Annotated in this window: 50 protein-coding genes (1 of these 50 cut by a window edge); 23 read left to right on the top strand and 27 right to left on the bottom strand. The window is 71.4% G+C overall.

Annotated elements, in window-relative coordinates; translation table 11 throughout:
* Both QQ657_RS37580 and QQ657_RS37575 read left to right on the top strand, forming a co-directional pair.
* Window positions 1–849, top strand: the final stretch of a protein-coding gene (locus QQ657_RS37580) for a phosphocholine-specific phospholipase C (protein WP_284747095.1). Its footprint begins 1191 nt before the window's first position; only the last 849 of its 2040 coding nucleotides appear in the window; its start codon lies beyond the left edge, outside the window; the stop codon is at window positions 847–849.
* A 120-nt stretch (window positions 850–969) separates the two neighbouring features.
* On the top strand, window positions 970–2433 hold the full coding sequence (locus tag QQ657_RS37575) for a cellulose binding domain-containing protein (protein WP_284747094.1): 1464 nt from the start codon (window positions 970–972) through the stop codon (window positions 2431–2433).
* Here the strand turns inward: QQ657_RS37575 and QQ657_RS37570 are convergent, their stop codons facing one another.
* Both QQ657_RS37570 and QQ657_RS37565 read right to left on the bottom strand, forming a co-directional pair.
* A complete protein-coding gene (locus tag QQ657_RS37570; protein WP_284747093.1) occupies window positions 2434–2559 on the bottom strand; it encodes a hypothetical protein in 126 nt (41 codons plus the stop codon).
* Window positions 2560–2862: 303 nt separating this feature from the next.
* Complete coding sequence (locus QQ657_RS37565) at window positions 2863–3657, bottom strand: SDR family NAD(P)-dependent oxidoreductase (RefSeq protein ID WP_284747092.1); 795 nt, start codon at window positions 3655–3657, stop codon at window positions 2863–2865.
* Window positions 3658–3875: 218 nt separating this feature from the next.
* Between QQ657_RS37565 and QQ657_RS37560 the strand changes: the two genes are divergently transcribed.
* Both QQ657_RS37560 and QQ657_RS37555 read left to right on the top strand, forming a co-directional pair.
* The gene (locus QQ657_RS37560) at window positions 3876–4493 is read left to right on the top strand and encodes a LysE/ArgO family amino acid transporter (RefSeq protein WP_284747091.1); all 618 of its coding nucleotides are present in this window, start codon (window positions 3876–3878) and stop codon (window positions 4491–4493) included.
* Window positions 4494–4604: 111 nt separating this feature from the next.
* Entirely contained in the window at window positions 4605–5312 is a 708-nt protein-coding gene (locus QQ657_RS37555; protein WP_284747090.1) for a DUF6008 family protein, read from the top strand.
* Here the strand turns inward: QQ657_RS37555 and QQ657_RS37550 are convergent.
* From QQ657_RS37550 to QQ657_RS37540, 3 genes are all read right to left on the bottom strand, one after another.
* Window positions 5293–9372 (bottom strand): beta-galactosidase, encoded by a 4080-nt coding sequence (locus tag QQ657_RS37550; RefSeq protein ID WP_284747089.1) that lies wholly within the window; start codon window positions 9370–9372, stop codon window positions 5293–5295. The genes QQ657_RS37555 and QQ657_RS37550 overlap by 20 nt on opposite strands.
* A 197-nt stretch (window positions 9373–9569) precedes the next feature.
* Window positions 9570–10577 carry a LacI family DNA-binding transcriptional regulator gene (locus QQ657_RS37545; RefSeq protein ID WP_284747088.1) on the bottom strand — a complete coding sequence of 336 codons (1008 nt, stop codon included), beginning with the start codon at window positions 10575–10577 and terminating at the stop codon, window positions 9570–9572.
* A gap of 119 nt (window positions 10578–10696) precedes the next feature.
* On the bottom strand, window positions 10697–11581 hold the full coding sequence (locus QQ657_RS37540; RefSeq protein WP_284747087.1) for a serine hydrolase: 885 nt from the start codon (window positions 11579–11581) through the stop codon (window positions 10697–10699).
* Between the two features lie 84 nt (window positions 11582–11665).
* On the opposite strand from QQ657_RS37540, the gene QQ657_RS37535 reads away from it, so the two are divergent.
* Together QQ657_RS37535 and QQ657_RS37530 are read left to right on the top strand one after the other, a co-directional pair.
* A complete protein-coding gene (locus QQ657_RS37535; protein ID WP_284747086.1) occupies window positions 11666–11821 on the top strand; it encodes a hypothetical protein in 156 nt (51 codons plus the stop codon).
* Window positions 11815–12543 carry a sulfite exporter TauE/SafE family protein gene (locus tag QQ657_RS37530; RefSeq protein WP_284747085.1) on the top strand — a complete coding sequence of 243 codons (729 nt, stop codon included), beginning with the start codon at window positions 11815–11817 and terminating at the stop codon, window positions 12541–12543. Before QQ657_RS37535 ends, QQ657_RS37530 begins: the two co-directional genes overlap by 7 nt.
* Here the strand turns inward: QQ657_RS37530 and QQ657_RS37525 are convergent.
* The gene (locus QQ657_RS37525; protein WP_284747084.1) at window positions 12540–13196 is read right to left on the bottom strand and encodes a helix-turn-helix transcriptional regulator; all 657 of its coding nucleotides are present in this window, start codon (window positions 13194–13196) and stop codon (window positions 12540–12542) included. The two genes, QQ657_RS37530 and QQ657_RS37525, sit on opposite strands and share 4 nt — an antisense overlap.
* Before the next feature lie 85 nt (window positions 13197–13281).
* Here QQ657_RS37525 and folE point away from each other — a divergent pair, with 85 nt between their 5' ends.
* Window positions 13282–13902 carry a GTP cyclohydrolase I FolE gene (gene folE / locus QQ657_RS37520; protein ID WP_284747083.1) on the top strand — a complete coding sequence of 207 codons (621 nt, stop codon included), beginning with the start codon at window positions 13282–13284 and terminating at the stop codon, window positions 13900–13902.
* 60 nt (window positions 13903–13962) lie between these two features.
* Here folE and QQ657_RS37515 read toward each other — a convergent pair whose 3' ends face one another.
* From QQ657_RS37515 to QQ657_RS37500, 4 genes are all read right to left on the bottom strand, one after another.
* Window positions 13963–14400 carry a hypothetical protein gene (locus QQ657_RS37515; RefSeq protein WP_284747082.1) on the bottom strand — a complete coding sequence of 146 codons (438 nt, stop codon included), beginning with the start codon at window positions 14398–14400 and terminating at the stop codon, window positions 13963–13965.
* 110 nt (window positions 14401–14510) lie between these two features.
* The gene (locus QQ657_RS37510; protein ID WP_284747081.1) at window positions 14511–15170 is read right to left on the bottom strand and encodes a response regulator; all 660 of its coding nucleotides are present in this window, start codon (window positions 15168–15170) and stop codon (window positions 14511–14513) included.
* Window positions 15167–16708 carry a GAF domain-containing sensor histidine kinase gene (locus tag QQ657_RS37505; RefSeq protein ID WP_284747080.1) on the bottom strand — a complete coding sequence of 514 codons (1542 nt, stop codon included), beginning with the start codon at window positions 16706–16708 and terminating at the stop codon, window positions 15167–15169. The genes QQ657_RS37510 and QQ657_RS37505 overlap by 4 nt, the downstream gene beginning before the upstream one ends.
* Before the next feature lie 127 nt (window positions 16709–16835).
* Window positions 16836–17240 (bottom strand): pyridoxamine 5'-phosphate oxidase family protein, encoded by a 405-nt coding sequence (locus tag QQ657_RS37500; RefSeq protein WP_284747079.1) that lies wholly within the window; start codon window positions 17238–17240, stop codon window positions 16836–16838.
* Between the two features lie 257 nt (window positions 17241–17497).
* Here QQ657_RS37500 and QQ657_RS37495 point away from each other — a divergent pair, with 257 nt between their 5' ends.
* Both QQ657_RS37495 and QQ657_RS37490 read left to right on the top strand, forming a co-directional pair.
* Window positions 17498–18115, top strand: coding sequence for a sigma-70 family RNA polymerase sigma factor (locus QQ657_RS37495; protein ID WP_284747078.1), 618 nt, complete (start codon window positions 17498–17500; stop codon window positions 18113–18115).
* 71 nt (window positions 18116–18186) lie between these two features.
* Window positions 18187–18702: a P-loop nucleotide/nucleoside kinase family protein gene (locus tag QQ657_RS37490; RefSeq protein WP_284747077.1), complete on the top strand. Its 516-nt coding sequence runs from the start codon at window positions 18187–18189 to the stop codon at window positions 18700–18702.
* Here QQ657_RS37490 and QQ657_RS37485 read toward each other — a convergent pair.
* Both QQ657_RS37485 and QQ657_RS37480 read right to left on the bottom strand, forming a co-directional pair.
* Window positions 18671–20065, bottom strand: a complete 1395-nt coding sequence (locus tag QQ657_RS37485; protein WP_284747076.1) for an MFS transporter — start codon at window positions 20063–20065, stop codon at window positions 18671–18673. The two genes, QQ657_RS37490 and QQ657_RS37485, sit on opposite strands and share 32 nt — an antisense overlap.
* A 145-nt stretch (window positions 20066–20210) precedes the next feature.
* On the bottom strand, window positions 20211–21005 hold the full coding sequence (locus QQ657_RS37480) for an IclR family transcriptional regulator (RefSeq protein WP_284747075.1): 795 nt from the start codon (window positions 21003–21005) through the stop codon (window positions 20211–20213).
* Window positions 21006–21121: 116 nt separating this feature from the next.
* Between QQ657_RS37480 and QQ657_RS37475 the strand changes: the two genes are divergently transcribed.
* Together QQ657_RS37475 and QQ657_RS37470 are read left to right on the top strand one after the other, a co-directional pair.
* Window positions 21122–22330: a CaiB/BaiF CoA transferase family protein gene (locus QQ657_RS37475; protein WP_284747074.1), complete on the top strand. Its 1209-nt coding sequence runs from the start codon at window positions 21122–21124 to the stop codon at window positions 22328–22330.
* A gap of 2 nt (window positions 22331–22332) precedes the next feature.
* Entirely contained in the window at window positions 22333–23232 is a 900-nt protein-coding gene (locus tag QQ657_RS37470) for a hydroxymethylglutaryl-CoA lyase (RefSeq protein ID WP_284747073.1), read from the top strand.
* A 49-nt stretch (window positions 23233–23281) separates the two neighbouring features.
* Here QQ657_RS37470 and speB read toward each other — a convergent pair whose 3' ends face one another.
* On the bottom strand, window positions 23282–24328 hold the full coding sequence (gene speB / locus QQ657_RS37465) for an agmatinase (RefSeq protein WP_284747072.1): 1047 nt from the start codon (window positions 24326–24328) through the stop codon (window positions 23282–23284).
* 558 nt (window positions 24329–24886) lie between these two features.
* Between speB and QQ657_RS37460 the strand changes: the two genes are divergently transcribed.
* Window positions 24887–26317, top strand: a complete 1431-nt coding sequence (locus tag QQ657_RS37460; protein WP_284747071.1) for a DUF1996 domain-containing protein — start codon at window positions 24887–24889, stop codon at window positions 26315–26317.
* Window positions 26318–26384: 67 nt separating this feature from the next.
* Window positions 26385–26735, top strand: a complete 351-nt coding sequence (locus QQ657_RS37455) for an MmcQ/YjbR family DNA-binding protein (protein ID WP_284747070.1) — start codon at window positions 26385–26387, stop codon at window positions 26733–26735.
* On the opposite strand, the gene QQ657_RS37450 is transcribed toward QQ657_RS37455, so the two are convergent.
* Window positions 26711–27934, bottom strand: a complete 1224-nt coding sequence (locus QQ657_RS37450; RefSeq protein WP_284747069.1) for an MFS transporter — start codon at window positions 27932–27934, stop codon at window positions 26711–26713. The two genes, QQ657_RS37455 and QQ657_RS37450, sit on opposite strands and share 25 nt — an antisense overlap.
* 76 nt (window positions 27935–28010) lie before the next feature.
* Between QQ657_RS37450 and QQ657_RS37445 the strand changes: the two genes are divergently transcribed.
* Window positions 28011–28556: an ArsR/SmtB family transcription factor gene (locus QQ657_RS37445; RefSeq protein WP_284747068.1), complete on the top strand. Its 546-nt coding sequence runs from the start codon at window positions 28011–28013 to the stop codon at window positions 28554–28556.
* 145 nt (window positions 28557–28701) lie between these two features.
* Here the strand turns inward: QQ657_RS37445 and QQ657_RS37440 are convergent, their stop codons facing one another.
* The 6 genes from QQ657_RS37440 to QQ657_RS37415 all read right to left on the bottom strand — a co-directional run bounded on the left by QQ657_RS37440 (window position 28702) and on the right by QQ657_RS37415 (window position 35187).
* A complete protein-coding gene (locus QQ657_RS37440) occupies window positions 28702–29460 on the bottom strand; it encodes an SH3 domain-containing protein (RefSeq protein ID WP_284747067.1) in 759 nt (252 codons plus the stop codon).
* A gap of 144 nt (window positions 29461–29604) precedes the next feature.
* Complete coding sequence (locus QQ657_RS37435; protein WP_284747066.1) at window positions 29605–31044, bottom strand: glycoside hydrolase family 3 protein; 1440 nt, start codon at window positions 31042–31044, stop codon at window positions 29605–29607.
* Window positions 31045–31047: 3 nt separating this feature from the next.
* Window positions 31048–31878: a carbohydrate ABC transporter permease gene (locus QQ657_RS37430; protein ID WP_284747065.1), complete on the bottom strand. Its 831-nt coding sequence runs from the start codon at window positions 31876–31878 to the stop codon at window positions 31048–31050.
* Window positions 31875–32861: a carbohydrate ABC transporter permease gene (locus QQ657_RS37425; RefSeq protein ID WP_284747064.1), complete on the bottom strand. Its 987-nt coding sequence runs from the start codon at window positions 32859–32861 to the stop codon at window positions 31875–31877. Before QQ657_RS37425 ends, QQ657_RS37430 begins: the two co-directional genes overlap by 4 nt.
* Complete coding sequence (locus QQ657_RS37420; protein ID WP_284747063.1) at window positions 32858–34162, bottom strand: sugar ABC transporter substrate-binding protein; 1305 nt, start codon at window positions 34160–34162, stop codon at window positions 32858–32860. Before QQ657_RS37420 ends, QQ657_RS37425 begins: the two co-directional genes overlap by 4 nt.
* Before the next feature lie 470 nt (window positions 34163–34632).
* On the bottom strand, window positions 34633–35187 hold the full coding sequence (locus QQ657_RS37415) for an FHA domain-containing protein (protein WP_284747062.1): 555 nt from the start codon (window positions 35185–35187) through the stop codon (window positions 34633–34635).
* Between the two features lie 154 nt (window positions 35188–35341).
* Here QQ657_RS37415 and QQ657_RS37410 point away from each other — a divergent pair, with 154 nt between their 5' ends.
* A complete protein-coding gene (locus QQ657_RS37410) occupies window positions 35342–36844 on the top strand; it encodes a DUF8426 domain-containing protein (RefSeq protein WP_284747061.1) in 1503 nt (500 codons plus the stop codon).
* A gap of 3 nt (window positions 36845–36847) precedes the next feature.
* On the opposite strand, the gene QQ657_RS37405 is transcribed toward QQ657_RS37410, so the two are convergent.
* Both QQ657_RS37405 and QQ657_RS37400 read right to left on the bottom strand, forming a co-directional pair.
* On the bottom strand, window positions 36848–38941 hold the full coding sequence (locus QQ657_RS37405; protein ID WP_284747060.1) for a (Fe-S)-binding protein: 2094 nt from the start codon (window positions 38939–38941) through the stop codon (window positions 36848–36850).
* A 30-nt stretch (window positions 38942–38971) separates the two neighbouring features.
* Window positions 38972–39391, bottom strand: coding sequence for a hypothetical protein (locus tag QQ657_RS37400; RefSeq protein WP_284747059.1), 420 nt, complete (start codon window positions 39389–39391; stop codon window positions 38972–38974).
* Window positions 39392–39610: 219 nt separating this feature from the next.
* Between QQ657_RS37400 and QQ657_RS37395 the strand changes: the two genes are divergently transcribed.
* Entirely contained in the window at window positions 39611–40273 is a 663-nt protein-coding gene (locus QQ657_RS37395; RefSeq protein WP_284747058.1) for a nitroreductase family protein, read from the top strand.
* Between the two features lie 4 nt (window positions 40274–40277).
* Here QQ657_RS37395 and QQ657_RS37390 read toward each other — a convergent pair whose 3' ends face one another.
* The 3 genes from QQ657_RS37390 to QQ657_RS37380 form a co-directional block, all read right to left on the bottom strand.
* Entirely contained in the window at window positions 40278–42389 is a 2112-nt protein-coding gene (locus tag QQ657_RS37390; RefSeq protein ID WP_284747057.1) for a putative bifunctional diguanylate cyclase/phosphodiesterase, read from the bottom strand.
* Window positions 42390–42477: 88 nt separating this feature from the next.
* On the bottom strand, window positions 42478–43509 hold the full coding sequence (locus QQ657_RS37385) for an alpha/beta hydrolase (RefSeq protein WP_434056820.1): 1032 nt from the start codon (window positions 43507–43509) through the stop codon (window positions 42478–42480).
* Between the two features lie 133 nt (window positions 43510–43642).
* Entirely contained in the window at window positions 43643–44971 is a 1329-nt protein-coding gene (locus tag QQ657_RS37380; RefSeq protein ID WP_284747055.1) for a cytochrome P450, read from the bottom strand.
* A 136-nt stretch (window positions 44972–45107) separates the two neighbouring features.
* Here QQ657_RS37380 and QQ657_RS37375 point away from each other — a divergent pair, with 136 nt between their 5' ends.
* Window positions 45108–45923: an SAM-dependent methyltransferase gene (locus tag QQ657_RS37375; RefSeq protein ID WP_284747054.1), complete on the top strand. Its 816-nt coding sequence runs from the start codon at window positions 45108–45110 to the stop codon at window positions 45921–45923.
* Window positions 45924–45994: 71 nt separating this feature from the next.
* On the opposite strand, the gene QQ657_RS37370 is transcribed toward QQ657_RS37375, so the two are convergent.
* A complete protein-coding gene (locus QQ657_RS37370) occupies window positions 45995–48922 on the bottom strand; it encodes a glycoside hydrolase family 3 protein (protein WP_284747053.1) in 2928 nt (975 codons plus the stop codon).
* Window positions 48923–49271: 349 nt separating this feature from the next.
* Here QQ657_RS37370 and QQ657_RS37365 point away from each other — a divergent pair, with 349 nt between their 5' ends.
* The 5 genes from QQ657_RS37365 to QQ657_RS37345 are packed head-to-tail and all read left to right on the top strand — an operon-like array spanning window position 49272 to window position 55290.
* The gene (locus tag QQ657_RS37365; protein WP_284747052.1) at window positions 49272–50279 is read left to right on the top strand and encodes a LacI family DNA-binding transcriptional regulator; all 1008 of its coding nucleotides are present in this window, start codon (window positions 49272–49274) and stop codon (window positions 50277–50279) included.
* A gap of 33 nt (window positions 50280–50312) precedes the next feature.
* A complete protein-coding gene (locus QQ657_RS37360; protein WP_284747051.1) occupies window positions 50313–51542 on the top strand; it encodes a sugar ABC transporter substrate-binding protein in 1230 nt (409 codons plus the stop codon).
* On the top strand, window positions 51539–52477 hold the full coding sequence (locus QQ657_RS37355) for a carbohydrate ABC transporter permease (RefSeq protein WP_434056818.1): 939 nt from the start codon (window positions 51539–51541) through the stop codon (window positions 52475–52477). Before QQ657_RS37360 ends, QQ657_RS37355 begins: the two co-directional genes overlap by 4 nt.
* Window positions 52474–53277 carry a carbohydrate ABC transporter permease gene (locus tag QQ657_RS37350; protein WP_284747050.1) on the top strand — a complete coding sequence of 268 codons (804 nt, stop codon included), beginning with the start codon at window positions 52474–52476 and terminating at the stop codon, window positions 53275–53277. Before QQ657_RS37355 ends, QQ657_RS37350 begins: the two co-directional genes overlap by 4 nt.
* A gap of 9 nt (window positions 53278–53286) precedes the next feature.
* Complete coding sequence (locus tag QQ657_RS37345; RefSeq protein WP_284747049.1) at window positions 53287–55290, top strand: glycoside hydrolase family 31 protein; 2004 nt, start codon at window positions 53287–53289, stop codon at window positions 55288–55290.
* Window positions 55291–55301: 11 nt separating this feature from the next.
* Here QQ657_RS37345 and QQ657_RS37340 read toward each other — a convergent pair whose 3' ends face one another.
* Entirely contained in the window at window positions 55302–56258 is a 957-nt protein-coding gene (locus tag QQ657_RS37340; protein ID WP_284747048.1) for a pentapeptide repeat-containing protein, read from the bottom strand.
* Window positions 56259–56311: 53 nt separating this feature from the next.
* Here QQ657_RS37340 and QQ657_RS37335 point away from each other — a divergent pair, with 53 nt between their 5' ends.
* Window positions 56312–56974: a TetR/AcrR family transcriptional regulator gene (locus tag QQ657_RS37335; protein ID WP_284747047.1), complete on the top strand. Its 663-nt coding sequence runs from the start codon at window positions 56312–56314 to the stop codon at window positions 56972–56974.
* The last annotated feature ends 36 nt before the right edge of the window (window positions 56975–57010 follow it).

Here is a 57010-nt window from a genome sequence, read left to right as displayed (position 1 = left end):
TGGATCAGCTCCGAGGTCACCGACCACACGTCGGTCATCCGGTTCCTCGAACGCTGGACCGGCGTGGCCGAGCCGAACATCAGCGCGTGGCGCCGCGCGCTCTGCGGCGACCTGATGACGTGCTTCGACTTCGGCACCCCGAACGTGCAGATCCCGCTGCTGCCGGACACCGCCGCGCTGCGCAAGCAGGCCGACGACACCCAGAAGAAGCTGCCGAAGCCCACGCCGCCCGCGACCGGGAAGCAGCAGGTCCCGGTCCAAGAAGCCGGCACCCGCCCGGCCCGCGCGCTCCCCTACCGCCCACTGGTGACGACGTCGCTGAGCGTGGACCGCCAGCTCCTCACCACGACGTTCGCGAACCCGGGCACCGCGGCCGTCCAGCTGATGGCCTACCGCAACGACGGCCAGACCGACGGCCCGTGGCCCTACGACGTCGCGCCCGGCGCGCAGGTGAGCGACACCTGGCGGATCCAGCTCTACGGCGGCGGGAAGTACGGCGTCGCGGTGCACGGGCCCAACCGGTTCCGCTGGGTCCTCGCCGGGGACGCGAACAGCGCCGGCGCGGGCGTCGACGTCCTCGGGAGCTACACCACCGAGAACAAGCTGCGGCTGACCATGCGCAACAGCGGCACGACGGCCGTCAAGATCACGATCGCCGCGAACCACTACCGCACCGACGGCCCGTGGACCTATCCGCTCGCCGCCGGGCAGACCGTGACCGACGACTGGAACCCCGTCGCCTACGGGTCCGGCTGGTACGACCTGTCCGCGACGCTCGACGCCGACCCGAAGTTCCTCCGCCGGTTCAGCGGGCACCTCGAGACGGGCGCACCGAGCGTGACCGGCTGATCGTTCACATCCGTGACCACTGTTCAGCTCATTGACGCACGTCACATCCGTGACCTATAAAGGGAAAGTCCGGGTGTACGCCGCAACACCTCCGCTGTCCCCTTTTCCCGGAGGTCCTTGGTGTCCCCACGAAGCCGGCGTGCCGTTCTCCTCGGCGCCGCCACGATCTCGGCCGCGCTCGCGCTGACCGGCGCCGTCACCGCGCAGGCCGCGGCGGCGAACCTGTCCGCCACGTTCGCGAAGACCTCGGTCTGGACCGGGGGCTACGGCGCCGGGTACACGATCGCCAACCGCGGCGACGCGCCCGCCACCGGCTGGACCGTCGAGTTCGACCTGCCTGCCGGCACGTCCGTGAGCAGTTCGTGGAGCTCGGTGAAGACGCAGGCCGGGCAGCACTACAAGTTCACCAACGCGAGCTTCAACGGCACGGTCAAGCCCGGTGCCAGCGCGAACTTCGGCTTCAACGTCGCCGGTTCCGGGCTGCCCTCGGGCTGCACGGTGAACGGGCTCCCGTGCGAAGGCGGCGGCCCGGTCACGACGACGCCGACGACACCCACCACCACGACACCGACACCGACGCCGACGACCACCACGACTCCCCCGCCCGCCGGGGACACGGTGAACGTCTCGACGGCCGCCCAGCTGCAGGCCGCCCTGGCGAACGCCGCGCCGGGGCAGGCGATCAAGCTCGCCGCCGGGACCTACCGCGGCTCGTTCGTCACGACGAAGGCCGGCACCGCGGCGAAGCCCATCACGCTGTCGGGCCCGGCGAACGCGATCCTGATCAACGACGGCCCGTCGGGCGACGCGCCGGACTGTCCCACGCCGACCGCGGGCTGGGACTCGGGCTACGGCCTGTGGCTCTCCGGCGCGCCCTACTGGAACCTCGCCGGCTTCACCGTGCAGGAGTCCAAGAAGGGCATCGTCGCCGATAACTCGCCGCACACGACGATCGACGGCGTCAACGTCAACCACGTCGACGAGGAGGCCATCCACTTCCGCCGCTCGTCGGCCGACAGCGTGCTGAAGAACTCGACGATCACCTACACCGGGCTGGTGCAGCCGGGTTACGGCGAAGGCGTCTACCTCGGCTCGGCCAACTCGAACTGGGCCTGCCACGGCAACTCCGGCGGCGTCGACCGCGGTGACCGCATCCAGGTGCTGGACAACCACATCGGCCCGTTCATCGCGGCGGAACCCATCGACGTCAAGGAAGGCACCTTCGACGGCGTGATCCGCGGCAACACCTTCGACGGCCGCGGCATCTCCGGCGAGAACTCGGCGGACTCCTGGATCGACGTCAAGGGCATCGGCTACACGATCGAGGACAACACCGGCACGTTCTCGGCACCGGGCACGTTCGCCAACGGCTACGAAAACCACAACACCAGCACGTCGCCGTCGTTCGACAACGGCTGCGGAAACGTGTGGCGCAACAACAAGTCCGACCTCGGCGGGGTCGGCGCCTACGCGATCAAGATCAGCTCGGTGTCGAAGTGCGCGACCAACCCGAACGTGGTGTACGCGTCCAACACGGTCACGAACGCGACGGCGGGACTGACGAACATCCCCGTCACGCCGTAGTCAGAGGTGCATGGCCAGCCACAGGGCCACCCACGCCGCGGCGGCGAGCACTGCGCCCGCCGCCGCGGCGAGGAGTACCCGGCGCAGGGCCGGGGCGGGTTTCGCCGGTGTCTCGGTGTGGTTCATGAAGTCGATCATGAACCACGCGGGGCGTTCGGGACAGTCCGCGCGCTCGTCCGGGCGACCCCTGCGCGGGGTACCCCGAACGGTGGCGACGCACGTCACCCCCGGCTGCGGAACACCGGACGACCTCGAGCGTTGTACAGGGTGTCGGTACGGCGGTGCCCCCGGGCCTCACCCCTTGCCTTCACGGAATACCGGTAACGCAGGAGCCGTGTCGTGCCTTCCGCCGCGAGGCGGCCCCCCGTACCGGCACCAAAACCCCCGTTCCCTCCCGGGCCTCCCCCGTGCGCCCGGGCGGGAGCGGGCCTACGGCACGATCGAGTCGACGTACCCGCCGTCGACGCGCACGGCCGCGCCCGTCGTCGCCGAGGCGAACGGGGAACTCAGGTACACCACCAGGTTCGCGATCTCTTCGGGCTCGATCAGGCGCTGCAGCAGGGACTGCGGCCGGTGCTTCTTCATGAACTCCCGCTGCGCCTCGTCCCACGGCAGGTCCTTGTCCACCAGCTCGTAGACGAAGTCCTCGACGCCGCCGGTGTGCGTCGGGCCCGCGATCACCGCGTTCACCGTGACCCCGGTGCCGGCCGCGTGCTTGGCGAACCCGCGCGAGACGCCGAGCAGCGCCGTCTTCGACACTCCATAGTGGATCATCTCGGCGGGGATCACGATCGCCGAATCGCTGGCGATGTACTGGATCCGGCCCCAGCCGCGGCCGGTCATGCCGGGCAGGTAGGCGCGGGTGAGCCGCACCGCGGCCAGGACGTTGACCTCGAAGTAGCGCCGCCAGTCGGCGTCGGTGATGTCCAAGGGCTCCTGGGCGCCGAAGATGCCGAGGTTGTTGACGAGGATGTCGGCGTCCGGCACCTCTTCGACGACCTGCGCCGCGCCGGCTTCCTCCGAGACGTCACCCGGCGCCGGCACCAGGTCGGCGTCCGGCAGGTCTTCCTTCAGGCGAGCGATCGCCTTCAAGACCCCGGTTTCGCTCCGGCCGTTGATCGCGACCCGCGCGCCCGCGGCCGCGAGCCCCGCCGCGATCGCCGAGCCGATGCCCTGGGTGGACCCGGTGACCAGTGCCGTCTTCCCGCTCAGGTCGACCCGCATCGTGAAAACCCCTTCTCGCGTCGGCCCTCCCCCGGGCGATTCAAGCACACGTGCCCGGTGCGCACCGGCTGGGAAATCCGGTTGCCGCACCGGGCCCGCCGGCGACACCATCTGCGCATGACCTCCTCTCGCACCCCGCTCCTGCCGACCGTCGCCGCGACCACCGCGCCGGTCCAGCAGCAGCCGAGCCGTCCGCGGGGGTCGATCACCCCAGCGCCGTGACGGGCGCGCTGCTCGCCGGCCTGCTGGCCGGCTACGGCATCGCGATCCCGGTCGGCGCCGTCGCGACCTACCTCGTCGCGCTCACCGCCCGCACGTCACTGCGCACCGGCCTGGCCGCGGCCCTCGGCGTCGCCACGGCCGACGGCGTGTACGCGCTGGTGGCGGTGCTCGGCGGCGCCGCGGTCGCGGGACTCGTGACGCCCATCGCCGGGCCGTTGCGGCTGGTCTCGGCCGGGGTCCTGGTCGCGTTGGCGATCCGCGGGGCCGTTTCGGCGCTGCGGTCCCACCGCGCCGCCACCACCCGGCCCGTGACGCCGCTCGCGCCCGGCCGCGCCTACGTCAGCCTGCTCGGGATCACGCTCGTGAACCCGACGACGGTCGTCTACTTCACCGCCCTGGTCGTCGGCGACCGCGCCGGCACCGCGGTGTCGGTACCCGAGCAGGTCGTGTTCGTGCTGGCCGCGTTCGCCGCCTCGGCGAGCTGGCAAGCACTCCTGGCCGGCGGCGGAGCCCTGCTCGGCCGGGTCCTCACCGGACCGCGGGGCCGGTTGGCGACGGCGCTGGTGTCGAGTGCGGTGATCACCGCGCTCGCCGTCCGACTTGTCCTCACCTGACCGGGAAAGCATTGTGGTGTAACGGTTTGCCCGGTTTCCGGCCGCACAGCGGAAGACGTTCGGGGCCCGGTTCCGCCGTTAACCTGGGCGGAACGCGGACGGGAGGCGGCCATGACGATGCCGATGGGGACGATGTCCGGCTGGGACGTCGCGGGGGCGACGCTGCTGGTGCTCTGGGCGCTGGCCATGTGGGCGGCGGTCGGTGTCCTGGCGTACGCGAACCGGGTGCCGGTGCGGCCCTGGGTGTACCGCGGCTCGGTCGCGGTGATCGGCGTCGGCGTGCTCGGGCAGCTCGGCCACGTCCAGGAGCACATCGCGCAGGTCGGCTACTGGCTCGGGCACCCGAACTCCCCGGCGTGGATGACACCGTGGGGCACCGGGCTCGCGAACGGCCTGCAGATGCTCTTGCCGGACCGCAAGACGTTCGGGATGGAGCTGCTGCACCTCACCGGCAACTTCCTCTTCCTCGCCGGCCTCGCCGGGGTCATGGTGATCACGCGGCGAGCGCTCGGGACCCGCGCCCGCCGCTGGGCGAAGATGGGCGTCTGGATGCAGGGCCTGCACGGGCTCGAGCACCTGGTCCTCACGCTGTCGATCGGTTTCGGCGCACCCCGGGCGATCGGGCTGTCGACGTTCTTCGGTCTCGTCGACCCGGGCATCGGGCTGACGACCTACCGCGTGTGGTGGCACTTCGTCGCGAACGTCATCGGCTCGATCATCTTCGGCCTGGCGCTGTACCACCTGTGGCGCGAACGTCGCGAAGTCCGCGCCACCTTCTTCCTCCGGCCGGTCCCGGAGATCAGCCGGCAGGCGGCGTAGCGCAGGTGAGCGTCGGCAGCGCCCAGTCCGCGTGGTCGTTGCCGTTGCCGTCGCCACCGTCGCTCACCAGCAGGTCCAGGACCTGGGCGCCGGTGACGTCGACGTCGATCGGGACCGCCGCCTGGCCGCCGCGCACCACCGGCGTCGTCACCCGGGTCACGCCGTCCACCGAGACGCTGAAGCTCACGCTGCCACCGGTGCCCGTCTCGCCGTCGACGCCGGCCGAAGCGGTCAACCGCGTGCAGGCGCCGGCCAGGTAGAGCTGGACGTCGCTCGCCGCGTGCGCGCCCAGGCCCTTCGCGTACGCCACCCCGCCGATGGTCATCGGCTTGCCGTCGCCCGCGTCCGCTTCGCCGTTGCTCGTGTCGCGCTCGACCGGGCCCCAGCCGTTCGTCGCCGTCAGGAACGGCAGCGAGCTCACGGCCACCTCGCCCGCGGGTGGCGCCGGGGGCACCGCGCCGACGATCCGCTCGCCGGACACCGAACCCGGCCGCCCGGCCTGCCGGTAGGCCACCGCCACCTTCAGCGCGGCCGTGTCCACTGTGGAGGGAGCGGTGACGGGCCAGGTGACCGTCGCCGACCGGCCGCCGTCGATCCGCGCCACGGAAGGCGGGGACGCCGGTCCGACCGTCCACCCGGCCGGTGCGGTCAGCACCGGCTTCACGTCGAACGCCGGCGGCGCGCCCGCGGGCACCCGCACCGTCGCCGATGCGGTGAACCGCTGCCCGCCCGACACCGTGTCCGGCGCGGTCAGCGACACCGCGGCCGTCGGCGCCGCGGGCATCTCGTACCGCCCGGGGTCGAAGCCGGGCGAGGCGTTCTGCTTCACCGTCAACGGCGAGCGGTAGCTGCCGTAGTTCGTCCACGCGATCGTGCCCAGGCCGCCCGTGCTGCCGTCGAGGTTCCACACGGCGACGGCGATCGTGTTGTGGCCGTTGGGGTTCAGGACACCGTTCGGGATCGGGAAGCTGTGCTGCGGCCCGAGGTAGTTGACGTACTGGCCGAGCTGCCAGCCGTTGACGAAGAGCAGCGCCCGGTACTGCCGCCCGGGGTCGTCGGTGATCGTCAGCCCGAGCGAGGTGTCCTGGCCGCGTGGCAGATCCAGGTCCGCAGTCGTCCGGTACCAGGACACGCCCGGCGTGGTGTCCTTCGCCGGCAGGGACGTCGACGTCCAGCGAGCGTCGGGGAAGCCGGGCAGCGACCAGCCCGCACGCTCGCCGTACAGCCCGCCGGTGTTGAGCGGGCCGCGGACCGGGTCGAGCCCGGTTTCGCCGCCGCGGACGCCCTGCAGCCGCCAGGTCACCGACGTCAGCGGTGCCCCGGTCAGCCGGGCGGAGGTGAGCCCGCGCGCGGCCTTGTTGCCGTTGTTCGCGCCGTAGTCCTCTTCGTGGCCCATGTTCACGGTCAGCACGGAGATCTCGTTCTCCCCCGCGCGCAGCGTGCCCGCCGGGAAGGTGAACGTGTGCTGGGGATCCTTGGAGCTGCCGAGGAAGACGCCGTTGAGCCACGCCGAGAACGCGCCCGCCGGCCCGCCGCTCTGGCTCGACAGCGTGATCCCGGTCTGCTTCCCGTCGCCGGTGAACCGGCCGCGGTACCAGGTGTTGCCGGTGTGGAAGCCGTAGTCGTCGGCGAAGAGCACCGGCTTCGTGCCGAGTGCCGTGGAGCTGTTGGAGGTGTCCTTGTCGGCCACCGGCCAGGCCGAGTCGTCGAAGCCGGGCTGGCTCTCCGGGGACTCCTGCTGGTGCTTCCAGCCGGTCAACGCGGGCAGCGTCACGGCCTTCGCGGTCGGCGCGACGGCGGTCAGGCTGCCGCTCGACGTCGGCTGCGTCGCGACGCGGGAACCGTTCCATGACAACGACTTCTCGGCCGCGAAGACCTCGAACGCGCCGTCGGTGCCGGTGTCGCCGGTCAGGTTCAGGGTGCCGTGGTCGTCGGCCGCGGTACGCAGCAGGTGCGTGCCGCGGACCAGCACCGGGCCCGCCGCGGTGTCCTGGCGCCAGAAGGTCGCCGCCGTCGCCTTGTCGGCGAGCAGCAGGAGCAACGGGCGCTGCCCGGGCGCGGTGACGAGCACGCGCGCCAGGCCGTCGTGGGTGTAGTTCAGCCGCAGGTCGCCGCGGGCGGCGTCCCAAGTGGACGTCGCGGCGCCGCCGAGGACCTGCACGGACGACTGCTGCGCGAACCGCAGGACGGTCTCCCCGGGCCCGCCTTTGTCCCCGTACAGGACGGCGACGTCACGGCCGCCGATGGCCGCGCTCGTCATGATCTCCGACGTGGAGTACTGCATCCGCGTCCGCCCGAGGTCGTACCCGGCGACGACGATCTTCGACTGGCGGCCGTTGAGCGTGAGGCCGGTGCCGGGCTGCTGCGGGACGACCGGGTAGTAGTCGGCGGAGCCAGAGAGCAGGTCGACGGCGTCCACCACCACGAACGGGCCGGTCGCGTTCGCGTTCTTCTGCCCGGTGACGACGATCTTCAGGGTGTGCGCCCCGGCGGGCAGGCCCCGCACTTCGTAGCCGGTGACCTGGTTCTGCTTGCTCGTCGCGTAGAGGTCGACGGTGCTGACCTTCGCGTCGTCGAGGTAGACGTCGGCGACGCCGTGACTCGGGTCCTTCGACGTCACCCAGCGGATCCCGGTGCCGGTGAAGGGGATGCTCACGCTGTCGCCGGTGACCTCCGAGAACGACTCGGTGTGCTGGTAGTCGCCCCCGGTGTAGTTCACTTCCGGCCCGACGTGGCTCCAGGTGCCGGTGTAGCCGACCTCGGCCGCGCGGTCGTCGTAGGTGTAGCCGGCGTGCGCGGCGAGGTCGAGCGCGAGACTCGTGGTGTTCGTGGCGGTGGACGTCGAATCGGTGTGGCGCAGGGTGTGGAACTGGGTGCGGGTGTCCGGGTTGATCCGGGCGGTGTCGGTGAGGGCCGGGTCGGTGAGCGGCGCGCTCGCCAGCCCGTCGGTCTTGGTCAGCGGGGCGACGGACTGGGTGAAGTAGCCGATCAGCTTGTCTTCGTTGTACTTCGGGTCGAACTGGCGGCCCTCGGTGATCGCGGCGCCGTAGTCGTAGGACGTGTAGTTCTGCGGGATCGCGCTCCAGCCCCACGACGTGCCGCCGTGCAGCATGTAGAAGCTCTGGCCGGTCGCGCCGACGGCGATGTTCTGCTTGTAGAAGACGTTCGCGAACTGGTCGTTGATCAGCTGCGCGCACTTCTCGTAGCCCGGGCCGCCCCACGGGTCGAAGGCGCCGCCCTGGAACTCGGCGGTGATCAGCGGCTTGCCGGGGACGTGGTCGTAGCTGATGTCCGGGACGCCGTTCCAGCGCGTCGGGTTGGAGCAGTCGAAGCCCTGCGGGTAGGAGTCGGCGGCGTCGACGTCGAGGGCGGCATCACCGGCGTTGAAGGTGCCGTTGTTGTTGCCCACCAGGGGAACCGTGATGCCGTCGGCGCGGGCCTTGTCCTCGAGGTGCTGCATGTACGCGCGGCCGTCGGCGTTGCCGTTGTAGTACTCGTTCTCGACCTGGTAGGCCAGCACGCTGCCGGTGCCGTTGGTGAGCTGGTGGCGCGCGATGATCCGGTCGATCTGCGTCTGCCACTCGTCGGAGTACTTCAGGTAGACCGGGTCGGCGCTGCGCGTGTGGCCGGGGGTCGTGGACAGCCACGTCGGGAAGCCACCGCCGTCGACCTCGGCGTTGATGTAGGGCCCGGGCCGCGCGATGACGTAGAGGCCGGCCTGCTGGGCCATGTCGAGGAGCTTGTCGAGGTCGCGGACGCCGGTGAAGTCGTAGACGCCCTGGCGCGGCGAGTGGTAGCCCCAGTCGAAGTACAGCGACGTCGAGTTGAAGCCGGCCGCCTTCATCTTCTGGAAGATGTCGAGCCAGAGGTCGGGGCTCGGGAGGCGGTAGGAGTGGAACTCCCCCGACCACAGGTAGGTGCGGTTGCCGTCGACGAGGAAGGAGTAGCCGTCGTAGGTGACGGTGTGGGTCGCTTTCGGCGGCGCCGCGGCGGCCTGCGGAACGACCACGCCGACCAGAGCGAGCAGGGCGACGAGCAGGGCCCGGAACGAAGCACGCATGCGGGGACCTCCTGGAACGACACTGAACCGCACACGATCCTTTGGCAACCGCACAGAAGCGGTCAAGATACAACACCGAGATGGATCAGTGCCGAGGTAGTGTTAGCGCTAACAGTAGACGTTTGCCATGAAGGGCACCCTCATGGTCATAAAAGCCATGAAGGTGCCCCTCATGGCAACGGATCGGAATTGCCGGCTCAGCGGGGGCCGGTGCTCTCCCGCACGATCAGCTCGGCCGGCACGAGGTGCCGCGCACCGACGTCCCCGCCGGCCATCCGGTCCTCCAGGAGCCCGAACGTCTTCCGGCCGACCTCGATGAAGTCCTGGCGGACCGTCGTCAGCGGCGGGTTGAAGTAGGCCGCCTCGGGGACGTCGTCGAAACCGGCGACGTGGACGTCCTCCGGCACGCGAATCCCCGCCTCGGTGAACGCGCGCAGCACGCCCAGCGCCATCTGGTCGTTGGCCGAGAACACCGCCTTCAGCCCACGCTTGCCGACCAGCGTCCGGCCCGCCTCGTAGCCCGACCGCGGGCTCCAGTCGCCGCGCACGACCGCCGGCACCCGCAGGCCTCGCCGTTCGAGGGTCTCGCGCCAGCCGCGTTCGCGGTCACGGGCCTCCAGCCAGTCCTCCGGACCGGCGACGTGCCAGACCGTCCGGTGGCCGAGGGCGAGGAGGTGCTCGGTGGCGCGGCGGGCGCCGTCGTACTGGTCGACCGAGATCACCGGCACCGGCGCCGACTCCCCACCGCCGACCGCCACCACCGGGATGTCGCCCGGCACCGCGGCCAGCGCCCGCCCGGCCGTGACGTGCGGCGCGATGACGACGATCCCCTCGACCGCCTGGCGCCGCAGGCTCTCCACCGCGTCGCCGATCGACGTCCGGCCCGGCCGGGTCACGCTGCAGATCGCGACGCCGTACCCGGCTTCGCGCGCCGCGTTCTCGATGCCGTAGAGGGTGCTCGCCGGTCCGTAGAGGTTGGACTCCAGCGCGACCACGCCGAGCGTGCCCGACCGGCCGGTCACCAGCGTCCGGGCGGCGGTGTTGGGCCGGTACCCGAGCTTGTGCACGGCGGCGAGGACCCGTTCGCGGGTTTCCGGGCGCACCGGCCCGCTCTCGTTGACCACGCGCGAAACGGTCATGTGCGACACCCCGGCCATGCCGGCGACGTCGGCCAGGCTGGGCTGCCGCGGCCCCGGGGCCGACATCCTGGCCTGCTCCCCCGCCTTTGCCCGGTCCACCACCCTGGCCCCCTCCACCTCGCGCCGTGTCACCACCCACGAGACCGTACCGCCGAACGCGCCGTCACCGGCGGACGCCGGGCGCGTCAGGACCAGCCGAGCGGCACCGAAAGCGCTTTCACGACCGCCGTGACGTTCTGTGACGCCTTCGCCCAGGACGTGGCGGCGGGCTGGGCGCTCAGCACGACGACGATGTAGCGGCGGCCCGCCACGAGCCCGCTCGTGTGCAGGTTGCGGCCCGGGTCGCAGCAGGACCAGCCCTGCTTCACCGCCCAGTCGGCGACGGTGACCGCGCCCGGGATGCCGAAGTACTGGTCGAAGCCGTCGGCGGCGTGTCCGGTGGCGCCGTCGAGGGCGCGCAGGACGAGCTGCCGGGTGCCGGCGGGGGCTTCGTCCATCAGGTACCGGTAGGTGCGGACGAGATCGGCGGCGCTGACGAGGGTGCTGCCCCAGTGCCCGGCGTCGGCGGGCGGGGTCGTCGACTTCAGGCCGATCCGCGCCGCCCACGACGTGACGATCTCCGGCCCGCCCAGCCGCATCCAGAGCCGGCTCGCGACGTCGTCGTCGCTGCGCGACAGCATCTCGGCCACCTCGCCGGCGGGCTCGCCCCGCCGCAGGGCCTCGAAGGCGATGTAGAGCTTGACCAGCGACGCGGACGTGTAGGTGGCGTCCGGGCGGTACGAGACGACGTCGCGGTCGTTCTTGCGGTCGTGGACGAGCACGCTGACCTTCCCGGGCACGAGCTTCGCCAGCGAGGCGCCGTCGGGAATCGGCGGCGCCTTCGCCGAGGTCTCCGGCGGCGCCGAGGTCGCCGTCGTGGCCACGCTCGTCGTGTAGGACGGCGCGGTCATGAGCGCCGGCCCGGCCGCCGCGTGGGGTGCCGGCGGCCGCACCGCCGCGGCCACGACGAGCATCGCCGCCACCGCACCGGCGCACGCCCCGGCCAGCAGCATCGCGTTTCCCCTGTGCATACCGGGCTCTTGTCCGCACCCCTCGATATTGTTCGGCCGGAAGGGCCTGAATGTGGCCTGCGTCTCATCCAGGCGGGCAGTGGCGTGACCGGAATCGTGGATCGGCTCGACGAGGTCCCGGCCGAGCAGCGCCCCGGCACCGGCTACGGTCGTGTCATGGAGACCGGGACGTCCGCCGGGCCGCGGTTCGCCGCGGCTGCCGTCCTCCGCCGGCTTCGCGAGCACTCCGGCTCGTGCTAGCCGTCCTGCTGCTGGCGGTGCCGGTCGGCGTCTTCATCGGGGCGATCGGCATCGGCGGCGTCCTCCTGCCACCCGCACTCACCTGGCTCGCCGGGCTCGACGTCCACGCGGCGGCCGGCACCAGCAGCTGGTGCTTCCTGTTCACCGGCGTCGTCGGCACCATCGCCTACGCGCGCCACCAGGCGATGCCGTGGCGCTTCGGCGGCTGGCTCACCCTCGGCGCGGCACCGGCCGCGGCGGCCGGCGCCCTGGTGAACGGCGTCGTCCCGGCGACCGTCCTCTGGCTGTTCCTGGCCGTCGTGACCGCCGGCTCCGGCGCCTTCAACCTCTGGGCACGGCCCCGCGAAGCGCGTGAACTCCCCGCGCCCGCCGCCGTCGCGGTCGGGGCGGCCGTCGGGTTCGGCTCGGCGCTGACCGGCACTGGCGGGCCGGTGCTGCTCGTCCCGGTGCTGCTGGCGCTCGGCGTGCCCGCGTTGACGACGATCGCGGCCGGCCAGCTGATCCAGCTCCCGCTCGTCGGCTTCGCGACGCTCGGCTACGCGGCGCAGGGCTCCGTCCACTTCGGACTCGGCAGCGTCCTGGGCGTGCTGGCCGGCGCCGGCACCCTGCTCGGCACGCGCCTGGCCCGGAAACTGCGCGGGCGCAGCCTCCACCGCGTCGCCTCGGGCGCCCTCGTCGGCTTCGGCGCCTTCCTCTTCGTCCTCGCGTTCCTCCCGCGCTAAGCCGGCGCGAGGCGCACGCAGCAGAAGCCGGGCTGCGGGTCCAGGCGGGCGCGCAGGCGGCCCTCGCCCGCGCCGGCGAGCATGCCTTCGACCAGCCCCAGGTTCATCTCGCAGACCAGCCGCGGGTGCTTCCGGGCCAGGCGGTGGAACGGGCAGTTGCCGAGCAGCACCCCGTCGCCCTCGACGCGCGGCTCGAACCCGTGCTCCTCGAGGACGGCGACGACGTCCGGGGCACCGGCGGCCAGTCCGGCCCCGTGATCGCGAGCGCGCCGCACGAGGACCTCGCGCGCCGAGCCGCCGGTCTCGCCGGCCTCCTCGATCGCGGCCGCGAGGAGCTCGCCGGCCAGCTCGTAGTGCCGCTCGGGCACCGAGACGCTCACCTGCCGGTCGGATCGGCGGTAGACCTTGGCCGGGCGGCCCGCGCCCGGCCCGGTGCGGCCGCTGCGGCGCTCGTACTCGACCGCCAGCAGCCGCTCCTCCACCAGGCGATCCAGGTGGAAGGCGACGGTCGCCCGGGGCACGCCGAGGGCCGACGCGACGTCGTCTCGGCTCACCGGCGCCGGGCGCCGGACGACGTACTCGTACAGCCGCCGGCGCGTCGGCTCGTCGAGCGTCGCGACCGCCGCCAGTGCGCCGGCCTGGGACTTGTGCATCTGAGCACTCTAAAACAAACAACCGTTGACGAAAACCCCGGCGGGCTTCTACCGTCGGCTCGTCCTGGTTCAGAAGGAGGCCTCAGTGACCGTCGATCCCGTCCGTGAACCGGTGCCGCTGCGGCACCTGGGCGTCGTCCCCGACCGCGACGCCATGGACCTGCGCGCGGCGGAACGCGCGGTCGCCGACCTGCTGCGCGCGCTGGGGAAGGACCCGGCGTCCGAGCACCTCGGCGACACGCCGCGGCGGGTGGCCAACGCCTACGCGGAGATGCTGCGCCCGCGCGACTTCAAGCTGACGACGTTCCCGAACGACGAGGGCTACGACGAGCTCGTGCTGGCGAAGAGCATCCCGGTGCAGTCGCTGTGCGAGCACCACCTGCTGCCCTTCCGCGGCGTCGCGCACGTGGGCTACCTGCCCGGCGAGCGGATCCTCGGCCTGTCGAAGCTCGCCCGCGTCGTCGAGATGTTCGCGCGCGACCTGCAGGTGCAGGAACGGCTGACCAAGCAGGTCGCGGACTGGCTGCAGGAACACCTCTCGCCCAAGGGCGTCGGTGTCGTGATCGAGGCCGAGCACCTGTGCATGTCGCTGCGCGGCGTGCGGGCGGCCGGCGCGCTCACCGTGACGTCGGCCCTGCACGGCCTGCTGCGGGAGGAACCCAAGTCGCGGCAGGAGTTCTTCGCGCTGACCGGAGTCAGCGCCTGAAAGGACCGTGAGCGGGGAACGATGTCCTGTTCCCCGCCCACGGCCGCTCCACAAAGGCCGTCAGTTGTCCCGGCGGTGCCGTCCGCCGCGCGACGCCCCGGCGATCGCGCGCACCCGCAGCGCCAAGTCGCTCCGGCGGGCGCGCTGTGCGTACTCCAGCAACGCTTCCACCTGCTCCTGCGGCAGCCACCCTTGATCCGCCCCGGCCTCCAGCCGCAGCAAGTGCGTCACCAGCTCCCGCGAATCCTCGTCGTGCTCACCGGCCAGCTCCGCGAACCGGCAGGCCGCGTCCGCTTCGCCGTCGCACCACGCCGTCATCGCCAGGAGCGTCGCCGTCGCCGTCAGGATGTCGCCGCGGTGGACGCCTCCCTCCGCCGCCAAGTGCTCCGCCAGCTGGAAGCTGTGCGTGCCGACACCGCCGGCACCTTCCCGGCGCACGGCTCTGGCCAGCGCCTTGATCTGCTGCGTGACATAGTCCCCGCTCGACAACCCCGACATGCCGTCCCCTCTGCCGCGCACGGCAACCCGTGCGTCACCCCGACAGGTGTATCGCATCGGGGGCCAGATACGTCGGATGCCCCACGGGTTTCCGCCGAGTGGGCGTGTGATCAGGTCGAACGGCCGCCCTCGGCGCGTCGCTGCGACACGTACACCGCCGCCGAGGTGCGCCGCTCGACCCCGAGCTTGTGCAGCACCGACGACACGTAGTTCTTCACCGTCTTCTCCGCCAGGAACAGCCGCTCCGCGATCTGCCGGTTGGTCAGGCCTTCGGCGACCAGGTCCAGCACCCGCCGCTCCTGCGGGCTGAGCTGCTCGTACCGCGGGTCCGGGGCCGCCACGTCCTCGCCGCGCAGCTTGTTCATCACCGACGCGGTGAGGGTGGCGTCCAGCAGCGAGCCGCCGACGGCGACCGTGCGGACGGCGTCGACCAGCGACCGGCCGGAGACCTGCTTGAGCATGTACCCGGCCGCGCCCGCCATGATCGCGCCGAAGAGCGCGTCGTCGTCCGAATAGGACGTCAGCATCAGGCAGGCCGGGGCAGGCTCGACGGTCGAGCGGATCTCACGGCACACCTCGACGCCCTGGCCGTCGGGCAGCCGGACGTCGAGGATCGCCACGTCCGGGCGGGCCTGCGGGATCCGGACCAGCGCCTCGGCCGCCGTCCCCGCCTCGCCGACCACCTCGATGTCCTCTTCGGACTCGAAGACGGTCTTCAGGCCGGTGCGGACCAGCTCGTGGTCGTCCAGCAGGAACACCGAGATCGTCATCGTCCACTCCCCTGCTCGCCGGCCCGGGCCGGCAGCTCCACGGTCCATTCCAGCCGGGAGCCGCCGCCCTCGGCGGCCACCAGCCCGCAGTTCCCGCTCCACCGTGCCGCACGGGCGGCCAGGTTGGCGAGCCCGCTGCGCCGGTCGGATTCCGACGGCGGGCCGGTCCCGTCGTCGCGCACCACCAGGCTCAGCCACCGGCCGCCCCGGTCCACGGTGACCTCGACCGAGGACGACGTCGCCCCGGCGTGGCGCGCCACGTTCGTCAGCGCCTCGCGCAGCGACGCGATCAGGTCGGACCGGACGGCGTCCGGCACCGCCGCGTCGAGCGGCCCGTCGAAGCCGACACGCGGCTCGAAGCCCAGCGTGTCCCGCGCGTCGACGGCCACCCGCAGCAGCTCGGCACGCAGGCTTCCCTGCGCCTGCGCGGGCGCCTGCAGCGAAAAGATGCTGTTGCGGATCTCGCGGATCGTGCCGTCGAGGTCCTGGGCGAACCCGGCGACGCGCGCGCCGACGGCCGGATCGGCGATCAGCCTGCTGACGCCCTCGATCCCCAGCCCGGTCGCGAACAGCCGCTGGATGACGAGGTCGTGCAGGTCTCGGGCGATCCGGTCGCGGTCGGAGAACACCGCCAGCTGCTGGCGCACCTCCTGCGCCCGGGAGAACTCGACGGCCAGCGCCGCGTGCCCGGCGAACGTCTCGGCCAGCTGGACGTCGGAGTCGGTGAACGGCGACTTGTCGCGGAACTTCGCGACGAGCAGGACGCCGAGGGTCTCGTCGCCGACGATCAGCGGCACCGAGATCGCCGAGTCGAGGTCCTTGATCATCGCGGGCATCGGCCCGGCGCGGTCGCGCTGCTCGTTCTGGACGTGCTCGCCGTAGTCACGCACGACCACCGGGCGCCGGGTGGTGAAGGCGATGCCGGTGGCGGTCCCCTCGGTCGGGACGGTCAGCCCGGTGAGCCGCTCGGAATCCTCCCCCGGCGGCTCGACGACGTCGAACACCAGCCGGTCGGGCCCGTCAGGCAGCGCGATCGCGCCCCCGGTGCCACCCGCGACCACGCGGGCGCGCTCGGCGATCAGCCGGAGCGTGGAACGCAGGTCCTGCACACCGAGCAGGGCTCGCGTGACGTCGTAGGAAGCCTCCAGCCAGCGTTCGCGGCGGCGCATCCCGTCGACGAGCACGGCTTTTTCGACGGCCATCCCGGTCGCCGCGGCCAGCGCGCCCAGCACCTCGCGCTCGCGGCGGCCGAACCCTCCGCCGGGGGGCTCGATGGTGAGGAGACCGAACACGCGCTCGCCGGCTCCGACCGGCAGCTCGACCGCGGGCCCGCCGGACGGCCGGCCGTACTCGGCGGCCACCTCGCCGTCGGGGCCCGTCACGTCGAGCCGGCCGTGGCGCGCGCCGACCAGCTCGCACGCGGTCGTCACGGCGCGGTCCAGCAACGCCGGCATCTCCAGCTCCCGCGCGATCCCGGCCACCGCGGCCAGGATCGCCGGCACGCCGATTTCGTCCGCCACTTCCCGCCGACCCCACATCAGCCCGATCCCGGGGGTCTCCCCGGGCCGTCAAGGGTCCCACAGGCGACTGCCCGTGTCGGCCCAATCCGGTTCGTCCATCCGGTGGGTCGATCGGCGGAGTGCCTCCGTTACTGATGTCGCAGTATTACTCGGCGTGGCAGGCCATGCGGTGACCGGTGATGGCTTCCACCGGGATCCGGAGGAACCGGCGGCCGGCCAGGGCCGGGCACGGGCACAGGCAGGCGATCCCGGCGTCGTCGGCCGGGGATTCGGTGGCGCGGCCCAGCAGGCTGACGTACCAGCCGGCACCGAGGTCGGCGGCGAAGTCGTCGGCTTCGAACGCGACGACGGCGTCACGCGCGCCCGCGTAGAGAGGACTGCTGGTCGGGACGGCGAACACGACGGCCTCGTCGACGACGGTGAAGCGCACCGGCCGGACGGCAGGCATCGCCCGGTGGGTGAAGATCACCCGGCCCAGGCTCGCCGTCCGGAGCAGCGCCAGGCACTGCTGCCGGTCGAGCAGCAGCCCGAAGCCCACGTCGTCCACCATCGCGTCCCTGCGTTTCTCCCTGTGAAAAATCCCCGGCCGTCAGCGTGATCGGTGGGCCGAGGCGGCCGGTAGGGCCGTTCGGCCCGGCCCCGCCGGGGCGCCCGGGCAGGCACGCCGCGGTCTCGCGCCAGGCACGCCGAGCGGTCTCGCGCCAGGGCCGGAAGACCCGGGCCGCGGCGGCCGCCCGGCCGGTGTGGCGGCCACGCGGCGTGACCTAGCGTCGTGACGGTCCGTCGCCGAGGGAAAGGTGAGACTCGATGCCGCCGCAGTCCGCCACGGGCGAACCCGCTCCCACGGCGACCTTCAGCCTCGATCCGGAGCTCGTCCGGTCCGCGATCGCCGGCAACCGCGCCGGGATCGCGGGTGTGCTGCGCGCGCTGCGGCCGATGGTGTTCCGCTACTGCCTCGGCCGGCTCGGCACGTGGCAGGACGGCTCGTCGGACGCCGAGGACTGCGCGCAGGACGTGCTCCTGGCGGTGGTCGGCGCGCTGCCGGGGTACCGCTACGAGGCCGACGGTTTCCTGCCGTTCGTGTTCGGCATCGCGGCGCACAAGGTGTCCGACGTCCACCGCAAGCGGGCGCGCGACCGCACGAGCCCGGTGGCCGACCTCCCCGCCGAGCGCTGGACCGGCGGCGACCCGACGGGCGAAGAGGTCGAGCGCGCAGCGGGTTTGGACTGGTCTGCGGGACTGCTCGACACACTCCCGGCCCGCCAGCGCGAGATCCTGGTGCTGCGCATCATCTTGGGGCTGTCGGCCGAGGAGACCGCGGCGGCGGTGGGGTTGCGCAGCGCGGGCGCGGTCCGCGTGGCTCAGCACCGGGCGTTGACGACCCTGCGGCGCGGCCTGCTCGCCCAGAAGCGGGCCGCCTCCTGAGCAGCGGGAGCGCCGTATCGAAGGACTTGGCCTCCTCCGATGCGGTGCTCCCGCCGTGCGATCATGCGCCGGTGTCGCCCCTTTTGATCGTCGTCGGCGGGCTGCCCGCCACCGGGAAGACCACCATTGCGGCGGAACTGGCGCGCCGCACCGGTTTCTCCTTCCTGCGGATCGACACCATCGAACAGGCCGTCGTCCGCTCCACACCCCTCGCGCAGCCGCTCGGGCCGGTCGGGTACGTCGTCGCGCGGGAGGTGGCCGCCGATCTCCTGCGCACCGGGGTCAGCGTGATCGCCGAGTGCGTCAACCCCCTCGCCGTCACCCGCGATGCCTGGCGGGACACCGGTCTCGGCCACGGCGCGCGCGTGCTCGAAGCGGAGATCGTGTGCTCCGATCCGGCCGAACACCGGCGCCGCGCGGAAACCCGGGACACCGGCATCCCCGGGCACGTCCTGCCCACCTGGGCGGCCATCGTCGGCCGCGAGTACGAGCCGTGGACGCGCGACCGCCTCGTCGTCGACACCGCCCGGCTGCCGGTCGACGAGGCCGTCGCGGTCATCGAAGCGGCTGCGCGACCTCGTCGTTGACGCTCTCCAGCCGGCGGCCGGTCGTGCGCGGGCCGAGCACCGCGATGTCCACCGCGACCACCACCAATGCCGCGGCCACGACCAGGAACAGCGTCGTCGGGCCACTCGAGTTCAGCAGCGGCACCAGCACGAACGGCATCGCGCCGCTCGCCAGCCGCGAAAGCGAGTAGGTGCCGCTCGACGCCGTCGAGCGCAGCGCCGTCGGGAAGATCTCCGCCTGGTAGATGTGGTAGGCGTTCGAGAACACGTTGCTGGTCGCGGTGTACAGGAAGCCGAACACGAGGATCAGCGCCATCGAACCCGAGTAGCCGAACGCGATGCCGAACACCGCCATCGCCAGCACCGAGCCGACCACGAGGTACTTCCGCTCGACGCGTTCCACGAGCGGCAGCGACAGCGCCGAGCCGACCGGGTAGCCGAGGTAGGTCAGCGCGGCGAACAGCAGCGACTGCGAAACCGCGTACCCCTTGGCGGCCAGCACCAGCGGCACCAGCGTGCCGAAGCCGTAGTAGCCGAGCGTCTGCAGGATCTGGAAGACGACCATCATCCAGGTGCGCCGGCGCAACGCGGGCCCGAACAGCTCACGCACCGGCGCGGCCGCGCGCTTGCGGGTGGTGCCGCGGGGCGGCGCGGGGTTCTCGTTGACGCCGCCGCGTGCCTCGGCTTCGAGCCCGGCCACCAGGTGCTCGGCCTCCTCGGTGCGGCCGACCGACTCCAGCCACCGCGGCGACTCGGGCAGGCCGCGCCGCAGCAGGAACACCGCGCCCGCGCCGAGCGCGCCGAGCACGAACAGCCAGCGCCAGCCGGCGATGCCGAGGATCTCGTGCTCGGTCAGGCCGCGGGCGAGGAAGCCGACGACCGGGAAGCCGCAGAACGCGAGCGTGTACGCCCAGGCGATGAACCGGCCGCGCTTGCGCGCCGGGAGCAGGTCGGTGAGGTAGGTGTCGGCCAGCGGCGGCTCCGCGCCCAGGCCGATGCCCGCGAAGAACCGCGTCACCAGCAGCATCAACGCGCTGCCGCTGAACGCGCCGAGCAGCGAGAAGAGCGAGTAGAGCCCCAGGTTCAGCAGGAACGCGCCCCGGCGGCCGAACCGGTCGGCGAGCCGGCCGAGCAGCAAGGCGCCGAAGAACATGCCGACGAACGTCGACGCCAGCAGCGGCGGCAGCTCCGCCTTCGTCAGGGAGAACTCCTCGACGAGCACCGAGCTGAGCACGCCGGTCAGGAAGACCTCGTAGAAGTCGAAGAACAGGCCGAGCCCGACGGCGACGGTGGCCCGGCGGTGCGTGCGGGTGATGGGCAGCCGGTCGAGCCGGCCCGCGATCGTGCCGGTGTCCGGCACGGCGGCGTCGGGGATGTTCGCCATCCGTCGTCTCCTTTGACTTCTCCACCATGTGGTTGGCCGACCCATAATGTGACGGGCAGCGGACGGAGTCAAGGACACGCGGGACACGACCAGCATCGGTTAACGGGCAACCACGCGCAGCCCGGGAGGAATCGGGCGCCCGGAGTCAGAGAGCGGCGACCCGCTCGACACCCGGCCGGTACCCGAGCCGCTCCGAAGCGCGCCGCCCGGCCTCCACCACGGTCGGCGCCAGCCGCGGCACGTCGGCCGCGGTCATGCGCTGGGTCGGCGCGCCGATCCCGATCGCCGCGCTGACCTCGCCGTTCAGCCCGAACACCGGGGCACTCAGCGACGCCGCGCCGAGGTCCCGCTCCTCGAAGCTCACCGCGTACCCCGCCTCGCGGATCTGCCCGAGCTGCTCGGTGAGCAGGTCGATGTCGACGGTCGTGCGCGGGGTGAAGCGCGCCAGGCCGTGGCCGATCGCGTCCTTGACCGCCAGCTTGTCCCAGGCCAGGAACACCTTGCCGGCCGAGCCGGCGTGCAGCGGCATCACCATGCCGACCACGAACAGCCGCACCACCGGGTGGCGGGACTCCGCCAGCGAAATCACCGTCCGGTACGCGCCGTCGCGGACGTACAGGCAGGCCGTCTCGCCCGTTTCGTCGCGCAGCTGCTGCAGCACCGGCCGGGTCAGCCGGACCAGGTCGAGGCCGAACGTGCCGGGTGCCGCCCAGCGGACCAGGCCGAGCCCGACGCGGTAGGTGTCGTCGTAGCGGTCGAGGAAGCCCTCGCGCACCAGGTTGTGCACCAGCCGCTGGCACGTGCTCGCCGGCAGCCCGGTCGAGCGGGTGATCTGCTGCAGCGTCAGCTCGGGGTCGTCGATGGTGAACGACTCGAGGATCTGCTTGAACTTGCGCAGCACCAGCACCGGCGTCGTGCCGCTGCGTTCTTCCTCTGCCATCGCCCCGCCCCGTGCCCGTGGTGTGCCGCACAGTCTATCCACGCTCGACGCTGTTGACTCCACGACACTCGCCCGTATTCTGGGTTTACAACTCACATCGTGGTTTGGAGTCGGGCATGAGTCAGCAAACCGGACCCCTGGCGGGCATCCGGGTGGTCGAACTGGGGAACTTCATCGCCGCGCCGACCGCCGGCCGGCTCCTGGCGGACTTCGGCGCCGACGTCGTCAAGGTCGAACGCCCGGGCACCGGGGACGAGCTCCGGCGCTGGCGGTTGTACGACGGCGACACGTCGCTGCTGTTCCGCACCCTCGGCCGCAACAAGCGCTCGATGACCGTCGACCTGCGCCACCCCGAAGGACAAGAGCTCGTCCGCGCGCTCGCCGCGCGCAGCGACGTCCTCCTGGAGAACTTCCGCCCCGGCACCCTCGAACGCTGGGGACTCGGCCCCGGCGACCTGCGCGCGCTCAACCCGCGGCTGGTCGTCGTCCGCGTCTCCGGGTACGGCCAGACCGGCCCCTACCGCGACCGCCCCGGCTTCGGCGGCGTCGCCGAAGCGATCGGCGGCCTGCGCGCGCTCACCGGCTACCCGGACCGGCCACCCACCCGCGTCGGGGTCAGCCTCGCCGATTCCGTCGCGGGGCTCTACGCGGTGATCGGCGCGCTGATGGGCCTGCTCCGGCGCGACCGCGAGCCGGGTGCCGCCCCGGGTGAAGTCGTCGACGTCGCGCTGTACGAAGCCGTCTATTCGCTGATGGAGTCGCTGCTCCCGGACTTCGAGGCGTTCGGCGTCGTGCGCGGCCCGGCCGGCTCCGCGCTGCCCGGGGTGGCGCCGTCCAACACCTACCGCTGCGCCGACGGCAAGTACATCGTGGTCAGCGGCAACGGCGACGCGATCTTCCGCCGGCTCATGCACGCCATCGGCCGCGACGACCTCGCCGTCGACCCCCGGCTCGCGGACAACGCGGGCCGGGTCGAGCACGCCGGACTGCTCGACGACGCGATCGGCGCGTGGACCGCGACGCTCACCCAGGAAGCCGCCGAAGCCGGGCTGCGCGACGCGTCCGTCCCGTGTGGACCGATCCTGACCGCCGCGGACATCGCGAAGGACCCGCACTTCGAGGCCCGCGGCATGCACGAACGGCACCGAGTGCGCGGCCACGACGGCGAAGTCACGTTCCCCGGCATCGTGCCGACTCTGACCGAGCGGCCCGGCCGGACCCGCTCGCTCGGGCCGGAGCTGGGCGAACACACCGAAGCCGTGCTCGCCGAGCTCGGCGTCACCGGCGAGGCGGTCACCCGCCTCCGTGAGAACGGAGTGATCTGACCATGACCGAAGTCCTCCTCACCGAGGTCGTCCTGCGTGACGGCCTGCAGGACGAGGCCGTCACCGTGCCGACGCACGAAAAGGTCCGGCTCGCCCGCGGTCTCATCGATGCCGGCGTGCGGTCCCTGGAGGTCGGGTCGTTCGTCTCCGCGCGCCGGGTGCCGCAGATGGCCGACACGGGCGAGGTGCTGACGGCTCTGCTGGACGCGCCGGCGGCGCTGCACTCCCTCGTCTTCACCGAACGCGGGGCGCGGCAGGCGATCGACGCGGGTGCCCGGACGGTGCGGCTGGTCGTGTCGGCGAGCGACGGGCACAGCGTCGCCAACGCGGGCGTGCCGACGGCCGCGGCGCTCGATCGGCTGGCCGGGTGCGCCGCGCTGCTGGCTTCGGCCGGGGTGGCCGTGGAGGCGTCGGTCGCGACGGCGTTCGTGTGCCCGTTCGACGGCGACACCGACCCGGACCGGACGGCCGACGTCGCCGCGCGGCTGGGCGCGATGGGCGCGCGCGTCGTCCACCTCGCCGACACGATCGGCGCCGCACGGCCGAGCCAGCTGCGGACGATCGTGTCGGCGGTCCGCGACGAGCTGCCGGACGTCCCGCTCGGCCTGCACCTGCACAACACGTACGGGCTGGCGCTGGCGAACGCGTGGGAAGGGTTCGGACTGGGCATCCGCCGGTTCGACGCGGCACTGGGCGGTCTCGGCGGCTGCCCGTTCGCCCCGGGCGCGTCGGGCAACGTCGCGACGGACGACCTGGTCGACTTCTTCCACCGCGAAGGCATCGCGACGGGCATCGACGTCGCCAAGCTGGCCGCGTTGCGCGACCAGATCGGCCTCGCGGTCGGCCACCGGCTGGGCTCGGCACTGGCGGCGATCCCCGCGGTCCCGGCCACCCTCCGCTGACCCGGACGTCTTGAATGAGTCATTCAGGACCTCCGGTGACCTGAATGACTCATTCAAGACCTTTGCCGGGCGGGCGGTGGTCCGGGCGGTCGGCGAGCAACGGGAGCGTGGGGTCCCACGTCGTGCCGTCCTCGGCGTCGCGGCGGCGGCGGGCGATGCCCGACAGCGCCTCCAGGACCACGCGGTTCGCCAGGAACGACGTGATCTCCGCCTGGTCGTACGGCGGGGACACCTCGACGACGTCGATCCCGACCACCGGCAGCTCGTACGCGATCCGCCGGACCGAATCCAGCAGCTGACGAGCCGTCAGCCCACCCGGTTCCGGCGTGCCCGTGCCCGGCGCGTGGCCCGGGTCGCAGACGTCGATGTCCACCGACAGGAACACGCCGTCGCACTCGTCCAGCGCGATCCCGAACGCTTCGGTGAGACATTCGTCGAGACCGCGCGCGACGACTTCGGTCATCTCGTACGACCGCATGCGCTGCGCCGCCATCCAGTCCAGCGTCGCCGGTTCCGGCCAGTAGCCGCGCAGGCCGATCTGGAGGAACCGGTCGCCGCGGACCGCGCCGGACTCGATCAGGCGGCGCATCGGCTGGCCGTGGCCGACCAGCGAGCCGAACGCGATGTCGCCGGTGTCGGCGTGCGCGTCGAAGTGGATCATCGACACCCGCCCGTGCCCCACGTGCTGGGCGACGCCGGCGGCGTCCGGCCAAGCGATCGTGTGGTCGCCGCCGAGGATGAGCGGGATCGCGCCGTTCGCGGTGACCGCGTGCACCGCCTCCTGCAGCGAACGCACCGAGCGCTCGGCGTCGCCCGAGTACATCTCGACGTCGCCGGCGTCGTAGACGGCCAGGTCCTTGAGCCCGTCGACGCGCAGCGCCAGCGACGGGCGCGAGCCGTCGTGCGGGAGGTAGCAGCTCTGGCGGATGTACTGCGGGCCGAACCGGGTCCCCGGGCGGTGGGAGGTCCCGCCGTCGAACGGAGCGCCGAGAATGACGACGTCGGCGTCGCGATAAGTGGCGGCGTCCGCCCAATCGCACCGCTCGACGCCCAGGAATGTGATGTCCGGGCCGAACTGGGTTCCGTACCGTGCCATGGGCACGGATTCTGCCGCGCCGCGCGACATTCGGCCAGCGGGCATTCGGCGGGTCTCACCCAGGTATACGGATGCGGGTTCAGGTCGGTTCAAAGTTTTTCGCCACACCCTCCGGAGCTGGACAACGCCCCGGTCAGCGGCCCAGGATGACCGCACACCCGAGTACGCCGGAGAGGGACACGCGCGGCACCCCAGCGTGATCCAGATGCGGGCCGTCGTGCCCGCTTTTTTCGCGTCCGCCATTCTTGGTCGATTCCCGGCGCCTTTTCTCGGCCACCCGCGACTACGCAAACGGGACCCCGGACTGACGGTTCGTAATTAAGTGAAATCTCTTCTTGCCCGGTGTCAAGCCCCGGTGTAGCTTCCATCACGGAACGATAACCAGCCGGTTGACGGCGCGGCCACGGGCAGGTGGCGGCGCATCCACCGATGTCGGGTCGGTGGACCAGCCGGGAATCGTTCCGTCCCGCCGACGTAGTTCCCTGGTAAGTACGAGCCTGGGCTCGTGCCGCCAGTGTCGCGCATTCCCGCCAGCCCGACACCCCGGAGGATCCATCCATGTCCCGCACCCAAGGGCGCCATCGCATCTCCCGCAGAACGAAGATCGCGACCGGCGGCATCGCCCTCGCGCTCGCGGTCGGCGGCATCGTCGTCGCGACGACCACCGGCAACACCGGTGAAGCGAGCGCCGACGAGGCCAACCCCGCCTTCTTCGTCGACATCCTCAAGGTCCAGCCGAACCAGTTCGACCCGCGCCCGGTCTACGGCGCCTCGACCGGCACCTTCACCGTCGACTGCGGCCGCAACGAGAACGGCCACTTCAACCCCGACAACTTCATCGCCCAGCCCGGCGTCAAGAACGGCGCCCAGCACCTGCACGACTACGTCGGCAACCTTTCGTCGAACGCCGACTCGAACAACAAGAGCCTCGCCAAGGCCGGCACCACCTGCCGCAACGGTGACAAGTCCGCCTACTTCTGGCCGGTCGTGCGCATCGACACCGGCGAGGAAGAGAAGAACGAGCCCGCCAAGGCACCGGACGGCGACCGCGCGCAGGCCGACCAGGAGGCCAAGACCGTCCAGGTCGCGTGCCCGGACGTCGCCAGCAAGCTCGCCGACGTCCCGGACCAGGCCATGGCCGAGGTCGACAGCAACCTCGACCAGCTCGACACGCAGACCGACGAGGCCAACCAGCGCGTCGCGCAGACGCAGGGCCAGGGCGGCGCGAACTTCGTGCAGAACGCGATCCTCGGCCCGCTGAAGGACCGGCGCGCCGCGATCCTCGAGCGGATCGCCACCATCATCGCCCGGTTCGCGCCGAAGCCGCAGGACCTCGGCGGCCTCGCGCCGTGCGCGCCGAAGCCGGGCAAGGACACCGGGACGCCCACCCCGCCGCCGAGCAGCACCGCGGGTGGCGCACTGCCCGGGCAGGACGAGAACAACGAGCTGCCGGGCAACGACGGCAAGATCCTGCGCCCGCAGAAGGTGCAGATCACCTTCCGCGGCAGCCCGGTCGGCAAGGTCGTGGCGATGCCCAAGTTCCTGCGCGTGCTCTACGGCGACGCGAAGCAGTCGACCAACGGGCCGGCCAACGCCCGCGCGAGCTGGACGTGCAGCGGGTTCGAGAACCGCGTCACGGACAAGTACCCGATCTGCCCGCAGAACAGCAAGGTCAAGCGGATCCACACGTTCCCGAGCTGCTGGGACGGGAAGAACACCGACAGCGCCAACCACCGCACGCACATCGTGTTCCCGGACCAGTTCGGCCGGTGCGCCAAGGGGTTCAAGGCCGTCCCGCAGCTGCAGATCTCGCTGACCTACGACATCCCGCACGACATCCAGGTCAAGAAGCAGTACAAAGTGGACGCTTTCCCGCAGGAGAAGCACAACCCGTTGTCCGACCACGACGACTTCGCCAACGTGATGTCGCAGCGGATCATGAACGGGCTGGTCAACTGCGTGAACCGCGGTAAGACCTGCCGGGCCTGAGTCCCCACGCGAAAGCCGGCGGCGCAGTGTGCACTGCGCCGCCGGCTTTTGCGGCAGGATGGACGCCATGGTCACCGGTGACGAGGTCCGCGCGTTCGCACTGACGCTCCCCCGCGCCTACCAGGCGTTCGTGCGTGACCGGGCCAAGTTCCGCGTCGGGCAGATCGTGTTCGCCGCGCTGTCGCGGGACGAGACCGAGCTGGGCTTCGGTTTTCCCCGTGATCAACGGGAAGCCCTGGTCGCGGGCGAACCGGAGAAGTTCCTCATGCCCGAGCCCTCGGACATGCGCTACCAGTGGGTGCGCTGCCGCCTCTCTGCGATCGACGCGGACGAGATGCGCGAACTCGTCCTGGACGCGTGGCGGATGTGCGTGCCGAAGAAGGTCTGGGCGGCCTACGCGGAGACGCACCCGCTCTGATCGCGCTCGGCCGCCACGAGCGCGTCTTCGGTGACGACGAGCAGGCCCGCGAGCACCGCGAAGGCCAGGACCGCCATGACCACGAACACCGCGTGCAGCCCCAGGCCCTGCGCGATCGCTCCGCCCGCGAGGGCACCCAGGGACTTCGTCCCCCACGCGACGAGCCGGTAGCTGCTGTTGAGCCGGCCCAGGAGCCGGTCGGGGGTGAGCCGCTGGCGCAACGACACCATCACGACGTTCGACACCATGACGCCCGCGCCGCCGACGAAGAACCCCGCACCGACGGCGTACGGGTTCGCGGTCACCGCGAGCGTGCCGACCGAGAGCCCGCCGGTGAGCCAGGAGATCCACAGGGTGCGGACGCGGCCGAGCCGGCGCTCCACGACTTCGGCGACCAGCGACCCGGTCAGCCCGCCCGCGGCGCTCGTGGCCATCAGCAGCCCGAACGCCGGTGCGGACAGGCCCATCGCCGAGCCCGGGCCCACCGCGTAGAGGACGATGACGGCGAAGGTCGCTCCGGTCGCGAAGTTGAACGTGCCGACCATGACCGAGAACGTCCGCAACACCTTGTGGCGCACCAGGAACCGCAGCCCTTCGGCGATGTCCGCGCGCAGGGTGGTGTGTTTTTCGCGCGGGATCCGGTACTCCCCGCGCACGAGCAGCAGGGCCACGACCGCGACGGCCCACAGCGCCACCGGCGTGACGAGCGCGGCGACGACGCCGGCCGCGGCCAGCACCCCGGCGAGCGGCGGGCCGGCGAACTCGTTGGCCGTCTGCTCGGCGGCGAACATGCGGCCGTTGGCGCGGGCCAGGTGCTCCCGCCCGACGACCTGCGGGACGATCGACTGCGCGGCGGTGTCGTAGATCGTCTCGGCGCACCCGACGCCCACGGCGGCGACGTACAGCGCCCAGATCGATCCCCCGCCGAACACGGTCAGCAGCGTGACGCCGGCGAGCAGCCCGCCGCGCACGAGGTTGGCGGCGAGCATCGCGCGGCGGCGGTCGAGCCGGTCGACCAGCGCGCCGGCGATCAGCGCGAACAGCAGCCACGGCAGGCTGAAGGCGAAGGCGAGGCCGGCGATCAGCGCGGGCTCACGGGTGTAGCCGACCGCGACCAGCGGTAACGCGACCTTGAGGACGCCGTCGGCGAGGCTGGACAGGCCGGCGGCGGACCACAGCCGCCAGAACACGGGGTTCACGGAATGGAGGATCGCACATCGATGGGCTTTTCTCCATCGATGTGACCGGATTCCATCGATGGACTACGCTCCGCTCATGACGGAACCCCGCCGCCGGCGCCCGGCGACGCCGGAGGAGGCCAAGGCCCTCGGCCACCCGCTGCGCCTGCGCATCATGCGGATGTGCCTGGTCGAGGAGCTGACGAACAAGCAGCTGGCCGACCGTCTCGACCGCGACCCCGGCACGGTCCTGCACCACGTGCGCCAGCTGGTGTCGGCGGGCCTGCTGGAACCGGCCCCGGTCCGCACGGGGGCCAGCGGCGCGCTGGAGAAGCCGTACAAGTCCAACAACGAGACGTGGTGGCTCGACGGCCCCCTGGCCGACGCCGACGCCGAGACGCGGTTCGCGCCGATCGAGATCTTCCAGGAGGAGATCCGGGCGGCGGGGCCGGAGTCGGTGGCGGTGCACGAGAAGTTCCTGCTGCACCTGTCCCCCGACGAGGTCGGAGAGCTGGACCGCCGGATCCTCGCCGTACTCGACGAATACGTGGCGACCGACCACGAACGGCTCGACCGCCCGGCACTCGGCGGGATCTTCGTGCTGCACCACGTGACGCGCGAGGCCCCGGACGAAAAGCCGTGAGCACGCGCGGAAGGCCCCCTGCCCGGGGGAGGTGGGCAGGGGGCCGGTTCGCTCGCCCCGGCCGGGGATGGTGGCCGGGGACCTTCACTGTCCGGGGCGGGTCCCGCCGCCCCCAGGACGGCGGGAACCGCGGTCGCTCAGGACGTCAGTGGTTCACCTTGAACCACGGCTGCGACCAGCCGAGGTAGGTCTGGCCCCACTTGCTCTTGATCTGCGCGATCGTCGTCTCGGTGTAGCTGCCGTAGGCGTTGATGTCGTTCGACAGGAACTTGCCGTCGCCGATCGAGATCATCGTGTGCCCGGCGCCGCTGCTCTTGAAGAAGGCGAGCCCGCCGGCCGGGACCTGGTAGTCACCGGGGTGCTTGAACGAGGCCGGGATCTGGGTCCAGTGGATGTAGGCCGTCTCGGAGCCCGAGGCGGTCCAGCCGTAGTTCTGCGCGTTGATCCGGTCGCACCAGCCCTCGTAGGAGTCGAGGTCGTTGGTGTGGATGCGGGTCTTGGCGTAGGCGACCGCCTGCGCACAGGTCTTCGGGTCGCCGGTGCCCGCGGTGGTGCAGGTCAGCGTCGAGCCCGCGCAGTCCGGGGCGACCCGGCCGTCCGAGCCGGTGTAGACGTAGGAGTCGCTGACGTAGCCGTCGCCCACCTTGTCCCAGATGTCCGAGGTGCCGTACTTGCCGTCGACGGTCGATCCGTTGGTCTGGCAGGAGATGGTGACGGCGGTGCCGTCGGCGATGGTGCCGACCGGGCTCCCGCTGGTGCTCGGGGTGGCCCGCACGGTCAGCGCGATGCCCGAGTCGGTGTGCACCGTGCCCGAGGCCGCCAGGGCCGGGGTGGCGCCGGCGAGCACGATCGCCGCGGCGATGCCGGCCACGCCGGCCACCCGCTTCCCGATCCGAATTCTCATTTGTCCGTCCCTCCAGGATTCGTTGTGGGGACAGCATGGCGACCGCCGGTACAAGGCCCGTACAAAAGCGCGAACGCCCTCTGAAGATGCGGCAAACAGGACGAAGCCCCGCCGGAATCACCGGCGGGGCTTCGCAAAACGGGCTCAGGCCAGGTACTCGGCCACCGCACGCAGGCTGACGTAGGAGCCGCTGAACGTGTCGATCCGCGGGCCGTCGCCATCCGCGGGGCCCGGCACGCCGGTCTCCACCCGGATGAAGTCCACAGTGGACAACGCGGCCAGCAGCTCGCGCACCCGCGGGTGCCGGTGCGCCTCCCGGGTCACCACGACGACGCTGCGGAAGTCCCGGGCCGCTTCGAGGACCGCGTCGGCGTCGTCCGGGGTCGCGGTGAGCGTCCGCGTGCCCGGCACCAGCTCGGCCAGGTGCGCGCCCAGGCCCCACGGCATCGGCCCGGCCGCGATGGTCGGCTCGGTCTGGACGTCGACGACCAGTGGCGGGCCGTCGAGCCGCACGTCACCCCGGATACGCAGCGCCTTGCGGGCCGCCTCCAGGCCGAGCCGCCGGTCGACCGGGCCCACCTGCGCCGGTGCCGGGTCGGTGCCCAGCGCCGCCGTCCGCGAAGCCGCCTCCTCGAGCCGCTCCAGGGGCAGTTCCCCTGCCGCGACCGCGGCCACGATCGCCGCAACGCACGCGTCCAGGTGCTCGGCCTCGAACGCCGCGCCGCCGAGGCAGAGCGCGTCCGCGCCCGCGGCCAGCGCCCGCACGGCCGAGCGGCCGAGGCCATCGTGCTTGCCGTATGCGCCGGACACCGCCCCCATCTCCAGTGCGTCGGTGATCACCGCGCCGGTGAAGCCGAGCTCGCCGCGCAGGACGTCGGTGAGCGCCGTCCGGTTGAGCGTCGCCGGCTCGTCGCCCCAGGCCCGCACGACCAGGTGGCCCGACATCACCGAGCGCACCCCGGCCCGGATCGCCGCGGCGAACGGGACCAGCTCGATCTCCCGCAGCTCTTCGACCGTGCGCGGCAGCACCGGCAGCGCGACGTGCGAGTCCTCGGTCGCCGCGCCGTGGCCCGGGAAGTGCTTCGCGCAGGCCGCGACGCCGTACTTCTGCAGGCCGGTCACGTAGGCCGCGACGTGCGGGGACGCCTTCGCCGGGTCGGACCCGAACGCCCGGACGCCGATGATCGGGTCCTCGGCCGCCAGGGTCAGGTCCGCACACGGCGCGAGGTTGAGCGTGACGCCGCAGGCCGCGAGCCGTTCGCCGAGCGCGGCGGCGACCGCGGTGGTCAGCTCCGGGTCGTCGGCCGCGCCGAGGGCCAGCGGCCCCGGCACGAACGACCCGGTGTTGACGTCGAGGCGGGTGACGTCGCCGCCCTCTTCGTCGATGCCGACGACCACGCCGTCCCGTTCACCCCGCAGCTGCGCGGTGAGCGCGGCGACCTGCTCGTCGTCGACGACGTTGCGGCCGAACAGCACCACCCCGCCCAGCCCGCCGGCGACGCGCCGGCGCAGCCAGTCCGGCGCGGTGGTCCCGGCGAACCCGGGCAGGAGAACGGCCTCGGCGAGCTTCTCCGGTGTGGTCAACCGCTACCCCTTCACGGCGCCGGCGGTCGCGCCGGACACGAGCTTGCGTTGCACGAGCAGGAAGAACACCAGGGCCGGGATCGCGTAGATGACCGACGCGGCCATGACGCCGCCCCAGTCGGTGGCGAACGCCGTGCGGAAGGACGCCAGCCACACCGGCAGCGTCTCCTTCGGCTTGTCCCGGATGAACACCAGCGCGAACAGGTACTCGTTCCACGCGGTGATGAAGCTGAACACCGACGTCGTGACCAGCCCCGGGCCGAGCAGCGGCAGGGTCACCCGGCGGAACGCGCCGGTCTGGCTGCAGCCGTCGATCATCGCGGCCTCTTCCAGCTCGTACGGGATCCCGTTGACGAACCCGTAGAGCATCCAGACCGTGAACGGCAGCGTGGTGGCGAAGTAGATCAGCAGCAGCGACGGCAGCGTGTTGAGCAGCCCGGCGTCCCGCATCAGCAGGAACAGCGGGATGAACAGCGCCGACACCGGCGCCAGCTGCGCCACCATGACCAGCACCAGGAAGCCCTTGCGGCCGGTGAAGCGCAGCCGCGAGAGCGGGATCGCCGCCAGCGTCCCGGCGACCAGCGCGCACAGCACCGACCCGACCGTGACGATCAGGCTGTTCATCAGATAGGTCGGGAAGTTGTCCTTGGTCAGCGCGGTGGCGAAGTTGCCGAACGAGAACGACGTCGGGATCAGGTCGTACTTGGGCGACAGGATCTCGCCGGGCGTCCGCAGCGACGTGACGAACATCCAGTACGTCGGGAACACGATCGCCAGCGCGACGAGCACGCCGACCACCGAGAGCACGATCCGCTGCGACAGCGACTTCTTCACGACAGATCACCTTCCCGGGTCCGGGTGAGCAGCTGGATGTACCGGCCCGTGATGAGCGCGAGCACGATCAGCATCAGCGTCGCGATCGCGGCCGCCGCGCCGAAGTGGTTGCCCGCGATGCCCTTGAGGTAGAGCACGACGGCCAGCGTGGTGCTCTCGCCGTCGGGGCCGCCTTCGCGGATCGCCCAGATCTGGGCGAAGGCGTTGAAGTCCCACAGCACGGACAGGAACGTGACCATGGTGGTGATCGGCTTGATGGCGGGCCAGGTGACCGCGCGGAACGTCTGCCACCCGCTGGCGCCGTCGATCCCGGCGGCCTCGTACTGCTCGCGCGAGACGCCGATGATGCCCGCGTACAGCGAGAACGTCACGAACGGCACGGCCTGCCACACGATGAGCAGCCCGATCACCGCCAGCGTGCTGGTGCCGCTGGAGAACCACGAGAAGCCGATGAAGCTGTGGAACCCGAGGCGGTCGAGGGTCTTGTTGAGGATCCCGTACTGCTCGTCGAAGATCCACTGGAACACGGTGGTCGTCGCGATCACCGGCGTGGCCCAGGCCAGCACCAGCGTGACCTGCACGATGATCCGCACGACCGGGCCGAGGTGGCGCATGAGCACCGCCAGCAGCAGGCCGCCGAGGATGGTGGCGGCCACGATCGAGGCGGTGAAGACGAGGGTCCGGAGCGTGACCGCCCAGAACTCCGGGTCCGAGAGCGTGTTCGTGTAGTTGTCGAACCCGATCCAGACGGTCTTGCCGGAGACGAGCTGGCCGATGTCGAGCTTGCGGAAGCTGATCGCGAGCACCTGGACCAGCGGCCAGGCGAGCAGGACCAGGATCGCGGCGAGCGCGGGGAGCAGCAGCAGGTACGGGAGCACCCGGTCGCCGAACCGGCCCCGCCTGCGCTTCTTGGCCCGTGTGTCGCGCGGCGATGCCGGCGGGGTCGCCCCCGCCGGCATCGTCACATTGGCGGTCGCTGTCATCCGCCGATGAGCTTGTTCAGCGCTGCGTTGGCGTCGGCGGTCGCCTGGTCGAGCGTCTTCTTGCCGGTCAGGTACGCGGTCAGCATGTCCTTGACCGGGTTCTGGCCGGACTCCACGTCACCCCACTTCGGGCTGGCCGGCACGGCCTTGCCGTTGGTGGAGGCCTTCGCCATCACGCTGCCCAGCGGGTCCTTGTCCAGGCCGGTGAGGTCGGTCGACGTGCCGGGCACGACGCCGGCGGCGGCGAGCTGGCCCTGGTACTTCGCGCTGGAGAGCAGCTTGATGTACTCCTTGGCCGCGGCCACGTTCTTGCTGTTCGCCGGGATGGCCAGGTTCGAGCCGCCCAGGAAGACCGGGGCGCTCTGGCCGGCGGTCTTGCTCGGGATCGCGAACGCGCCGGTCTTGGCGGTCAGGCTCGGGTCCGTCTTGGCGGCCGTCGGCAGCTCCCACGGGAGACCGATCATCATGGCCACCTTGCCGGCACCGTAGACGGTCGCCTGCTGCGGCTTGGCCTCGTCCGCGTCCTTCGGCGCCTTGGTGCCGGAGGTGTCGACGAGCTTCTTGTAGAACTCGAGGCCCGCCTTCGCGCCGGCGCTGTCCAGCGTCGCCTTGAAGTTCTTGCCGTCGGCCTGGGCGATGTCACCGCCGTTGTCCCAGATGAAGGAAAGCAGCGAGTACCAGTTCTGGCCCGGCATGTAGAGGGCCTGGAAGTCCGGGTCGGAGCCGAACTTCGTCTTCAGCTTGGTGATCGCGTCGATCCACTCGTCGTTCGACGTCGGCGGCTTGGCGATGCCGGCCTGCTCGAACATGTCCTTGCGGTAGATGACCTCACGGTTGGCCGCGTAGAACGGGACGCCGTAGGTCTTGCCTTCGTAGGCGCCGGAGTCCGCGAGGCCCTTCAGCCACTGCGCGCCGTTGAAGCTGTCCTTGTCGGCGGTCAGGTCGGTCAGCACGCCTTCCTGCGCGGCGAACGCCGCGGTCTGCGTGTTGCCGATCTCGATCACGTCCGGCGGCGCACCGCTCGCCAGTGCGGTGGTCAGCTTCTGCTGGATGCCGTCCCACTGCTGGATCTCGTACTTGACCTTGACGCCCGGGTGGGCGGCCTCGAACTCCTTGTTGAGCGCGTCGGTCAGGGTGCTGGGCGCGGAGCCCGTCATCAGCCAGACCGTGACGTCGCCGGTGATCTGCGCGGGAGCACCACTCGACGACGCGGCGGTGTCCGTGCCGCTGGAACCCGCGCAGCCCGCGGTCGCGAGGGTGAGTGCGGCGGCGCCCGCCGCCAGCTTGAGCCAGCGTTTCACTCGATGCCGTCCTTTCCATGCCCGGCCACCGTGGCCAGGCGCCCCAAATGGTGTAGACCAATGTTGGGGTTAGAGTGGTACGTACCACAGGCCCTGTCAAGGCGGTTGCCGGAACGTTGTAAACGCACCGGGGAGTCTGACGGGGTGTAGTCGAGCGGTCACCGGCATCGCCGCGACCTGCGGGGGAAGTCGTCCGAATAGGAGGGTGTCCGGAACGTTTTTCACCGGTGGCCACGCGGGATTCACCGCACGGCCACCCGGTCGGCGCAACGAAAACCGCCCTCGGAGACGGCTCCCCGGGGCGGCGGTTCCCGCGCGCAGTCACGATTCCGCCCGCCCAGCTTCCGCCGCGGCCGGACTCGAGCGTCTTGAATGAGTCATTCAGGTCTTGGGAGGTCCTGAATGACTCATTCAAGACGTCTGACCGGGGCACCGCGCCCGTCGGCCGGCGCGATTGCTCCCGCGCGAAGTCACCGTGCGCCGAAGCGGCGCGGCCGCGCCTTCCGCCGGCGCGCGAACGCGAGGCCGAGCACGGTCACCAGCAGGCCCGCCGCCAGCAGGGCCACCCCGAACTCGGGTCCGGCGCCGAAGTGCCGCAGCACCCGCACCGCACCGAGCGCGAACCCGGTCACGAACAGAACGGGCCCGACCACCAGCGCGACAGCGCCGGTCCGTTCGGCCGGGACCACGGCGAACACCGGCTGCTCTTCGCCGACCGCGCCGACGTCCGAGAAAACCGTGGTGATCGGCCCGAAGGACACCCGGTCGCCGTCGCGCAGCAGCCGGGCCTGACTCGGCGCCAATGCCTCCCCGTTGACGAGCGTGCCGGTGCGCGAGCCGGCGTCGGACACCCAGGTGCCGCGCGCGTCCCGCCGGAGCCACGCGTGCCGCGGGCTCACCCGGTCCGAATACAGCTTCAGGTCCGCCTCGGGGGCGCGGCCGACCAGCCACGAGCCCCGCCGCACCTCCAGCCGCGCGACCGCGCCTCCGAGCGTCTCGATCGTCGCCTGCTCCCGCTGCCCCATCGCCCCTCCCGCTTTGTCCTGACTCCGGACAGAGCAGCGCCGCGGCGGAAAGATGCGCGCGAACGGGTGAACAGGTCGGCGTTCGGGCGACGATCATCGTCCCTCGACCGACTGGGTGCGTAAGCCAGTTGGGCCCCAGGGAACCGGGAGAACGATGAAGTCAGCATGGCAGGTCCGCGCGGGCCGGCAAGGTGAGCGCGACCAGGAGGCCCTCGCCGAAGGTCTCGCGATCGTCGGCTGGGGTGGCGTCCCCGCGCTCGGCGGGTTCGGCAGCAAGGACGCGCTCAAGGCGGGCCTCCGGGAGTGCTACCCGCAGCGCTCGAACTACGTGGTCGGGAACTGGGCCGGGCAGCTGTGGCGCTTCTACCGGGAGATGAGCGAAGGCGACCTCGTCGTCATGCCTCTCAAGAACGTGCGGCAGTTCGCCATCGGGGAGATCACCGGGTCCTACCACTACCGCCCCGACGCGACCCCGGACTGCCGGCACGCCCGGCCGGTCCGGTGGCTCCGCACCGGCATCGACCCCGGCGAGTTCGAACCCGACCTGCGCGGCAGCCTCGGTTCCCTGCTCACGGTCTGCCGGCTGAGCCGGCACGAGGCCGCCCGGCGGATCGGGGAAGTCGCGGCCGGGCGGGCGGACCCGGGCTGGCAGCACGCCTCGGCGAGCCTCGATCCCGATGCCACCCAGGCCGACCTGTGGGAAGCCGTCGAGACCGGTGCGACGCCCGTGAAGCTGACCGTCCGGGACCTGCTGGCCATGTGGGACTACCGGCGGCGCACCGCGACCTCCTTGGTGACCGTTCGCTCCGAGCTCGCCGAGCACGGCGTCACGACCAAGCCGCCGTTCACCACGGCCCGGATGGACGCCGTCGTCGAGCTGGTCCCGATCGCCGACGAGCCGGGCACGGCGGATTCCGAAGCGGATCCGCTCGAGGTCGACGCGCCGGACGACCTGCCGACCCGGTGGATGGTGCGCGCGGTCCTGCCGGACAAGCCCGCCGTCGTGGCCGTCACGGCCGGGAAGCCCCTCGCCACCGCGGTGACGCTCATGCTGGCCAAGGACTATTCCCAGCTGGCGGTGACGGACGCGGACGGCTTCTGCGTCGGCGCGGTCAGCTGGGAGTCGATCGGCCGGGCCCGCCTGACGAACCCCGCGCCTACCTTGCGGGACGCCACCACCCAGGTCCGGGTCATCGACTTCGACGACGAGCTGTTCGCGCAGATCGACGAGATCTACCGGCACGGTTACGTCTTCGTCCGCGGCGAAGACCGCCGGAAGCTCATCGGAGTCCTGACCGCCAACGACCTCGCCCGCCAGTTCGGCACGCTGGCACGGCCGTTCTCCCTGCTCGAAGAGGCGGAGCTGCGGCTTCGCCGCCAAACCAAGCGCAGCCTGCCCGAGGACGTGCTCGACAAGGCCGTGCCCCCGTGGGCGAACGGCAACCCGACGTTCGGCAACTACGTGCGCCTCTTCGCCGACCAGCACCACTTCGACCTGCTCAACTGGCCGCTCGACCACGGGGCGTTCCTCGACCTGCTCAAAGAAGCGCGCCGGATCAGGAACGACCTCATGCACTTCTCCGGCGACGAGGTCCCGAAGCAGGACCTCGCCGCCATCGAAGGGTTCTGCGCGACGATCAAAGCCGTCGACCAGTAGGCGTCAGGGTTTCGGCGCCGGCGCCTTCACCCGTTCCAGCAGCAGCTGGGCCACATCGCGGACGTCGACGTTCTCCGCCTTCTGCTCGCTCTGCCGCTGCACCAGCCCGTCGGTCAGCATCACCCGGCAGAACGGGCAGCCCGTCACGATCGTCTCCGCGTCGGTCGCGATCGCTTCGTCCACGCGCTCCAGGTTGATGCGCTTGCCGATCTGCTCCTCCATCCACATGCGGGCACCGCCCGCACCGCAGCACAGGGCCCGGTCGGCGTGGCGGGGCATCTCCTCGAGCGTCGCGCCCGTCGCCCCGACCAGCTCGCGGGGCGGCGTGTAGACCTTGTTGTGGCGGCCGAGGTAGCACGGGTCGTGGTAGGTGACCTTGGGGCCGTCCTCCACCGCCTTGACCGGCGTCAGCTGGCCGCCGCGCACCAGGCGGTTGAGCAGCTGCGTGTGGTGGACGACCTCGTAGTGCCCGTCCAGGTCCGGGTACTCGCGGCTCAGCGTGTTGAGGCAGTGCGGGCACGTCGTGACGATCTTGCGCAGCCGCGGCTCGCGGCCCTCGAACACCGCGTTGAGCGTCTCCGCCGTCTGCTGCGCCATCATCTGGAACAGGAACTCGTTGCCCGCGCGCCGCGCCGGGTCGCCGGTGCAGGACTCCTCCTTGCCGAGCACGGTGTACTTCACGCCGGCGATGTGCAGCAGCTCCGCCGTGGCGCGGACGGTCTTGCGGGCGTTGTCGTCGAAGGCGCCCGCGCAGCCGACCCAGTAGACGTACTCGACGTCGTCCGCGAGCTCGCCGTCGAACACCGGGACGTCGAAGCCGAGGTCCTTCGTCCAGGCGAGGCGTTCCGAGTTGTTCTGGCCCCAGGGGTTGCCCTTGGTCTCCAGGTTCTTGAACAGCCCGCCGAGCTCGGTCGGGAACGCCGACTCGATCATCACCTGGTAGCGGCGCATGTCGACGATGTGGTCGACGTGCTCGATGTCCACCGGGCACTGCTCGACGCACGCGCCGCAGGTGGTGCAGGACCAGAGGACGTCCGGGTCGATGACGCCGTTGTCGGCCTCCGTCCCGACGAGCGGGCGCGCCTCCTCGTGCTCGGTGCCCGCGAGGATGTAAGGCGCCTCCTCGAAGAGGTTGTCGCGCAGGCTCATGATGAGCAGCTTGGGCGACAACGGCTTCCCGGTGTTCCACGCCGGGCACTGCGACTGGCAGCGGCCGCACTCGGTGCACGTCGAGAAGTCGAGCATGCCCTTCCACGTGAAGTCGCCGATCTTGCCGCGGCCGAACGTGTCGTCCTCGCCCGGGTCCTCGAAGTCGATCGGCTTGCCGCCGGACTCCATCGGCAGCAGCGGGCCGAGCCCGTCCGGCAGCCGCTTCGCCGAGACGTTGATCGGCGCCACGAAGATGTGCAGGTGCTTGGAGTAGAGCACGATCGACAGGAACACCAGCATGACGCCGATGTGCAGCAGCAGGCCGACCGTCTCGAGCACCTCGGTCGTCGAGTGCCCGAGCGGCTCGAGCAGATTCCCGACGCCGAGCGAGACGTACGCGCCCGAGTCGTACGGGAAGTTGCCGGACGCCGAAGACGCGCCGCGGAAGAAGAACATCGTCCAGACGACGTTGAAGATCATGATCAGGATCAGCCACGCGCCGCCGGTGTGCGAGCCGTAGAACCGGGACGCGCGTTCCTTGCGCTCGGGCGCCTGCCGGATCCGGATCACCGCGAACACGCCCAGCGAGACGGCCACCATGACGGCGATGAAGTCCTGCAGGAAGCCGAGCACCGCCCAGTGGCCGATCCACGGGATCGCGAACCGCTCGTCGAACAACGCGCCGTACGCCTCGAGGTACACCGAAGCGAGGATCACGAAGCCCCAGAACGTGAAGAAGTGCGCCAGCCCGGGCACGGACCACTTCAGGAGCTTGCGCTGGCCGAACACCTCGCGCACCTGCGCGAAGACGCGGGCGCCCAGGTCGTCCGACCGCTTGGTGTCGGGCTGGCCGGCCTTGATCAGCCGGTACAGGAAGGCCACCCGCTTGCCGGCGACGGCGAGGCCGACGACCGTCATGAGCAGGCCGAGGATGAGACGAACGAGCACGGGTCCTCCGGTCGTACTTCGAGGAAGGGCTCAGTGCGAGCCGGTGTAGTAGCGGCACGCCTTGCACGCGTACCGCATCTTCGCGACCCGCCAGTGTTTCCGGTACAGATCGAGATCGGGCGACCGGCGGACGCCGAGGCGCTGGTAGCGCCCGGGACGGCGCCGGCCGGTTTCGTACTGCTCGGTCGCGCGGCCGAGGTGGGCGCGCCGCAGCACGCACCCCCGCGTCCCGCACCGGCCGAGCGCGCCGCGGCAGAACCGGTGCAGCAGCACCAGTTCCCCGGTGACTTCTTCGACCACGCCGTACCCGGGGTGCGCGCCCGGTCCGGTGAGCCGCACCGGCAGCCCGCAGTACCCGCACTTGAGGGTGCAGGACAGGCAGCCGGCGATGTGCCTGAGCCGCAGTTCGCGCCGGTCTTCGGAGCCGGGTCCTCGGACGCGCGACGCCATGGGGCCTCCTCCGGCGACTGTGATCGGCACCACTGACTACTGGAGGGTAATGAGGAGATCACTTCACGCGACAGGACCGATTGGCATAGTTCCCTTGCGCCGTTCGGCGTAAAAATCCAGGCAAGGATCACCTTACTGTCCGTATAGCGGACGCCGCTGCCCCGGAAATCGCACGTTCGGCCCTGATGGCGCAGCGGTGTTCCCCGCCACAATCCGGGCATGACGTATCGCCCCGTCCCGTACCGGCCGGCCCGCGTGCCCGCCGCCGAAGCCGTCGCCGAGGCCGCCGCCCTGCGGCAGCGGATGGAAGCGCGGCGCTCGGTCCGGATGTTCTCCCCCGACCCGGTCCCCGAGCGCGCGGTGCTCGACGCGATCGCGGTGGCCTCCACGGCCCCCAGTGGCGCGCACCAGCAGCCGTGGACGTTCGTCCTCGTCACCGATCCCTCGGTACGCCGAACGATCCGTGAAGCCGCCGAAGCGGAGGAACGCATCTCCTACGACGGCCGGCTCGGCGACGAGTGGCTCGACGCGCTGCGGCCCTTGGGTACCGACGCGGTGAAGCCGCACCTGACCGACGCGCCGTACCTGATCGTCGTGTTCCAGCAACGGTTCGCCCTCGACGACGGCGGCGGCGTCCACAAGCACTACTACGTCGACGAGTCGGTGGGCATCGCGGTCGGCATGCTGCTGACGGCGTTGCAGGTGGCCGGGCTGGCGGCGTTGACGCACACGCCGTCACCGATGCGGTTCCTGGGCGAACTGCTCGGCCGGCCCCGCAACGAACGCGCGTTCGCCGTCATCCCGGTCGGCTACCCGGCCGACGACTGCGTCGTACCCGACCTGCAGCGCAAGTCCCTCGACGAGGTGCTGGTGCGGATCTGACGCCTCAGCAGCGTGGCAGGCCGCCCGGGAGCGCGGTGTACAGCGGCCCACAGGCCACGTCGGCACCGCGCTCCTGCCACCACTCGGCCTGGGCGTCGTCGTCCACGCCCGTCACGGAAACCACCGCGCCGGCTTCGTGGGCCGCGTCGATCAGGGCCGCCAGGGAGCCCGCCAGCAGCGGGTGGTTGCGGTGGGCCAGCACGTCGGCGGCCAAGCGCACCGTGCGCGTGGGCATGTCGACCAGGCACGTCACGTCGGCCGCCGCGCCGAACTCGTGGATCTCCGCGCCCACGCCGATTTCCGCCAGCACCTTCAGGTTGTCCGCCGCGTCGCCGGAGTCCGCGAGCAGGGTCGCGGCCGGGAAGCCGGGCCGCAGGCGCTCGGGCGCCAAGCCGCTCGACTCCAGCACGCCGCGGATCTCGCCGACCAGCTCCGGGTCGGCAGCCTGGTGCGACGTCAGCTCGACGGTCAGCGGGACGGCGACGCCGGCCACCGCGACCTGCTCGACCGCCGTGCGCAGGAGCCACGTGCCCAGCGGCAGCGCCAGCCCCGTCTCCCCCGCCAGCCGGACGCAGGTTTCGTGCGGCAGCACGCCTTCGGCCGGGTGGTTCCAGCGCAGCCGCGCCTCGACACCCAGGACCGAGCCGCCCACCGCGGCCACCAGCGGCCGGTAGCCGACCTCGATCTCGCCGGTCTCCCACGCGCCCGCCATCGCCGCGGCCAGGCCGAAGTCGTGACGGTCGCGGCGGTCCAGCTCGCGGTCGAACAGGCCCCACTGGGCCCCGGCCCGCTGCACGCGGCGCAGCGTCAGGTCCGACGCGCGCAGCAGCTCGGCCGGCGTGATGTCGCGGGGCGGCCGGTGCACGACGCCGATGCTGGCCGACACCGCGACCCCGTGGTGCCCGTCCACGTACTCCGGCTCCGCGAGCTCGTGCGTGATCCGGCGAACGAGCGTCAGGACGCCCGGCGTGTCCCCGGTGTTCTGGACCAGCACGCCGAACTCGTCGCCGCCGAGCCGCGCGATGAGCGCCTTCTCGCCGTCGAAGACCGTCTTCAGCTTCCCGGCGACCCCGCGCAGCACCCGGTCGCCGAGGTCCTGGCCGAGCCCGCCGGTGATCTGCGAGAAGCCGTCGAGGTCGAGGTGGAAGAGCGTGACACCCCGCGACGCGTCGGCCTCGCGCAGCAGGTTCTCCAGGCGGGTGCTGAAGAACTGCCGGTTCGGCAGCGCGGTGAGCACGTCGTGCAGGGCCTGGTGGGACAAGCGCCGCTGCAGCAGCGACACCTCGGTGTCGTCGTCGACGATGGTGATCAGCTGCCGGGGCGCGCCGACCGCGTCGCGGATCACCGACGCGGCGAAGGTGGCCCACATCGGCTCGCCGTCCCTGCCGACCAGCCGGCGTCCGACGCGCAGCCGGTGCAGCCGCCCGGCGACCAGCTCGCCGTAGGCCTTCCGCAGCTCGTCGACCTCCTCCGGGTGCACCAGGTCGAACAGCGTCATCGCGGCGATCTCGGCGGGCGTGCGGTTGAGCGTCTTGGCCAGCGCCGCGTTGGCGCGCAGCACGCGGCCGTCCAGCTCGGTGAGGGCGACGCCGCTGGCGGAGCCGGAGAACACCTCTTCGAACTGCGCGCGCGTGATGACCTGCTTCTGCCGCGTCTCCTGCTCGACCTTCAGCAGGGCCCGGCTCAGGGCTTCCTGGCGCTTCTGGATGTCTTCGCGCAGCGTCTCGCCGTAGCCCGAACTGAGCGCGCCGAGCACCAGCACGACCCGCTCGGCCAGCCCGTCGACCCGGCGCAGCTCCGGCTCGCGCAGCAGGGCCTTGCCGAGCACCTCGAGGCTGCGGCGCAGGCTGTCCGCGCCGACGCAGCGCAGCTCCACGAGCCGCGCGCCCACGGCCCCGGCTTCCTCCAGCTCCGGCGGGTCGCTCACGACCGCTTCGAACAGCCGCCCGACGAGCACCGCCAGCTCGCGCTCGATCTCTTCGGGCGTGTGCGGCAGGTACGCGGTCGTGCTGATCAGGTAGCCCCACTTGCGCGCCAGGGTGCCGAGCCGTCTCGCCGCACGTTCGGCGGACGGCTTCTGCCGCGGGTGGTCACCGCGGGGATGGGGAACAGTCACCTCAGCCTGTCCTGGGGATCAGTCACACTCCGGTTCGGGTAGCCGATATATCTTGGCGCGAAATGGTGTCCGGCGCACGAAACAGCATTCATCCAATCGAGTGGTAACCCTGCGGAGCGATCGCCAGGCGATCCCGCAGCCACGACCGGGTGGCGTCGCGGTAATCCGCCGCGTTCTCGTGCAACGCAACGGAATGACCGGCACCCGGGAGGACGAACATCGACAGGTTCGACGGGTCGGCGTAGTACGGTGCTTCCTGCGCGCGGAGCACTCCGGCGTCCGAACAGTCACGCAGGGCGAGCAGCCCGCAGAAAAGAACGTCTTTTTCCCCCACCACCTGGAAAACCGGTACGGAAATTCCCTTCGTGGCCGGTAACACGATCCCGAACAACGCGACCGTGCCCATCCCGGGTACCGAAACCTGGTCCTTGGTCGCTTCGTCGGCGGCGACCACGCCGGGGTCGGCATCACCCGCGGCGTAGAACAGCCCGGCCCGCGCGCCCGGTTTCGTCGTGAAGTACAGCGGGTCGCTGCCGAGCCGGCCCAGCTGGCCATCGAGCAGCGCGGGCTGCAGGCCGAGCGCGGCGCCGAGCGCCAGCACCGGCAGCGCGGGCAGGTGCGTGATGCCGGTGAGGACCACGCCGTCGACGTCGTGGTAGGTCGACGCCTCCACGGCGACGACCCCGGACCCGACCGAGTGCCCGACGATGACGACCTTCGCGAACCGCACGCCGCCGACGTGCCCGGCGCGCAGGTGGCCGACCACCTCGTGCGTCGACTCGGCGGCCGCCCAGACCGACAGCGGCAGGCTCAGCGGGCGGCTGCTGCGCCCGGCGCCGAGCTGGTCGGCGGCGAAGGTCGCGTAGCCGTGCGCGGCCATGTCGCGCTGGTAGGAGTAGCGCTCCGGCTGGTACGGCAGGTCCCAGTACGCGCTGTTGTACGTGCCGCCGTGCACGAGCAGCTGGACGGTGTCCGGGGCGTCACCGGCGGGCAGGCACAACCGGCCGTGCATCGTCGCGGGCGCGCCCGGCACCAGCGGTGGCAGGCCCGTGCCGCTGACCGGCAGATCCGTGTCGGTGCAGGAGATCGCGGCGGCCTCGGCGGGCATCGCGGCGGTCATCGAAGCGAGCAGGACACCGCAGGCGAACAGGGCTGACGTCACCTTGACGGGCAGCTTCACGCCGCACTCCCTCTGGACTCGGACAGGTGAAAGGAACTCCGGAACACTACACCCGGTAGCCGAACGGGCACCGTCAGGTCCGTGCCACCACGGTCATCGGCAGCCGGTTCGGCTGCATGGTGGCCTTGAGCTGCGCCCGGACCTTCTTGCCCGGCACGGGAACCAGCCGCCACCGCGCCCCGATCGTGGCGGCGATGATGCCGATCTCCGTCGGCGCGAAGACGTGCCCCGGGCACAGCCGCGCACCGGCACCGAAGGGGATGTACGCGCCCTTCGGCAGCTCCGCGGTGTGGCCGGGCGTCCAGCGGTCCGGGTCGAAGCGGTCCGGATCGGGGAACCAGCGCGGGTCCCGGTGCAGGGTGTGCTGGCTGACCGCGACCTCGCTGCCCGCCCGGACGGTGACGCCGCCGAGCTCGACGTCCTCGCGGGCGCGGCGCATGAGGATCAGCGGCGGCGTGCGGCGCACGATCTCGTTGACGATCTGGTGCGTGTACACCAGATCCGGCAGGTCCTCGAACCGCGCGGCCCGGCCGCCGAGGACGTCGTCGACCTCCGCGTGGAACCGCCGCTCGACCTCCGGGTGCTGCCCGAGCTCGTGGAAGAACCAGGCCAGCGCGACGGCGGTGGTCTCGGCGCCGGTGGTGAGGATCGTGATGACCTCGTCGTGCACCTGCCGGTCGGACATGCCCTCGCCGGTGTCCTCGTCGCGGGCCAGCAGCAGCATCGACAGCAGGTCACCGTGGTCGGTTCCCTGTTCCCGGGCGGCGACGACGGTCTCGCCGATGATGTCGCGCAGGCGCGCGGCCGCGGCGTCGAACTTCCGGTTCGGCGGGATCGGCAGTTTCTCCACGAATTTCGGAGAGAATGCCCGGATCAGCACGTATTTCAGCATGACCGGGATCGAGCGCTGGATCTCCGCCAGTGCTTCGTCGCCGAGCGCGGTGGAGAAGAGTGTCTGCCCGGCGATGGTCAGGACGAGGTCCTGCATCCGCCGGTCGAACTCGACGACTTCGCCGGGCTGCCACGAACTCGCCAGCTCGTCGGCCAGCTTCGTCATCGTGGTCTCGGCGTAGCCCGCGATCCGGGTCCGGCCGAAGGCGGGCATCACCAGGCGGCGCTGGCGGCGGTTGAGCTCGCCGTTCGAGGTGGCCAGGCCGTCGCCGAAGAGCGGGCGCATCTTGTCGAAGACCAGGCCCTTGTCGAACTTGTCGGCGTCGGTGGCCAGTACCTGCCAGGACAGTTCCGGGGTGGTGACCACGTGCACCGGCAGCGGCCCGAGGCGGAGTTCGACGACATCTCCGTGCGACGGAAGGGAAGTGAAGAGCTTCAGCGGGTCGCGCAGCAGGGGCACCGTGTGCCCGAGCACGGGCCACCGGCCCGGAACGGGACGCGCGTCGGTCATGTCTCGTCTCCTCGCGACCGGGTCACCCTAGCGGGCGGCGGACGGGCCGAGCGTGGGTCCACACGAACGGGTGAGGGCGCTACACTGCGACACTTCAAAAGCGGCCTTCCGAGGGCGCGTGAGGGTGGGAGGTCGGGTGACCGGGGAACTGAGCTGGGTACCGCCGGAGATCGACACCACGGTGCCGAACCCGGCGCGGGTGTACGACTTCTGGCTCGACGGCGACCACAACTTCGCCGCCGACCGCGCGCTCGGGGAGCAGATCCTCAAGATCATGCCCGGCGTGCGCGACGCGGCCCGTCTCAACCGCGCGTTCCTGCGCCGCGCGGCCAGGTTCATGGTCGACTCCGGCGTCCGGCAGTTCCTCGACATCGGCTCCGGCATCCCGACCGTGGGAAACCTGCACGAGATCGTCCAGCAGGCCGACCCGTCGTGCCGCGTGGTGTACGTCGACCGCGAGTCCGTCGCGGTCGCGCACAGCGAGCTGCTGCTGCAGGACAACGACAACTGCCTGGTGCTGCAGGCCGACCTGCGTGACGTCAACGACATCTTCGCCGGTGCCGGCAAGCTGCTGGACCTCGACCAGCCGGTCGGGGTGTTCATGTTGCTGCTGCTGCACTTCGTGCCGGACTCGTGGGAGCCGTCGGACATCCTGGCCCGCTTCCGCGACCGGCTGGCCCCGGGCAGCTTCCTGGCCGTCACCCACGTCGCGGCGGACTCCGAGGCGGGCCGGCTCGACGAGGCGGTCGAGGTCTACAAGAGCAACCAGAACCAGCAGAACCAGCCGGTCCCCCGCACGCACGACGAGGTGCTCGCCTTCTTCGACGGCTTCGAGATGGTCGAGCCCGGCGTGGTCGGCTGTGCGATGTGGAAGCCGGAGGGCGCCGGCGACATGTCCGACGACCCGTCGATCAACGCCCTCCCGTACGCCGGGGTCGGCCGGAAACCGTGACCGGCGGCGTCCGAACGTCTTGAATGACTCATTCAGGACCTCGCAGGTCCTGAATGAGTCATTCAAGACACTCACCGCAAGGAGAAGGTCGCCAGGTTCACCGGCCCGTCGAAGGTCAGGTACACGTCGTGGCGGCCGGTCGCCTTCGCCAGCGCCGCCGTCACCGTCGTGTACGCGTACCGGTCCCCCGTGGACGGCACCGCAGCCGTACCGAGGATCCGGCCGGTCGGCGAGTCCAACCGGACCGTGATCCGCGACGGCTCCACTGTGGACACCGATGCGGAAAGCAGGGTGGGACCGTTCAGCGCGACATCGCGGTAAGCCAGCCAGCTCCCGGCCACAGTGGACACCGAGGTGCCCGCCGTCTTCGCCGTGTCCGTCAACGTCGTCCCGGCGTAGTCGTCGAAGTTCTGCGCCTGCGTGGGACGGCTCAGGTCGCGCGGCGGGATCCGCTCCCCCGGCACGAAGACCGGCTGCGCCGCGGAGAGGTCGGAAGCGTTGCGGCCCACCGAGAAGCCGTACGTCCCCTGCTCGACGACGGACCGGTCCAGCGAGACGTTCCACGAGGCCAGGTCGGCGACCGGCACGGAGAACCGCACCGCGCGCGTTTCGTGCGGCTTCAGCGTCACGCGGGAGAAGTCCCGCAGCCGCTGCACGCCGGACTTCGCCGAGTAGAGCTGGACGACGTCGGTCCCGGCGCGGGCACCCGTGTTGGTCACGTCCACGCTGACCTGCACGGAATCCCCGGCCCGCGAAGCACGCACGCCGCTGTACCGGAAGCTTGTGTAGCTCAGCCCGTATCCGAAGGGGTACAACGGCTTCCCGCGGTAGTACTGGTACGTCATGCCGGTCTTCGCGATGTCGTAGTCCAGGATGCCCGGCAGCCCGGCGTCGGAGGCGTACCAGGTCTGCGTGAGCCGCCCGCTCGGGTCGTGGTCGCCGAAGAGGACGTCCGCGACCGCGTGCCCGGTCTCCTGCCCCGCGTGGCTCGTCCACACGATCCCCGGCACCGGCAGCGTGTCCCAGCCGGTCGTCGGGTAGCTGTTCTCCACCACCACGACGGTGTGCGGGTTCGCCTTCCGCACGGCTTCGATCAACGCGCGCTGAGCCGGAGCCAGCTCCGTGCTCGTCCGGTCGTTCGCCTCCCGGCCGTTGATGAACGGCATGCTGCCGACCACGACGACCGCGGTGTCGGCACCTCGCGCCGCGGCGACCGCCGAGGAGACCCCGCTGGTGACCACTTCGCGGCCGAACTTCGTCGCGTGCGCCGCGTCGGGCGCGGAGATCGTGAGGACCCCGTCGGCGCCGACGACGGCGAAGCGGTTCGGGCCGAACCACGGCTCGGTCACCTCGTTGCCCGCGTACTCGAGCACGTAGCTGCCGTCGGGCTGCGGGTCGAGCTTGAGCTGCTGCTGCACGAACCACCCGGTGGGCTGGTCGGCGTCGTTCACCAGCGCGGCGCCGGAGAAGCCCAGGTACTTCCCGTTCGCCGCCGCGCGCAGGGTGTTCTTGCCCGCGCCCCAGTCGAAGACGTCGAAGGACTCCGCCGTGCCCGCGACGGTCCCGCCCGCCGTCACCTTGCCGGGCGAAGAAGGCGCCGTCAGGTACCGGCCGGTCGAGAGGTCCTTGAGCGCGATCCGGTCGACGCCTTCGGACGACGCCACCGTGCCCGCCGCGCCGAGGCGTTCGGCGATGCCCTGCTTCGGGGTGACGCGATACGGCATCGACCCGCTGTACCAGTCCTCGTACAGCGTGTCCGACAGCGGACCGACAACCGCGATTTTGCGATTCTTCGCCGCGTCCAAGGGAAGCGCGTTCGCGTTGTTGCGCAGCAGGACGACCTGCTCGTCGGCGACCTTGCGCGCGAGCGCCCGGTGTTCGGGCGAGTCGATCACGGCCGGGGTGATCTTCGCGTACGGGTTGCGGCCCGGCGGGTCGAACTCGCCGAGCCGGAAGCGCAGCGACAGCAGGTGCCGGTCGGCCCGCTCGACGTCGGCCATCGTCAGCAGCCCGCGGGCCAGAGCTTCCTTGACGGCTTCGACGGTGATCGAGCCGTTCGTGTCGTTGTCGGTGAAGCTGTCGAGCCCGGCCTTGATGGCCGCCGCGTCCGCCTCCGCCTTGGTGGCGTAGTACTTCTCGGAGTTGACCAGGTTGGACGGGGCACCGGCGTCGCTGACGACGGCGATGTCCTGGGGCGCCCACTTCCGCAGCAGGCCGCCGAGGTCCGGGCTCACCGTGTTCGGCCGCCCGTTGACCAGGTTGTACGACGGCATGACGCCGTTGGCGGCGCCGGCCTGCAGCGGGATCTTGAACGCCTGTTCGTCGTAGTCGTGCAGGATCTTCGGCGGCACGGAGGAGTTGCTGGTGTCGCGGCCGACCTCGTTGTTGTAGGCGAGGTAGTGCTTCAACGTCGGCGCGGCCTGCAGGTACCGCGGGTCGTCGCCCTGGATGCCGCGGCCGTACGCCGCCGCGAGCTCACCGGTGAGGTACGGGTCCTCCGAGTAGCCCTCCTCGTTGCGGCCCCAGCGCGGGTCGCGCAGCAGGTTGACCACCGGCGCCCACAGGTTGAGGCCCCACAGTGTCGGGTTGCGCACGTTGAAGCCGCGCGCCTCCTGCCCGACGGCCGTGCCGACCTGCTTCACCAGCGCCGGATCCCACGTCGACGCCAGGCCGATGGCCTGCGGGAACACCGTGCCGTCGGCTTTCACCACGGCACCGTTGTTGTCGTAGTCCGTCGACCAGGCGACGCCGTGCAGTGCCTCGGTGCCGGTCTTGAACACGCCGATGCCCAGGCGTGGGATGGCGGGCTCGTACTGGTGCAGCAGTGAGATCTTCTCGTCCGCCGTCAGCCGCGACAGCAGGTCGTCGATCCGGGTCGCGAGCGGCAGCGCCGGGTCGCGGAAGGGCATCGGGGGTGCCGCGAGCGCCGGCGTGGGCGCCAGCAGCAGGGTGGCGGCGACCACCGGGACGAGGGCACGGCGGAGCGGGGACTGGCGCACGGACGGCCTCCCGGATTCGTCGAATCGTTTCGACAGTGCGGCGCGGAACATTCGCGCCGAAGGTGAGGATGGTGACGACTATTACAGTCGTGTGAGCACGAGGTCAAGACTTCCTGGGAGCGCACCCAGGAAGTCCGGCCTGCTCCGAAAACTTGGCCTTGAGCTGGGCGAAGATCTCCTATCAGCGATGTTCGACAGTTTCGACGCGAGCGATGATCGTCGAATGCGAATCGAATATCTTCCGACGGCGAATCCTGCTTGTGTTTCGGCCGGGTGTCCCTTACCTTCGTGCCATTGTCGATGCGCTTCGACTCTCACTGCGCTCCACCACGTCTCCAGGAGGCCGCCCGTGGTCACGATCAACGACGTCGCCAGCGCCGCGGGGGTGGCCCCCAGCACGGTGTCGTACGTGATCAGCGGCAAGCGTTCGATCTCGCCGAAGACCCGCCGCTTGGTCGAGGAGAGTATCCGCAAGCTCGGCTACCACCCACACGCCGGGGCCCGCGCGCTCGCCAGCAGCAAGACCAACGTGCTCGCCCTCGTCGTGCCGCTGCGCACGGACCTCAACGTCGCCGTGGTGATGGAGTTCGTCGCCTCGGCGGTCACCGCGGCCCGCGCGCACGACCACGACCTGCTGCTGCTCACCAAGGACGAAGGCCCCGCCGCGCTGCAGCGGGTGGCGTCGTCGGCGATCGCCGACGCGCTGATGGTGATGGACGTCGAAGCCGCCGACCCGCGGGTCCCGATGCTCATCGCGCTCGACCTGCCGGTCGTGCTCATCGGCGTGCCCGACCACCCGGCCGGGCTGAGCTGCGTCGACCTCGACTTCACCGCCGCCGGCTCGGCGTGCGTCGCGCACCTGGCCGACCTCGGCCACCGCTCGGTCGCGCTGATCGGCCCCTCCCCCGCGGTCTACCGCCGCGGCACGAGCTACGCGACGCGGTTCCTGCGCGGGTTCGACGACGCCGCGAAGACCCACGACGTGCGGGCGACGAACCGGCCGTGCGCGCATTCCTACGAAGCGGTGAGCGCCTGCCTCGACGACCTGCTCGCCGCCGACCCGGACCTGACCGGCCTGGTCGTGCACAACGAGGCCGTGCTCCCCGGGCTGCTTTCGGACCTGCGCCACCGCGGCCTGCGGGTGCCCGAGGACATCTCGGTCGTCGCCGTCTGCCCGGACAGCATGGCCGAGCAGCACGCGGTCGCGCTGACCACGGTCGCCATCCCGGCCGAAGAGGTCGGGACCCAGGCCGTCGAGATGACCATGCGCCGGCTCGCCGGCCACACCACCCCCGAGGTCCGGCTGCTCGGGCCCCGCCTCACCCGGCGCGACAGCACAGCCGCGCCGCGCGCCTGATCGGTTCTGCTCCAGCGTCGAAGGAGGATCACCATGTCCCTACCCCGTCGCGCCCTGTTGCTGGCCGCGAGCGCCGTGCTGCTCGCCGCGTGCAGCCCCACCCCCGCCGCACCGCCGAGCGGCACCGCGGCCGCGCCTGCCTCGTCCATCACCGAACTCGACTACTACGCCGACGAGCAGGGTTCCGCGGCCTGGCAGAAGATCCTCGACGCGTGCGCGTCCCAGACCGGGATCAAGATCGAGCGCCAGACCGTGCCGACCGCCCAGATGCTGCCGAAGGTCCTGCAGGGCGCGAGCTCGAAGACGCTGCCGAACCTGCTCTTCACCGACAACCCGACGCTGCAGCAGGTCGCCGCGACCGGCGCGCTGACCCCGCTGGACGGCTACGGCATCACCACCGACGGCTATTACGACAGCATCGTCAAAGCCGGGACCTACCAAGGGAAGGTGTACGGCGTCGCCCCGGGCGTCAACGGCCTCGCCCTCATCTACAACAAGGACCTGCTCACCGCGGCCGGTGTCGAGCCGCCGAAGACCTGGGACGAGCTGAAGGCCGCCTCGGCGAAGCTCACCAAGGACGGCAAGTACGGCCTCGCCTTCTCCGCGATCCCGTCCGAGGAAGGCACCTGGCAGTTCCTCCCGTTCTTCTGGAGCAACGGCGCCGAACTGTCCCAGCTGGACTCCGCGCAGTCCGTGAAAGCGCTTCAATTCGTCACCGACCTGGTGAACTCCGGCTCGGCCTCGAAGTCCGTCGTGACGTGGAACCAGAACGACGTCGCCGACCAGTTCGTCGCGGGCAACGCGGCGATGATGGTCAACGGCTCGTGGAACCTGGCCCGCCTCGACGAGCAGAAGTCGCTGCACTACGGCGTCGTGCCGATCCCGGTGCCGCAGGCGGGCGCGAAGCCGATCGTCGCGCTCGGCGGCGAGGTCGGCGCCGTGCCGGTCACCGGCGGGCCCACCCAGCAGGCCGCCGGCAAGGTGCTCTCCTGCATCCTCTCCGAGCCGACGATGCTCGAGTGGAGCAAGGCGCACGCCTACATCCCGTCGAAGACGGCCACCGCCGCCAAGTTCGGCGCGGAGCAGCCGGCGATGCAGGCGTTCGTCGACGAGGTCGGCACCGCCCGCTCCCGCACCGCCGAACTCGGCGAGAAGTACCCGAAGGTCTCGCAGGCGCTGGCCGACGCGATCCAGGCGGCGCTGACCGGGAAGCAGCCGGCCGACCAGGCGTTGAAGGCCGCCCAACAAGCGAGCGGGTCGTGACGTTGGTCGCCCCGGCCGTCGCGGCACCTCCCCGCGCCGGCCGGAAACCCCGGCGGGACAACCGGTTCGCCGCGTGGCTGTTCCTGCTGCCGGCGCTGGTCTACGTCGGGGTGTTCTTCGGCTACCCGCTCGCCGCGAACGTCGTGATGAGCACGCAGGACTACACGGTGAAGTCGTTCTACACCGGCGAAGCGCCCTTCGTCGGCTTCGCCAACTACGCCGCCGTGTTCGGCAACCCGCTCTTCTCGACGGCGGTCCTCAACACCGTGCTGTTCACCGCCGGGTCGCTCGTCTTCCAGTTCGGCATCGGCCTGGCGCTGGCGGTCTTCTTCAGCGGGCGCTTCCTCGGCAGCGCGCTGCTGCGGTCGCTGCTCCTGCTGCCCTGGCTGCTGCCGCTGGTCGTCAGCGGCGCGGTCTGGCGGTGGATGTTCGACCAGGACCACGGCGTGCTGAACGCGGCCCTGCGGTTCGCAGGCCTCGACGCGGTGCCGTGGCTGAGCAGCACCGGCTGGGCGCTGCCGGCGGTGATCCTCACCAACATCTGGATCGGCATCCCGTTCAACCTGGTGATCCTGCACGGCGGGCTGCGCGCGATCCCCGCGTCGCTCCACGAAGCCGCGGCGCTCGACGGCGCGGGCGCGTGGCAGCGGTTCCGGCACGTCACCTGGCCGCTGCTGCGGCCGGTCACCGGGATCGTGCTCATGCTCGGGCTGGTCTACACGATCAAGGTGTTCGACGTGATCATGGTCGTCACCGGTGGCGGGCCCGCCAACGCGACGCAGACGCTCACGACGTGGTCCTATCGGCTGTCCTTCCAGGACTTCGCCTTCGGGCAGGGCGCCGCGGTCGGGAACGTCCTCATCCTGGTGGCGACGGTGTTCGGCCTGCTGTACCTGCGCTCGGCGAAGGCGACCCTGGCCGAGGCCGCGGCATGAAAGCGCGGACGGTCCTCGGCGTCCTGATCGTCGCGGTGTTGCTGTTCCCGCTCTACTGGATGGTCAACGCCTCCCTGCAGCCCAGCGGCGCACTGCTGCGCCCGGACCCGGCGTTCTTCCCGGTCGGCGGCACCCTGGACGGCTATCGCAAGGCGCTGTCCTCCCAGGGGCCGCACCTGCTCTCCAGCGTCGTCGTCGCGCTCGGCACCGTGCTCGTGTCACTGGCGATCGCCGCGCCCGCGTCGTACGCGCTGGCGCAGCTGAAGGTCCGCGGCGGGCCGGTGCTGGTGTTCGTGCTGCTCATCGTGCAGATGATCCCGGGCATCGTGATGGCCAACGCCCTCTACACGGTGTTCAGCAACCTCGGCCTGATCGACAACTACCTCGGGCTGGTGCTGGCGGACTCGACCGCGACCATCCCGTTCGCCGTGCTCCTGCTGCGGGCGTTCATGATCTCCGTGCCGAAGGAGCTGACCGAAGCGTCCCGGGTGGACGGTGCCGGGTACTGGCGGACGTTCCGCTCGATCATCCTCCCGGTCAGCCGCAACGCGCTCGTCACCGCCGGGCTGTTCTCGTTCCTGTTCGCCTGGGCCGACTTCCTCTTCGCCGTCACCCTGACCACCGGGCAGTCGTTCGAGCCCATCACGGTCGGCATCTACCGGTTCGTCGGCAACCAGTCCGCCGACTGGAACGGGATCATGGCCACCGCCGTCCTCGCCGCGGTCCCCGCGGCCGTCCTGCTCGTCGTGGCCCAGCGGTACGTCGTCGCCGGGCTGACCAGCGGCGCCGTCAAAGACTAAGGAGACCGCGTGATCACTTCCGAAGACGGCCGCTCGCTGGAAGTCACCGTGCGGCACGAGGTCCTCCGCGTCGAACCGTGGGGCGAGGGCAGCCTGCGCGTGCGCGCCGGCCGGCACCGCATCCTCGACGACGTGCCGGGGGCGCTGCTGCCCGCGAAGCCGTCGGCCGCCACCGCCTCGGTCGAGGGGCGCTGCGGCAAGGTCGTCAACGGCCCGCTCACCGTGATCGTCGAGATCGCCGACACCGACACCGGGATCGACGCACAGCTCACGTTCGTCCGGACCGGCACCGGCGAGGAGCTGCTTTCCGAGCAGCGCGCGCACTTCTGGTGGCCCGGCGCGCGGCTGTTCATGCCCTCGCGCAACGGGTACGGCCGCCTCGAACAGCGGTTCACCGCCTACGACGACGAGCGGATCTACGGCCTCGGCCAGCACACGCACGGCCGGCTCGACCAGAAGGGCCTCGTGCTCGACCTGGTGCAGCGCAACGCCGAGGTGTCGGTGCCGTTCCTGCTGTCCAGCCGCGGCTACGGGTTCCTGTGGAACAACCCGGCGGTCGGCCGGGTGGAGCTGGCCGCGAACGGCACCCGCTGGGTCGCCGACGACGCGCGTCAGCTCGACTACTGGGTCACCACCGGCGACGGCCCGCGGGAGATCCTCGGCAACTACGCCGACGCGACCGGGTACGCGCCGATGCTGCCCGAATGGGCGGCCGGGTTCTGGCAGTCGAAGCTGCGCTACCGCACCCAGGACGAGCTCCTGTCCGTGGCGCGCGAGTACCACGCGCGCGGGTTGCCGCTGTCGGTGATCGTGGCGGACTTCTTCCACTGGACGCACCTCGGCGACTGGACGTTCGACCCGGCCGAGTGGCCCGACCCGGCCGGCATGGTGCGGGAGCTCGACGAGCTGGGCGTCAAGCTGATGGTGTCGGTGTGGCCGTCGGTCAGCCCCCTCTCGGAGAACTACCGGGAGCTGCACGAGCGGGGGCTGCTGGTGGCCGCCGAGAGCGGGGTCCCGGCGCACGCGCCGTGGAAGGACAAGGGGTTCGGCACCGAGATGCCGGTGGCGTTCTACGACGCGACGAACCCGGCGGCACGGCGGTTCGTCTGGGGCAAGGTCAAGGAGAACTACTACGACCTGGGCGTCCGCGCGTGGTGGCTCGACGGCGACGAGCCGGAGATCCAGCCCGGCCACCCGCACAACCTCGGCTTCCACGCCGGCCCGGGCGCGGAGGTGTTCAACCTCTACCCGCAGGCGAACGCGCAGACGTTCCACGACGGCATCCGCGCCGAGGGCGACGACGAGGTGGTGCTGCTCAGCCGCTCGGCGTGGGCGGGCAGCCAGCGCTTCGGGGCGGCGCTGTGGTCGGGTGACGTCCCGGCGACGTGGGCGTCGCTGCGGACGCAGGTCCGGGCCGGGCTGAACGTGGCACTGGCCGGGATCCCCTGGTGGACCACGGACATCGGCGGCTTCCACGGCGGCGACCCGGCCTCGCCCGAGTACCGCGAACTGCTGGTCCGGTGGTTCCAGTACGGGGTGTTCTGCCCGCTGTTCCGCCTGCACGGCTTCCGCGACCCGCGCCCGCCGTTCGGCCCGGAGATGACCGGCGGGCCCAACGAAGCCTGGTCCTTCGGCGATCCCGCGTACGCCGCGATTTCGGCGTCGCTGCGGCTGCGGGAACGGCTGCGGCCGTACCTGATGGCCCAGATGCGGGTGGCCCATGAACAGGGCGTCCCGCCGATGCGGCCGCTGTTCGTCGACTTCCCCGGCGACGCTCCGTCCTGGGACGTCTCCGACCAGTTCCTGCTCGGCCCCGACGTCCTGGTCGCACCGGTGCTCTCGCCGGGGGCCACCTCCCGGCGGGTGTACCTGCCCGCGGGTGCCGAGTGGACGGACGCGGTGACCGGCTCGCGCCACGAAGGCGGGGCCACGGTCGAGGCGCCGGCACCGGCGGACCGCATCCCGGTGTTCCTCCGCGACGACACCGTGCTGCCGATCACCGGTCGTGAGTGAGAAACAGCGTTCTAACCCAGTTTCCCACTCACGACCTCGGCCCACTGCCCCGGCTTGAGCGGCTGCGGTGGCCCGGGCGTCCAGCCCGCCGGCCAGTGCCGCACCGCGTGGATGTCCGTACGCGCTCGCGCGCGGGGGAACCGGAACTCCTCCGCCGTCGCTCCCGTGAAGTCGGCGTGCCCACCGAACCGGGCACCGCCGAAGAAGGCGTCGGACGCGAACCGCGCGCCGCGGAACGTCGTGCGGCCGGCGAAACCGGCTCCCGCGAACGAAACGTCGTCGGCGAACACGACCTCCGAGAAGTCCGTGCGGGCCGAGAACCGGGCCTCGTCGAACCACATCGCGCGGCCCGCGCTCGCCCGCGTGAACTCCGCGCTCCCGGTGAAGGTCGCGTTCTCGAAGTCCGCGCCCACGCCGAACCGCGCGCCCCGGAAGCACGCGTGACGCGCGAAGCACGCCTCCTCGAAGGACGCCAGACCGGCGAAGACCACCCCGTCGAAGTGGGCGTCGCCGACGAAGCGGACACTGCGGAACACGACGTCGAGGACCTCGCAACCACGCAGGTCCACGTCGTGGAGCACGGTGTGCCCGAAGCGCAGGGACATCCCGGGCCAGCAGCGCGGCGAGTCCCGCCGCAGGTGCGGGAGCAGGAGCCGCCAGAGCTCCGCCTGCCACGCCGGCCGGTCGAGCCACCGGTAGCGGAACTGGGCGGCGATCTCCTCGACGCAGTCCTGGCGCCGCGCGGGATCGGCGTCGGCCGCCTCGGCGAGGCGGGCCAGCGCGGCGAGCCGGGCGGCGTGGTCGTCGGCCAGCAGCCGCGCGGTGACCTCGGGCTCCATCGGCTCCGGCGGTGCCGAGGGCGTGAGCACCCGCACCGGCGGGCTCCGGCGCAGGATCAGCCACGCCGTGACCGCGCCGGACGCGGCACCGATCAGCGCCAGGACCGCGAACGGCGTGACAGTGGACATGCCGGGATTGTCCCGTCTCGCCCCGTTTCCCGACACCCGTTTAAAGTGGACCTGTGAGTCCAAGGCTGACCCCGAAGGGCGCCGCCACGCGGCAGCGGATCATCGAAGGCGCCGCGGCGGAGATCCGCGAGCGCGGCGTCGCCGTCACGACGCTCGACGACGTCCGGGCGCGGACGGGCACCAGCAAGAGCCAGCTCTTCCACTACTTCCCCGACGGGAAGGAAGGGCTCCTGCTGGCGGTGGCACAGTTCGAAGCGGACCAGGTCCTGGCGGTCCAGCAGCCCCAGCTCGGCGAGCTGACGTCGTGGGCGGGGTGGCAGCGCTGGCGCGACACGGTCGTCTCGCACTACGACAGCCGCGGCCGGCACTGCCCGCTCAACGTGCTGATCTCCCAGCTGGGCCGGGCGACTCCGGGGGCGCAGGCCGTGGTGAGCGAGCTGCTGCGGCGCTGGCAGGACGAGATCGAGACGGGCATCCGCCACCTGCAGAAAGCCGGCGAGGTGGGCGCGGATGTGGACGCCGGACGCACAGCGGCCGCCCTGCTGGCGGGCATCCAGGGCGGCGTGGTGGTGATGCTCTCGACCGGGGGCATCGGCCACCTCGAGGCGGCGCTCGACGTCGGGATCGAGAACCTGCAGGCGGGGGGGGGCCCGCGCCCATGGCGGGTGCAACCCCCCCCACGCCCCACCCGATTTTGTACGATGGAGAGGAAATAAACGTTCGCCAAAATATCCCACACAAGACCCCCCCCC

The organism is Amycolatopsis ponsaeliensis, from assembly GCF_030182635.1.
Lineage (GTDB): Bacteria > Actinomycetota > Actinomycetes > Mycobacteriales > Pseudonocardiaceae > Amycolatopsis > Amycolatopsis ponsaeliensis.
This window is presented reverse-complemented; position numbering and strand designations above follow the sequence as displayed.

Excerpts from the sequence above, each read along its gene's own strand:
- QQ657_RS37510 (WP_284747081.1), bottom strand. The coding sequence starts at position 15,170 with ATGACGATCTCGGTGTTCCTGCTGGACGACCACGAGCTGGTCCGCACC.
- QQ657_RS37570 (WP_284747093.1), bottom strand. The coding sequence starts at position 2,559 with ATGAACCACACCGAGACACCGGCGAAACCCGCCCCGGCCCTGCGCCGG.
- QQ657_RS37470 (WP_284747073.1), top strand. The coding sequence starts at position 22,333 with ATGACCGAAGTCCTCCTCACCGAGGTCGTCCTGCGTGACGGCCTGCAG.
- QQ657_RS37505 (WP_284747080.1), bottom strand. The coding sequence starts at position 16,708 with ATGTGGGGTCGGCGGGAAGTGGCGGACGAAATCGGCGTGCCGGCGATC.
- QQ657_RS37425 (WP_284747064.1), bottom strand. The coding sequence starts at position 32,861 with ATGACAGCGACCGCCAATGTGACGATGCCGGCGGGGGCGACCCCGCCG.
- QQ657_RS37500 (WP_284747079.1), bottom strand. The coding sequence starts at position 17,240 with ATGGTGGACGACGTGGGCTTCGGGCTGCTGCTCGACCGGCAGCAGTGC.
- QQ657_RS37385 (WP_434056820.1), bottom strand. The coding sequence starts at position 43,509 with ATGACCGCCGCGATGCCCGCCGAGGCCGCCGCGATCTCCTGCACCGAC.
- QQ657_RS37525 (WP_284747084.1), bottom strand. The coding sequence starts at position 13,196 with ATGCACAAGTCCCAGGCCGGCGCACTGGCGGCGGTCGCGACGCTCGAC.
- QQ657_RS37400 (WP_284747059.1), bottom strand. The coding sequence starts at position 39,391 with ATGGCGTCGCGCGTCCGAGGACCCGGCTCCGAAGACCGGCGCGAACTG.
- QQ657_RS37565 (WP_284747092.1), bottom strand. The coding sequence starts at position 3,657 with ATGCGGGTCGACCTGAGCGGGAAGACGGCACTGGTCACCGGGTCCACC.
- QQ657_RS37455 (WP_284747070.1), top strand. The coding sequence starts at position 26,385 with ATGGTCACCGGTGACGAGGTCCGCGCGTTCGCACTGACGCTCCCCCGC.
- QQ657_RS37515 (WP_284747082.1), bottom strand. The coding sequence starts at position 14,400 with ATGTCGGGGTTGTCGAGCGGGGACTATGTCACGCAGCAGATCAAGGCG.
- QQ657_RS37340 (WP_284747048.1), bottom strand. The coding sequence starts at position 56,258 with ATGTCCACTGTCACGCCGTTCGCGGTCCTGGCGCTGATCGGTGCCGCG.
- QQ657_RS37415 (WP_284747062.1), bottom strand. The coding sequence starts at position 35,187 with ATGGGGCAGCGGGAGCAGGCGACGATCGAGACGCTCGGAGGCGCGGTC.
- QQ657_RS37550 (WP_284747089.1), bottom strand. The coding sequence starts at position 9,372 with ATGCGTGCTTCGTTCCGGGCCCTGCTCGTCGCCCTGCTCGCTCTGGTC.
- QQ657_RS37360 (WP_284747051.1), top strand. The coding sequence starts at position 50,313 with ATGTCCCTACCCCGTCGCGCCCTGTTGCTGGCCGCGAGCGCCGTGCTG.
- QQ657_RS37485 (WP_284747076.1), bottom strand. The coding sequence starts at position 20,065 with ATGGCGAACATCCCCGACGCCGCCGTGCCGGACACCGGCACGATCGCG.
- QQ657_RS37350 (WP_284747050.1), top strand. The coding sequence starts at position 52,474 with ATGAAAGCGCGGACGGTCCTCGGCGTCCTGATCGTCGCGGTGTTGCTG.
- QQ657_RS37410 (WP_284747061.1), top strand. The coding sequence starts at position 35,342 with ATGAAGTCAGCATGGCAGGTCCGCGCGGGCCGGCAAGGTGAGCGCGAC.
- QQ657_RS37555 (WP_284747090.1), top strand. The coding sequence starts at position 4,605 with ATGACGATGCCGATGGGGACGATGTCCGGCTGGGACGTCGCGGGGGCG.
- QQ657_RS37395 (WP_284747058.1), top strand. The coding sequence starts at position 39,611 with ATGACGTATCGCCCCGTCCCGTACCGGCCGGCCCGCGTGCCCGCCGCC.
- QQ657_RS37440 (WP_284747067.1), bottom strand. The coding sequence starts at position 29,460 with ATGAGAATTCGGATCGGGAAGCGGGTGGCCGGCGTGGCCGGCATCGCC.
- QQ657_RS37460 (WP_284747071.1), top strand. The coding sequence starts at position 24,887 with ATGTCCCGCACCCAAGGGCGCCATCGCATCTCCCGCAGAACGAAGATC.
- QQ657_RS37495 (WP_284747078.1), top strand. The coding sequence starts at position 17,498 with ATGCCGCCGCAGTCCGCCACGGGCGAACCCGCTCCCACGGCGACCTTC.
- QQ657_RS37475 (WP_284747074.1), top strand. The coding sequence starts at position 21,122 with ATGAGTCAGCAAACCGGACCCCTGGCGGGCATCCGGGTGGTCGAACTG.
- QQ657_RS37545 (WP_284747088.1), bottom strand. The coding sequence starts at position 10,577 with ATGTCGGCCCCGGGGCCGCGGCAGCCCAGCCTGGCCGACGTCGCCGGC.
- QQ657_RS37445 (WP_284747068.1), top strand. The coding sequence starts at position 28,011 with ATGACGGAACCCCGCCGCCGGCGCCCGGCGACGCCGGAGGAGGCCAAG.
- QQ657_RS37480 (WP_284747075.1), bottom strand. The coding sequence starts at position 21,005 with ATGGCAGAGGAAGAACGCAGCGGCACGACGCCGGTGCTGGTGCTGCGC.
- speB (WP_284747072.1), bottom strand. The coding sequence starts at position 24,328 with ATGGCACGGTACGGAACCCAGTTCGGCCCGGACATCACATTCCTGGGC.
- QQ657_RS37540 (WP_284747087.1), bottom strand. The coding sequence starts at position 11,581 with ATGCACAGGGGAAACGCGATGCTGCTGGCCGGGGCGTGCGCCGGTGCG.
- QQ657_RS37380 (WP_284747055.1), bottom strand. The coding sequence starts at position 44,971 with ATGACCGACGCGCGTCCCGTTCCGGGCCGGTGGCCCGTGCTCGGGCAC.